Annotated in this window: 53 protein-coding genes (2 of these 53 cut by a window edge); 23 read left to right on the forward strand and 30 right to left on the reverse strand. The window is 52.5% G+C overall.

Annotated features, from left to right (window positions below):
• On the forward strand, positions 1–113 hold the end of the coding sequence (locus LG202_RS02305; RefSeq protein ID WP_230346808.1) for a hypothetical protein. The gene continues 481 nt to the left of window position 1, outside the view; only the last 113 of its 594 coding nucleotides appear in the window; the start codon falls outside the window, past its left edge; it ends in the stop codon at positions 111–113.
• An 89-nt stretch (positions 114–202) separates the two neighbouring features.
• Here the strand turns inward: LG202_RS02305 and LG202_RS02310 are convergent, their stop codons facing one another.
• Both LG202_RS02310 and LG202_RS02315 read right to left on the reverse strand, forming a co-directional pair.
• Positions 203–2,368 carry a TonB-dependent siderophore receptor gene (locus LG202_RS02310; RefSeq protein WP_230346809.1) on the reverse strand — a complete coding sequence of 722 codons (2,166 nt, stop codon included), beginning with the start codon at positions 2,366–2,368 and terminating at the stop codon, positions 203–205.
• A gap of 140 nt (positions 2,369–2,508) precedes the next feature.
• On the reverse strand, positions 2,509–4,884 hold the full coding sequence (locus tag LG202_RS02315; RefSeq protein ID WP_230346810.1) for a phosphoketolase family protein: 2,376 nt from the start codon (positions 4,882–4,884) through the stop codon (positions 2,509–2,511).
• Between the two features lie 122 nt (positions 4,885–5,006).
• Between LG202_RS02315 and LG202_RS02320 the strand changes: the two genes are divergently transcribed.
• The gene (locus LG202_RS02320; protein WP_230346811.1) at positions 5,007–5,249 is read left to right on the forward strand and encodes a hypothetical protein; all 243 of its coding nucleotides are present in this window, start codon (positions 5,007–5,009) and stop codon (positions 5,247–5,249) included.
• Here LG202_RS02320 and LG202_RS02325 read toward each other — a convergent pair.
• The 3 genes from LG202_RS02325 to LG202_RS02335 are packed head-to-tail and all read right to left on the reverse strand — an operon-like array spanning position 5,246 to position 8,667.
• Positions 5,246–5,485 carry a PAAR domain-containing protein gene (locus LG202_RS02325; protein ID WP_230346812.1) on the reverse strand — a complete coding sequence of 80 codons (240 nt, stop codon included), beginning with the start codon at positions 5,483–5,485 and terminating at the stop codon, positions 5,246–5,248. The two genes, LG202_RS02320 and LG202_RS02325, sit on opposite strands and share 4 nt — an antisense overlap.
• Before the next feature lie 36 nt (positions 5,486–5,521).
• On the reverse strand, positions 5,522–7,165 hold the full coding sequence (locus LG202_RS02330) for a phage baseplate assembly protein V (protein WP_230346813.1): 1,644 nt from the start codon (positions 7,163–7,165) through the stop codon (positions 5,522–5,524).
• Positions 7,165–8,667 carry a phage tail sheath family protein gene (locus LG202_RS02335; RefSeq protein WP_230346814.1) on the reverse strand — a complete coding sequence of 501 codons (1,503 nt, stop codon included), beginning with the start codon at positions 8,665–8,667 and terminating at the stop codon, positions 7,165–7,167. Before LG202_RS02335 ends, LG202_RS02330 begins: the two co-directional genes overlap by 1 nt.
• A gap of 131 nt (positions 8,668–8,798) precedes the next feature.
• Here LG202_RS02335 and LG202_RS02340 point away from each other — a divergent pair, with 131 nt between their 5' ends.
• Complete coding sequence (locus LG202_RS02340) at positions 8,799–9,641, forward strand: ferritin-like domain-containing protein (RefSeq protein ID WP_230346815.1); 843 nt, start codon at positions 8,799–8,801, stop codon at positions 9,639–9,641.
• Positions 9,642–9,653: 12 nt separating this feature from the next.
• Here the strand turns inward: LG202_RS02340 and LG202_RS02345 are convergent, their stop codons facing one another.
• On the reverse strand, positions 9,654–11,552 hold the full coding sequence (locus LG202_RS02345) for a sigma-54-dependent Fis family transcriptional regulator (protein WP_230346816.1): 1,899 nt from the start codon (positions 11,550–11,552) through the stop codon (positions 9,654–9,656).
• A gap of 279 nt (positions 11,553–11,831) precedes the next feature.
• On the opposite strand from LG202_RS02345, the gene LG202_RS02350 reads away from it, so the two are divergent.
• Positions 11,832–13,700 carry a methanol/ethanol family PQQ-dependent dehydrogenase gene (locus LG202_RS02350; RefSeq protein ID WP_268867555.1) on the forward strand — a complete coding sequence of 623 codons (1,869 nt, stop codon included), beginning with the start codon at positions 11,832–11,834 and terminating at the stop codon, positions 13,698–13,700.
• Between the two features lie 138 nt (positions 13,701–13,838).
• Here LG202_RS02350 and pdxR read toward each other — a convergent pair whose 3' ends face one another.
• Positions 13,839–15,353 carry a MocR-like pyridoxine biosynthesis transcription factor PdxR gene (gene pdxR, locus LG202_RS02355; protein WP_230346817.1) on the reverse strand — a complete coding sequence of 505 codons (1,515 nt, stop codon included), beginning with the start codon at positions 15,351–15,353 and terminating at the stop codon, positions 13,839–13,841.
• A gap of 110 nt (positions 15,354–15,463) precedes the next feature.
• Here pdxR and LG202_RS02360 point away from each other — a divergent pair, with 110 nt between their 5' ends.
• Genes LG202_RS02360 through LG202_RS02370 form a run of 3 tightly spaced genes read left to right on the forward strand, consistent with a single transcriptional unit; the run spans position 15,464 to position 18,756 of the window.
• Complete coding sequence (locus LG202_RS02360; RefSeq protein ID WP_230346818.1) at positions 15,464–16,711, forward strand: benzoate/H(+) symporter BenE family transporter; 1,248 nt, start codon at positions 15,464–15,466, stop codon at positions 16,709–16,711.
• Positions 16,712–16,716: 5 nt separating this feature from the next.
• A complete protein-coding gene (locus LG202_RS02365; RefSeq protein WP_230346819.1) occupies positions 16,717–17,508 on the forward strand; it encodes a YggS family pyridoxal phosphate-dependent enzyme in 792 nt (263 codons plus the stop codon).
• A 21-nt stretch (positions 17,509–17,529) separates the two neighbouring features.
• Positions 17,530–18,756 (forward strand): acetylornithine/succinylornithine family transaminase, encoded by a 1,227-nt coding sequence (locus tag LG202_RS02370; protein ID WP_459724312.1) that lies wholly within the window; start codon positions 17,530–17,532, stop codon positions 18,754–18,756.
• A 38-nt stretch (positions 18,757–18,794) separates the two neighbouring features.
• On the opposite strand, the gene ccoG is transcribed toward LG202_RS02370, so the two are convergent.
• Positions 18,795–20,204, reverse strand: coding sequence for a cytochrome c oxidase accessory protein CcoG (gene ccoG, locus LG202_RS02375; RefSeq protein WP_230346820.1), 1,410 nt, complete (start codon positions 20,202–20,204; stop codon positions 18,795–18,797).
• Positions 20,205–20,328: 124 nt separating this feature from the next.
• Positions 20,329–20,754 (reverse strand): Mth938-like domain-containing protein, encoded by a 426-nt coding sequence (locus LG202_RS02380; protein ID WP_459724314.1) that lies wholly within the window; start codon positions 20,752–20,754, stop codon positions 20,329–20,331.
• A 53-nt stretch (positions 20,755–20,807) separates the two neighbouring features.
• On the opposite strand from LG202_RS02380, the gene LG202_RS02385 reads away from it, so the two are divergent.
• The 7 genes from LG202_RS02385 to LG202_RS02415 all read left to right on the forward strand — a co-directional run bounded on the left by LG202_RS02385 (position 20,808) and on the right by LG202_RS02415 (position 28,718).
• Positions 20,808–22,097, forward strand: a complete 1,290-nt coding sequence (locus LG202_RS02385; protein WP_230346821.1) for a pyridoxal phosphate-dependent aminotransferase — start codon at positions 20,808–20,810, stop codon at positions 22,095–22,097.
• A gap of 44 nt (positions 22,098–22,141) precedes the next feature.
• A complete protein-coding gene (locus LG202_RS02390) occupies positions 22,142–23,455 on the forward strand; it encodes a homoserine dehydrogenase (RefSeq protein ID WP_230346822.1) in 1,314 nt (437 codons plus the stop codon).
• A 49-nt stretch (positions 23,456–23,504) separates the two neighbouring features.
• Complete coding sequence (thrC, locus tag LG202_RS02395) at positions 23,505–24,932, forward strand: threonine synthase (RefSeq protein WP_230346823.1); 1,428 nt, start codon at positions 23,505–23,507, stop codon at positions 24,930–24,932.
• A 15-nt stretch (positions 24,933–24,947) separates the two neighbouring features.
• Entirely contained in the window at positions 24,948–25,742 is a 795-nt protein-coding gene (locus LG202_RS02400) for a thymidylate synthase (protein WP_230346824.1), read from the forward strand.
• A 165-nt stretch (positions 25,743–25,907) separates the two neighbouring features.
• Positions 25,908–27,740: a putative bifunctional diguanylate cyclase/phosphodiesterase gene (locus LG202_RS02405; RefSeq protein WP_230346825.1), complete on the forward strand. Its 1,833-nt coding sequence runs from the start codon at positions 25,908–25,910 to the stop codon at positions 27,738–27,740.
• Between the two features lie 96 nt (positions 27,741–27,836).
• Positions 27,837–28,361 (forward strand): PepSY domain-containing protein, encoded by a 525-nt coding sequence (locus tag LG202_RS02410; protein ID WP_230346826.1) that lies wholly within the window; start codon positions 27,837–27,839, stop codon positions 28,359–28,361.
• 159 nt (positions 28,362–28,520) lie between these two features.
• Complete coding sequence (locus tag LG202_RS02415) at positions 28,521–28,718, forward strand: YjfB family protein (protein ID WP_230346827.1); 198 nt, start codon at positions 28,521–28,523, stop codon at positions 28,716–28,718.
• A 137-nt stretch (positions 28,719–28,855) separates the two neighbouring features.
• On the opposite strand, the gene LG202_RS02420 is transcribed toward LG202_RS02415, so the two are convergent.
• The 4 genes from LG202_RS02420 to LG202_RS02435 all read right to left on the reverse strand — a co-directional run bounded on the left by LG202_RS02420 (position 28,856) and on the right by LG202_RS02435 (position 32,909).
• Positions 28,856–29,302 carry a hypothetical protein gene (locus tag LG202_RS02420; protein WP_230346828.1) on the reverse strand — a complete coding sequence of 149 codons (447 nt, stop codon included), beginning with the start codon at positions 29,300–29,302 and terminating at the stop codon, positions 28,856–28,858.
• Positions 29,303–29,530: 228 nt separating this feature from the next.
• Positions 29,531–30,901 (reverse strand): sigma 54-interacting transcriptional regulator, encoded by a 1,371-nt coding sequence (locus tag LG202_RS02425; protein WP_230346829.1) that lies wholly within the window; start codon positions 30,899–30,901, stop codon positions 29,531–29,533.
• Entirely contained in the window at positions 30,898–31,476 is a 579-nt protein-coding gene (locus LG202_RS02430) for a hypothetical protein (protein WP_230346830.1), read from the reverse strand. Before LG202_RS02430 ends, LG202_RS02425 begins: the two co-directional genes overlap by 4 nt.
• Positions 31,473–32,909 (reverse strand): HAMP domain-containing sensor histidine kinase, encoded by a 1,437-nt coding sequence (locus tag LG202_RS02435; RefSeq protein ID WP_230346831.1) that lies wholly within the window; start codon positions 32,907–32,909, stop codon positions 31,473–31,475. Before LG202_RS02435 ends, LG202_RS02430 begins: the two co-directional genes overlap by 4 nt.
• Positions 32,910–33,058: 149 nt before the next feature.
• Between LG202_RS02435 and LG202_RS02440 the strand changes: the two genes are divergently transcribed.
• Entirely contained in the window at positions 33,059–33,544 is a 486-nt protein-coding gene (locus tag LG202_RS02440; RefSeq protein WP_230346832.1) for a dihydrofolate reductase, read from the forward strand.
• Between the two features lie 64 nt (positions 33,545–33,608).
• Here the strand turns inward: LG202_RS02440 and LG202_RS02445 are convergent, their stop codons facing one another.
• The 4 genes from LG202_RS02445 to gnd all read right to left on the reverse strand — a co-directional run bounded on the left by LG202_RS02445 (position 33,609) and on the right by gnd (position 39,043).
• On the reverse strand, positions 33,609–35,849 hold the full coding sequence (locus tag LG202_RS02445; RefSeq protein ID WP_230346833.1) for an arginine/lysine/ornithine decarboxylase: 2,241 nt from the start codon (positions 35,847–35,849) through the stop codon (positions 33,609–33,611).
• 103 nt (positions 35,850–35,952) lie between these two features.
• Complete coding sequence (dcd, locus tag LG202_RS02450; protein WP_230346834.1) at positions 35,953–36,519, reverse strand: dCTP deaminase; 567 nt, start codon at positions 36,517–36,519, stop codon at positions 35,953–35,955.
• A gap of 71 nt (positions 36,520–36,590) precedes the next feature.
• Complete coding sequence (zwf, locus tag LG202_RS02455; protein WP_230346835.1) at positions 36,591–38,069, reverse strand: glucose-6-phosphate dehydrogenase; 1,479 nt, start codon at positions 38,067–38,069, stop codon at positions 36,591–36,593.
• 62 nt (positions 38,070–38,131) lie between these two features.
• Positions 38,132–39,043, reverse strand: coding sequence for a phosphogluconate dehydrogenase (NAD(+)-dependent, decarboxylating) (gene gnd / locus LG202_RS02460; protein WP_230346836.1), 912 nt, complete (start codon positions 39,041–39,043; stop codon positions 38,132–38,134).
• A gap of 148 nt (positions 39,044–39,191) precedes the next feature.
• Here gnd and pgl point away from each other — a divergent pair, with 148 nt between their 5' ends.
• Positions 39,192–39,899, forward strand: coding sequence for a 6-phosphogluconolactonase (pgl, locus tag LG202_RS02465; protein ID WP_230346837.1), 708 nt, complete (start codon positions 39,192–39,194; stop codon positions 39,897–39,899).
• A 75-nt stretch (positions 39,900–39,974) separates the two neighbouring features.
• Here the strand turns inward: pgl and apbC are convergent, their stop codons facing one another.
• A complete protein-coding gene (apbC, locus tag LG202_RS02470) occupies positions 39,975–41,063 on the reverse strand; it encodes an iron-sulfur cluster carrier protein ApbC (protein WP_230346838.1) in 1,089 nt (362 codons plus the stop codon).
• 116 nt (positions 41,064–41,179) lie between these two features.
• On the opposite strand from apbC, the gene metG reads away from it, so the two are divergent.
• Positions 41,180–43,249 carry a methionine--tRNA ligase gene (gene metG, locus LG202_RS02475; RefSeq protein ID WP_459724325.1) on the forward strand — a complete coding sequence of 690 codons (2,070 nt, stop codon included), beginning with the start codon at positions 41,180–41,182 and terminating at the stop codon, positions 43,247–43,249.
• A gap of 61 nt (positions 43,250–43,310) precedes the next feature.
• On the opposite strand, the gene LG202_RS02480 is transcribed toward metG, so the two are convergent.
• Positions 43,311–43,610, reverse strand: coding sequence for a ComEA family DNA-binding protein (locus LG202_RS02480; RefSeq protein WP_230346840.1), 300 nt, complete (start codon positions 43,608–43,610; stop codon positions 43,311–43,313).
• Between LG202_RS02480 and LG202_RS02485 the strand changes: the two genes are divergently transcribed.
• A complete protein-coding gene (locus LG202_RS02485) occupies positions 43,609–43,731 on the forward strand; it encodes a hypothetical protein (RefSeq protein WP_268867557.1) in 123 nt (40 codons plus the stop codon). The two genes, LG202_RS02480 and LG202_RS02485, sit on opposite strands and share 2 nt — an antisense overlap.
• A gap of 23 nt (positions 43,732–43,754) precedes the next feature.
• On the opposite strand, the gene pyrF is transcribed toward LG202_RS02485, so the two are convergent.
• The 10 genes from pyrF to aat form a co-directional block, all read right to left on the reverse strand.
• The gene (gene pyrF, locus LG202_RS02490; RefSeq protein WP_230346841.1) at positions 43,755–44,450 is read right to left on the reverse strand and encodes an orotidine-5'-phosphate decarboxylase; all 696 of its coding nucleotides are present in this window, start codon (positions 44,448–44,450) and stop codon (positions 43,755–43,757) included.
• Positions 44,447–45,610 carry a lipopolysaccharide assembly protein LapB gene (gene lapB, locus LG202_RS02495; RefSeq protein WP_230346842.1) on the reverse strand — a complete coding sequence of 388 codons (1,164 nt, stop codon included), beginning with the start codon at positions 45,608–45,610 and terminating at the stop codon, positions 44,447–44,449. The genes pyrF and lapB overlap by 4 nt, the downstream gene beginning before the upstream one ends.
• Before the next feature lie 68 nt (positions 45,611–45,678).
• On the reverse strand, positions 45,679–45,936 hold the full coding sequence (locus LG202_RS02500; RefSeq protein ID WP_230346843.1) for a LapA family protein: 258 nt from the start codon (positions 45,934–45,936) through the stop codon (positions 45,679–45,681).
• Between the two features lie 122 nt (positions 45,937–46,058).
• Positions 46,059–46,346: an integration host factor subunit beta gene (locus LG202_RS02505; RefSeq protein WP_230346844.1), complete on the reverse strand. Its 288-nt coding sequence runs from the start codon at positions 46,344–46,346 to the stop codon at positions 46,059–46,061.
• Between the two features lie 12 nt (positions 46,347–46,358).
• Positions 46,359–48,068: a 30S ribosomal protein S1 gene (gene rpsA, locus LG202_RS02510; RefSeq protein WP_230346845.1), complete on the reverse strand. Its 1,710-nt coding sequence runs from the start codon at positions 48,066–48,068 to the stop codon at positions 46,359–46,361.
• A gap of 82 nt (positions 48,069–48,150) precedes the next feature.
• Positions 48,151–48,840: a (d)CMP kinase gene (gene cmk / locus LG202_RS02515; protein ID WP_230346846.1), complete on the reverse strand. Its 690-nt coding sequence runs from the start codon at positions 48,838–48,840 to the stop codon at positions 48,151–48,153.
• A gap of 3 nt (positions 48,841–48,843) precedes the next feature.
• Complete coding sequence (gene aroA / locus LG202_RS02520; protein WP_230346847.1) at positions 48,844–50,148, reverse strand: 3-phosphoshikimate 1-carboxyvinyltransferase; 1,305 nt, start codon at positions 50,146–50,148, stop codon at positions 48,844–48,846.
• A gap of 2 nt (positions 50,149–50,150) precedes the next feature.
• Positions 50,151–51,032 (reverse strand): prephenate dehydrogenase/arogenate dehydrogenase family protein, encoded by an 882-nt coding sequence (locus tag LG202_RS02525; RefSeq protein ID WP_230346848.1) that lies wholly within the window; start codon positions 51,030–51,032, stop codon positions 50,151–50,153.
• Positions 51,033–51,214: 182 nt separating this feature from the next.
• Positions 51,215–51,961 (reverse strand): arginyltransferase, encoded by a 747-nt coding sequence (locus tag LG202_RS02530; RefSeq protein WP_230346849.1) that lies wholly within the window; start codon positions 51,959–51,961, stop codon positions 51,215–51,217.
• The gene (aat, locus tag LG202_RS02535; RefSeq protein ID WP_230346850.1) at positions 51,958–52,653 is read right to left on the reverse strand and encodes a leucyl/phenylalanyl-tRNA--protein transferase; all 696 of its coding nucleotides are present in this window, start codon (positions 52,651–52,653) and stop codon (positions 51,958–51,960) included. The genes LG202_RS02530 and aat overlap by 4 nt, the downstream gene beginning before the upstream one ends.
• 97 nt (positions 52,654–52,750) lie before the next feature.
• Between aat and LG202_RS02540 the strand changes: the two genes are divergently transcribed.
• From LG202_RS02540 to LG202_RS02555, 4 genes are all read left to right on the forward strand, one after another.
• The gene (locus LG202_RS02540) at positions 52,751–53,104 is read left to right on the forward strand and encodes a hypothetical protein (protein ID WP_230346851.1); all 354 of its coding nucleotides are present in this window, start codon (positions 52,751–52,753) and stop codon (positions 53,102–53,104) included.
• A gap of 90 nt (positions 53,105–53,194) precedes the next feature.
• Positions 53,195–53,476: a hypothetical protein gene (locus LG202_RS02545; protein ID WP_230346852.1), complete on the forward strand. Its 282-nt coding sequence runs from the start codon at positions 53,195–53,197 to the stop codon at positions 53,474–53,476.
• A 2-nt stretch (positions 53,477–53,478) separates the two neighbouring features.
• Entirely contained in the window at positions 53,479–54,861 is a 1,383-nt protein-coding gene (locus LG202_RS02550) for a TolC family protein (RefSeq protein ID WP_230346853.1), read from the forward strand.
• Positions 54,861–56,228, forward strand: a complete 1,368-nt coding sequence (locus tag LG202_RS02555; protein ID WP_230346854.1) for a multicopper oxidase family protein — start codon at positions 54,861–54,863, stop codon at positions 56,226–56,228. Before LG202_RS02550 ends, LG202_RS02555 begins: the two co-directional genes overlap by 1 nt.
• Before the next feature lie 22 nt (positions 56,229–56,250).
• Here LG202_RS02555 and LG202_RS02560 read toward each other — a convergent pair whose 3' ends face one another.
• Positions 56,251–56,442 carry a heavy-metal-associated domain-containing protein gene (locus LG202_RS02560; RefSeq protein WP_230346855.1) on the reverse strand — a complete coding sequence of 64 codons (192 nt, stop codon included), beginning with the start codon at positions 56,440–56,442 and terminating at the stop codon, positions 56,251–56,253.
• A gap of 124 nt (positions 56,443–56,566) precedes the next feature.
• Between LG202_RS02560 and LG202_RS02565 the strand changes: the two genes are divergently transcribed.
• On the forward strand, positions 56,567–57,671 hold the 5' portion of the coding sequence (locus LG202_RS02565; protein ID WP_459724337.1) for a heavy metal translocating P-type ATPase. 1,100 nt of this gene lie beyond the right edge of the window; 1,105 of the gene's 2,205 nt are visible here — the first part of the coding sequence; it begins with the start codon at positions 56,567–56,569; the stop codon falls past the right edge of the window.

The raw sequence follows: 57,671 nt of genomic DNA on the forward strand, positions 1-57,671 counted from the left end.
GCTTTGATGAGACCAATTATTTGGTGGAGTTTTGTGAGGACATCATCATGAATACTTTATCGAATGATAGGGAGTTACTTGAGACTATCACGATGCGATCCTCCTCTTCATGATCGCGGATTGCTAGCGTAAAGCTTGCCGCGCTTGCTTTGATTGTTGCTGTTCTGTCCCTCAAGCCACTTGCGTGGCTTGAGGGTTGGCGTTATTTGAAATTGTAATTAGCGGTGAACATGACCATGCGTGGGTCGCCAGGGTAGCAGGCGTTCCCGTTGCAGCCCACGATATACTCTTTGTCAGACAGGTTCCGGCCATTCAATGCAAAACGCCAAGGGCCAGTTTGATAATACAGGGCGGCATCAAGTACCGTATAGCTAGGGACTGTATAGCTATTGCTGCTATCTCCAGCCTTATCTCCCGTGTAGCGAGCACCAGCGCCGATGCGTAGTCCAGGTAACCATGGACTCAAGTCATAACTCAGCCACAGATTAGCCATATTTTTCGGAACCAGAATAGGGCGTTTGCCTTCTGTATTGGCAACACTGGGGCCAGCTTTAGTGATTTCGGCATCAATCAGCGTATAGCTGGCCACCAAGCTGAGATGTTGGGTAAGCTGTCCATTAGCTTCTATTTCGAATCCACGATGACGTTGCTCACCTACCTGGATACTGAAATCCGTATTATTTGGGTCGGTGGAAGAGACATTTTCCAGGAGTATCTCATAGGCGGAAACATTTGTACCGAAGCGTTTGTCTGCAGTTTCAAACTTGACGCCCGCTTCTTTTTGCTTGCCCGTGGTGGGTTTTAGCATGCCGCCATCGCTAGTGTTGCCCACTTCCGGCATGAAAGACTCGGTATAGCTCAGGTAGGGAGCAATCCCGCTGGAGAATTCATACAGTACACCTGCACGTCCAGTCGTGGCTCCTGGATCTGCTTTGAGGCGACGAGGTGTGTGGTTAGTGGGGGTGGGTAGTAGGGGGCGTTTCTGCAGCAGGCTGGTTTCATCACGGCGCAGGCCAAGTACGACGTTCCATCCATTACCGAACTTGAGATGGTCTTGCAGATAGAAGCCATATTGTTCCAGTTCGTCAGTACCTAGATGCCCAGTGGCAGTTGGTATGAAATTACCAATTGTAGTATTACTGTAATTTGGGTTGTAAACATTCAGTGTGTTGAGTGACCGGGTGCCGAATTTCTCCCGTTTGCTGTTCATATGCAATATATCCATTCCCAGAAGCACATCGTGTTTTATTGATGCTGTCTGAAATTGCAAGGACAGTTGGTTATCAACAGACAATGATTGAACATCAATATCGCGTACAGACATGGAGCGAGCCCAGGTAGTCTGTCCAGCACTCAAGTTATTGTTTCCACCATTCACCCAACTGCCGTCAAAATTAAAAGTGTTATAGCGTAGATTTTGCTTGAATTTGATTTGGTCATTGAATGCATGCGAGAGCTCATAACCTAGCAACGATTGCTCTGTCGTGATGGTGTTGAGGCCAGGTACACCAATATACCGGCTAAATGGAATATCTCCATTGGGGTTATGCTTGACCGTGCCTGCAGCAGGCAACCCGCGTATGGAAACATATTGACTCTTTTGGTAACTACTCAGCAGGGTCAGGCTGGTTTTATCGCTTATATCCCAGGTGAGGGAGGGCGCAATATAGGTACGTTGGCGATCCGCGTAATCTACTTGATCATCACTGGCGGATGAAATGGCGACCAATCGATAGCGTACGCTACCAGATTCATTGAGTGAGTCAGAAAAGTCGGCGCTTAATTGTTTTTGCTGGTAATTGCCATAACCTAAACCGATTTGTGCAATCGGTTTGTCGGTGGGGCGCTTGCTGACAAGGTTGACGAGACCTCCTGGCGCGGATTGTCCATAAAGAACGGAGGCAGGGCCTTTTAAAACTTCAATACGTTCTAGGCCAAACACTTCGGTTTGTCCCCAGGCTTGATCCAGAAACATACGCATGCCATCGCGCAGCACGAATTCGCTTTGGGTGAAACCGCGGATGGTAAAGTCATCCTGCCCACGACGGCCATATTGTCCGGCATCGACACCTGCAACCGAACGCAGGGCCTCTGTGACGGATTGTGCACCTTGGTCGCGGATTTGTTCGCTACCAACCACAGTAATCGATTGCGGGGTTTCGATCAGCTTGGCATTGGTTTTTGTGGCAGTTTGCGCTGTGCTGGCCTTGTATCCCTTGAAGGGGGTGGTGGTGGATTGCTCGTCGCGCTGGGTTTTGACACTGATTTCAGGGAGTTGATCCTGCCCTGTTGCCTCTTCGGCTGTTGATACCCCGATGACGAGCTGCGCACATGCGCAACTCCCGACCAAAAGTGCTTGTTTAAACATTGAATCATTTCCCTGAAAAATGAGCTGGCCTGATGCCAGGCCAGCGGATTTTATCAGTAAATGATATTGGTTATTATTTATTTTTCAGGATGTGTGTGGTGTTAGTCAGACTGTTTTCAGTCATTGGTTAGCCCTGTAGATCAAGCATCTGTAGGCTGCCATTTCCACTCCCTGATCTCAGGCATGTCTTCACCGTGCTGCCAGATGTATTGCTTATGTTGTGCGAGTTTTTCATCCATGAGCGCATTAAGCACAGCGGCGTTCTCGACATGAGGCAGCCAGCGCAAGGTGTTCTTGACCAAACTGTAGCGATCCAGACGGTTGAGTACTGTCATGTCGAATGGAGTGGTGGTTGTGCCTTCCTCCAGAAAGCCGTGCACGTGGAAGTTGGCATGGTTGTGGCGTTTGTAGGCAAGCCGGTGGATCAGTCCGGGGTAGCCGTGGAAGGCGAAGATCACCGGCTTGTCCTGCGTGAACAGTTCGTCGAAGGCCTCATCGGTGAGGCCGTGCGAATGCACTTCGTGAGGCACCAGGGCCATGAGGTCAACCACGTTGACGTAGCGTATCTTGAGTTCAGGCACGTGCTCGCGCAGCAGCATGACGGCAGCGAGCGACTCCATCACCGGCACGTCGCCTGCGCTGGCGATCACCAGGTCGGGCTCCTCGTCTGCGGCGCAGTTACCGGCCCAATCCCAGATGCTGGCGCCGCGGCGCGCATGTTCGATCGCGGCTGGCATGTCTAGCCATTGTCCTTGCGGCTGCTTGCCCGCGACGATGACGTTGATGAGGTTGCGGCTTTGCAGGCAGTGGTCGGTGACCGCGATCAGGGTGTTGGCGTCGGCGGGCAGGTAGATGCGGATGATGTCCGACTTCTTGTTGGCGGCATGGTCGATGAAGCCTGGGTCCTGGTGCGAGAAGCCGTTATGGTCCTGGCGCCAGACATGCGAGCTCAGCAGGATGTTGAGCGAGGCGATCGGCTTGCGCCAGGGGATATGTCCGCATTCCTTGAGCCACTTGGCATGCTGGTTGAACATCGAGTCGATGATATGGATGAATGCCTCATAGCAGGAAAAGAAGCCATGACGGCCGGTGAGCAAGTAGCCTTCCAGCCAGCCTTCGCAGCTATGTTCGGAGAGTATCTCCATCACGCCACCATGCGGCGCGAGGTTCTCGTCGCCTTCTAGACGCTCCGCCATCCATTGCCGCTTGGTAACTTCGAACAATGCCTGCAGGCGGTTGGAGTTGTTTTCATCCGGGCTAAATACGCGGAAGTTGTGCTGATTGAGCCGCCATACCTCGGCCAGGTATTTGCCGAGTTCGCCCGTTGTGCTGGCCTGGCGTTCGCCCGGCTGGGTCACGGCATAGGCGAACTTGCGGAAATCAGGCAGTTCCAGCGGCTTGAGCAGCAGGCCGCCGTTGGCATGTGGGTTGGCACCCATGCGACGTTCGCCCTTGGGCGCGAGCGTGCGCAGTTCTTCCTTGAGCCTGCCTTGGTCGTCAAACAGTTCGTGCGGCCCGTAGGATTGCATCCAGTCTTGCAACAGCTTGATATGCTCGGGCTTGTCCAATTCGCCGAACGGCACCTGATGCGCATGGAAGGTGCCGGTATTCGGCTTGCCGTCCACTTCCGCAGGCCCAGTCCAGCCCTTGGGTGAGCGCAGGATGATCATGGGCCAGCGCGGGCGGCTGACTTCGCGTTTCAGGCCGGCTTCGCGCTTGATCTGCTGAATTTCCCCGATGACTTGGTCCATGACGCTTGCCATGCGCTGGTGCATGAAGTCCGGGTCGCTGCCCTCGACGAAATATGGCTTGTAGCCATAGCCTTCGAACAGTTTCTGCAGCTCCTCATCGCTGATGCGAGAAAGGATGGTGGGATTGGCGATCTTGTAGCCGTTGAGGTGCAGGATGGGCAATACCACGCCGTCGGTCTTGGGATTGAGGAATTTGTTGCCGTGCCAAGAGGTGGCCAGCGGGCCGGTTTCCGCTTCGCCGTCGCCGACCACGCAGCAGGCGATCAGGTCCGGGTTGTCGAATACAGCGCCGAAGGCGTGCAGCAGGCAATAGCCTAGCTCGCCTCCCTCGTTGATCGAGCCTGGGGTCTGCGCCGAGGCATGGCTGGGAATGCCACCTGGGAAAGAGAACTGCTTGAACAGCTTGAGCATACCGGCCTCGTCCTCGGTGATTTCCGGGTAAAGCTCGGTATAGCTACCTTCCAGGTAGGTGTTGGCAACGATGGCCGGGCCACCATGGCCTGGGCCTGTGATGTAAATCATGTTCAGGTCATGCGCACGGATGACGCGATTGGCATGAACATAAACAAAATTGAGGCCAGGTGTAGTACCCCAATGGCCCAGTAGACGTGGCTTGATGTGTTCTGGCAACAGAGGCGTTTTGAGCAGGGGATTCGCGTAAAGGTAAATCTGGCCTACCGAGAGGTAGTTCGCTGCGCGCCAGTAGGCCTGCAGTTGAGCTAGTTCGTGTTCATTCAGGATATTGTTCGTGGCGAGTTGCGACATGGACATTCTCCTTGAGAGGGGTCTTCATGATAACAGTCGGGCCTGACACTGCAAGCCTGAAGGAGGACTGGTAGCCAAGGCGAGCTGGTTCTATACTTAACCACATGAATGCACAGGCCTTGATGCAATTGTTATTGGAGGTAGAGCGGGAAGATCCAATTGATTTTTCCGGTTTACCGTTTGACGAAGATGATTTGCGCCAATTGGCATGCCTGGATGTGGCAGAGATGATGCAACAGATACAGGCGGGAAACTCTACGGAAGATAGCCAACTTGTAATGGCTGCCACGGTTACCCGGCTGGTGCTGGAAAACTTAGTGTTGCAAGCCAGGCTAGCTATTCTCTTGCAGGAGGATGTGGGCTAGTCGCCGATGAGTACATTGGATGCGCCTGTAAGGATATGGCTGCTCATTATGGGGTCTCCCAAGCGTGCGGCAGGCAGACCACCTATGTAGACTGTTGTCGATCCGTGCCAGATGCCACTCATGCTCATGACTGCGGCTGGCATGCCGTTGATGAGTACTGTGGGTATTCCCGCGCTGATTTGATGCATTGTTGGGGACAATAAAAAAAGATCACCTACACGTGCGGCTGGTTTCATGATGTGGTTCCTGTTCTTGATGAGTGGAGTGCCACGTTAATTGATTGAGACAATGGCTCCTCGCAGGGTCAGGTGGCCTGCACTGTGAATTTCACCTTGTCCAGTGCTTTCCATGCGGACATTACTTCCCTTGATATCAATGGCTGACCTGGCTTCTAGTGTGAAGTCGTCTGTACTGATATTGATGCTGGGGCTTTCGAGGCGTATGCCATGCTTGGAGAGCTGTATCTTGTTCTGATACTGATCTGCCAATTGTAGTGTGGCATTGGCATCTTGGCTTAGGTGCAGCAGCGTGCCGTCATCTGTACTGATGCGGATTTCCTGTTTGTCATCATCCAGAGATATTGCTAATCCATTGGGGCTACGATAGCCATGTAGCGTTGCCTTTTCCCATGGTGCCGTGATGGCACTACTATGGCAAGCGCCAAGAATCACGACATCGCGAGGGTTGGCGCTGGTTAAGCCCAGTATGACCTCACTACCTTCTGCTGGGTGAAACATCGTGCCTGATCCATTCCCGGCCTGCAAGGTAGCCAGTCTTGCCCAGATGCCATGCCCAGCCGGGTCAATCAAGGGGCAATGAACCTTGATTCTAGAGGCCCCATCTGGATCATGATTCACATCCATGACCTTGCCAACGAACAAGCTGGACGTAAGCGAATCAGCTGCTGGTACTTGCTTCTTTGCTTCTGAAGGCAGACCTATGTCGAAATGTGTTTGTAGAGCCGCGCCTGGCGTTAACTCAAATTTAACCCCGCTAATGTAGTACTGCCCCGAGACATGATCGCCATATTGTTGTAGCAGCAGTGTTTGGCCGGGTTGTGCGAGATGTAGGCCTAGTGCCGTGATCCTGCCTTGTACCATGGCCAACCGTGATCGCACGAGCTTGGCATTGGCAAGATACTGCAGTTCCGGGGAGTCGTATTCTCCCGCGACGGGTGTGGTGGGGATGTCTGGTGGTTGAGTAGTTGCCAATCGGGTGGCTACCAAGCGCTCATTGACAGTGAAATCAATGGCTTCAGCTTCTGCAACTGCTAATGCTTGATCATTAGGATCCCATGCAGAAAGATGTAGGCCTGCAACCTGTTGACTACCATCTACCGTGATATCCAGGCTGATGAGGTCTTGGCGTGCCAGCAGAAACCCTGCATCGGGTGTTAATGCAGGTGTCATGATGTCGAGTGTTTGTCCGGTACAGCGAGCCACCACCCCAATCGCACGCAAGCGTTGTAACAAGAAATCCCAGTTGGTCAGCTGATGTTGGATAACACACTTGTGATGGAGCGCAGGGCCGGTGAAATGAATCTGCACATCATGTCCATGCAGTAGCTCCGCCGCAATATCACGATCAGACATATCCTGGAAGATGCGGCTACGTGGCAGTGTTGTTAATCCAACGAGGCATTGGCAATTCAGGGTGACAATGCATCCTGTCAGGGAAAGATTGATATTGTGGGTGGTGATGGTTCCTGAAAATAAAATGTGCTCATCGGCCTTGATTGCTATGGGCTGACCGGGGAGCAAGATGTCACCTTCTTCATCGAGTTGTTCTAGCGCGCTAAAAGCTAATTGCACGGATGCAAACGGCACGGTGTTGAGCCGCTGCTCAATTAACAAGGCATGCAGGTTGGTTAACGTCTTGCCTGCAATCAAGAGCTGCAACTGCGCATGACCGCACATTAGGAGGATTCCAGTGAACGTGGCTTGCTAGCTGTTGTAGGTAAAATGGGGTTGATCGCCACATTGATGGGGCTTGTCTGGGCGCGGACTTTCTTTTTGCGTACCTGAAACACGACATTATCCGCAGCTTGAAAGGGGAGCGGCTGGTCAGTGGCAAGCTGGTGCTGGAGTTTCAAGATGGTGAACTCTGCTGGCCTGACTAATGCAACCCCAACCTCAATGATGATGCGCCCGGCAGCGATATCGGCAGCTGTCATGGTTTGGTCAAGGCCAAGCCGCACAAAAAATGCCTGCTCTGGTTTATCACCCTGTAATGCACCGTTAAGCCATAAGGTGTGCAGGAAGGTTTCAACGCTTTGTCTGATCGCAGCCCATACATTGGTGTCATTGGATGCAAAACCTTGTGCTGATAAATATTGCTCCAGCGACGCTTTGATGAAGCCGGTAGTGAGTGTGACTGATATGTAACGTGACTCGCTATCGTTGCCTGCTAATGTACGACCACCCCAGAGTCGTATGCCTACTCCAGTGAAGCGACGGATGGTATTGATGGATTTGCCGGTTTTGGGGTCTATATTCAGAGTCTCTTGCTGCTGATCATTAATGCTGGCGCTTAAGGAGCGTATCCCCTGGATGTCGGCTGAGGTTGGTGTGTTCCAGATTCCCCTGTTCCTGGCATTTGCTTGGAACAAGCCCATGATGGTGCCACTGGGTGGGATCATTCGGTGGATATTGCCAGGCGACTCTTGCAAGCGCTTGCGCAGCAGTGAAGATTGCAGTTTGGTCGCCTTGTGATATTGACTCCATGCATTGGCAACGCCAGGCGTGTACTTGATTTCCAAGTGCGCCATGCTTTGTATACTGGGATTGATCACCTCTAGCCAAGGCAGGAAAGCTGCGCCATAACGCAGGTAACGGCCACCAATTTGTTGGCGGAAATCATCGACGGTTGTCGTCAGCGTAGTGTGGTTGCAATAGGGGATATCCAGTATTGCCAGGCAATTCGTTTGTTGTTGGCAATACGCGAGTAGTTGTTGTTGCAACTGCGGCAATGCTGGCAAGGATACTGCATCAGGCATGGCCACCATGGTGAATGAAGGAGACGCTGGTAGTTGCCCAATGGCGTTGGAAAAAGCAGCTTCATCTGGAGTATCTGGAAAAGCCCCCAGTGAAAGGATTTCGCACGGGCCGCCACCATTGGCAAAGTATTGCTGCATGCAGGCATGGAGATAGAAGGGACTATAGACTTCACGGGTCACGATCTGGCCGTGCACATCTAGCATGACGCGCAGGATTTGGCGTCCACCCTGGCCAAAGCTTCGTTCAAATTCAGCTAGCGAAGTAATTAATATGCGCTCCCCGCTGCTGAGGCCACGCCCGTTCGAGTCTGTCGCTTTTGCGGTATAGCCGATGAATAGAGGTCGGCAAGTCACCGCGGGCGTGATGCTAGGCATGCGCGGTATTTCCTCGACATAAACCCCAGGAAATTGTTGATTCCCCATGATTTACTCCCCGATTTTATTTTGAGTATATTCATATTACTGCAAATTGAGCGCGGTATTAAGGATTTTGTAAAAAAATGTAAATGCGTACGCACATTGGTGAATGCAGAAGGCGCAGTTAAAATGCGCGCATGACTTTGCAAGCAATGACAAGCAGCGCCCAGCAAGTGAGGGTGGAGTTACGGCAGGCGGCACTGCAGATGCTGTGCCAGTGCGACCCTGATACTAAAGCACAAGCGGTTCAGCGTTTATATGAAGCTTGGCAGGAAGGTGCCACTCGTGTTGATCCACAGCCTGACCTTGAGGTCGAGCATGCGATACCGGGGCGCCCAGATAAGCCTGAGCTAGTTTCCCCTTTATTGCTAGAGCGGCGTTCAATGCGCACTGCCGAGGGCAGGGCTGTCTTGATTCACGCGCTGGCGCATATCGAGTTTAATGCTATCAACTTGGCGCTTGATGCCATCTGGCGGTTTGTCGACATGCCGGAGCAGTATTATGCAGATTGGTTAAAGATTGCGGCTGAGGAGGCACTGCATTTCAGCATGTTGCAAGCGCACCTGCAAAGCCTGGGCTATCAGTATGGTGATTTCACTGGTCATGACAGCTTATGGGAAATGGTGGCAAAAACCAGTGATGACGTGCTGGCGCGCATGGCACTGGTGCCACGCACATTGGAAGCACGCGGACTGGATGCTTCACCACCGTTGCGGGCCAAGTTGGCGCAGGCGGGAGACCTGAAGGCGGCAGCCATTCTGGATATTTTGCTGCGCGACGAGATCGGCCATGTTGCGATTGGCAACTATTGGTATGGCTGGTTGTGCGAAGAACGAGGCTTGGAGCCTATATCCACTTACGCGAAGTTAACCACGCAATACGAAGCCCCCAAGCTGCGAGGCCCATTCAACTTTCCGGCACGCCGGGCGGCCGGATTTAGCGAAGCGGAGTTGGCTTTGCTGGAGCATTCATCGCGCTGATATGAGGCTAGCCTACAGCATGTTCATGGCATGCATGCGTCGGTACAGTGTATTGCGGCTGATGCCTAGCTGGCGGGCTACCGCCGAAATGTTGCCACGATGAGCTTGCATGGCGGCTTTGATCGCTTCTGCAGTCAGGCTGTTAAGCGATAAGTCGTTATCATCTGCGCCACTATTGTCCATATCCTCGAAGAAGTCCTGTGTCAGGTGCATCATGGAGATAGGCGCTTTACCTGAGAGTGCCAAGGCAGTGCGCAATACATTATGTAGCTGACGCATGTTGCCAGGCCATGGATGCGCCTTGAACAAGTCCATGACGTCGGCATCAATCACCTTACCCGTGGCATTTTCAGTTTGCAGGATAGTATCTACCAAGGCCTGCAAATCTTGACGTTGCCGTAGTGCGGGCAGGGTAATCGTGAGGCCATTGAGACGGTAGTAGAGATCACGGCGGAATTCACCACTCTCCACCTTTTCCCGCAATTTCTGGTTGGTTGCGCTTACCAGGGCAAAGTTGACTGGCTTTGATTTGGTGCTTCCCAGGGGCGTCACACTGCGTTCCTGTAATACCCGCAATAGACGGGCCTGCAAGGCTAGTGGCATATCACCGATTTCATCTAGGAACAGCGTGCCGCCGTCGGCTTGTTCCAGCTTGCCGGGGCTGCCCTTGCGGCGAGCGCCGGTGAAGGCGCCTTCTTCGTAGCCGAACAGCTCAGATTCGATCAAGCCTTCGGGTAGCGCTGCGCAATTGACGGCTACCCAGGGGCCTTGACTGCAATCGCTGGCTTCGTGAATGGCGCGTGCGAACAACTCCTTGCCTGCACCGGTTTCTCCCTCAATGAGGATGGGTATATCTTGATTGATGACCAGTTCTACTTGGCTAATCGCCCGGGCAATGCGTGGATCGCCAGTATTCAGCATGTTGAGGCTGGCAGGGCAACGCTTGCTGATGCTAATAGTATTGCCTTCAGTGGTCTGCAAGGCCACGGGTTGGCGTAACTCGACACGGGCATATAGCCTGGCTTCACGCGCCGTATAGAGCGGCGTGATCAATGATTTTGCAGCCTGTTGCGCTTGCATGAGAGTCTCTGGCCTGGCGGCGAATAAGTCGCTAAAGGTGAGATTGTCGATGTCATCCAGCACCATGCCGAGTTGAAATTGGCCACTACGGTTTAATGCCACCAGGCGGTGCTGTTCATCGAAAATCGCGATACCTTCCCACAGGGTACCGATGAATTCTGGGCGTGCGTGAAAGTGCAAGGAATAAGCACCTTCGTGGCTAGCTGTAAACAAGCGGTTCTCAATCATCTGGGCCGACATGCGTACCAGGGCCAAGGTATGTTGTTGTGACATGCTGGCGTCCGTTGAGACATCCAGCGTCCCCATGACCTGATTGCGTGCACTGAGAATGGGCACGGCAGAGCAGGCCAGCACTTGGTTACGCTCAAGAAAGTGCTCTGCACCTTGCACCGTCATGGCGGAGCGCTCTATCAATGCCGTGCCAATCGCATTGGTGCCGCGCAAGCTCTCTTGCCATGATGAGCCAGGAATCAAGGCCACACGCTGTGCATCATCAAGAAACTCACTATTGCCCTGGCTATGCAGGATAAAACCTTGTGCATCGGTCAGCACGATCACACTACGTGTATGGCTGATCTGCTCGTTCAGGCTTTCCATTTCTGGCCTGGCCTGCGAGAGCAGTAACTGGTTGGCTTCCTGTTTTACCAGCAGCTCCTGACGGGTCAGTATCTCGGTGCGTACTTGAGCACCAACCTCCATGCCATTTTCCACGCACCTGCGCCACGAGCGCTCGATCTCCTCGGAAACGCCACCATTTTCCACGACACCGCGTGCAAGGAATTCGTTCCTTGCATGGAGTAGCTGCGAATAATCATGAGCAGGATTTTGCATGAGTTAAGTACCTGATTGTATGGGATTGAACTAGTGTGTCAGCCAATGTAGCACCTGTTCATTCATGACACAACTCTGATGTGAATATCTGAGTTTGTTGATGCTATGCAGAAAAATATTGATGTCTTCCAGACCACGTCCAGCCTGGTTCTTGCCAAGTATTCCTGTTTTTTTCAGCTGGTTGGCACACGCCTTGCCATAGTGAATTGCCGGGAAAAAATCCCGGGTCACTAAACGACATAACAAAATAATTCGTGAATATAGACTATGGAGAATGGCATGAAGGCTAGAAAGATAGCGATGGCAGTTGGCGTCGGTTTGCTGGGTCTTGCAGCAATCCCGGCAATGGCAACCGACATGGAAAACCTGATGAAGGACGATGGCCAGTGGGCGCATCCACGCAAGGATTATGCAAACACCGGCTATAGTGGCCTGTCGCAGATCAACAAGAGCAATGTGAAAAACCTGAAGTACGCCTGGACGTTTGCCACTGGTGTAAACCGTGGCCATGAAGGCGCACCACTGGTGATCAATGGGGTGATGTATATCCACACTGCATTCCCTAACAATGTGTATGCGCTTGACCTGAATAACAACCAGAAAATTCTCTGGTCTTACTTCCCCAAGCAGGATCCATCCGTACAAGCCTTGCTGTGCTGCGACAACGTCAACCGTGGCCTGGGTTTTGGCGATGGCAAGATTTTCCTGCAACAGAATGACGGCATCCTGGTTGCGCTGGACGCCAAGACTGGCAAGAAGATATGGGATGTGGCCGTAGTCGATACCAAATCCGGTGCTTCCACTACCAACGCGCCGCATGTTATCAAGGATAAAGTGGTGACAGGCTGTTCTGGCGGTGAATATGGTGTGCGTTGCTACATCTCTGCCTACAACATCAAGGACGGCAGCCTGGTATGGCGTGCCTATAGCACTGGCTCTGATGCTGATGCCTTGATTGGCAAGGATTTCAACAAGGACAATCCGCACTACAGCGCTTTGTCTTTATATGAAGATGTGAATGGTGGCAACAAGGAGGGTGGTTCCTTCAATGCGCTACCCAAGGAAAAGCTCAAATTCCCGGAAAAAGATCTGGGTATCAAGACTTGGCTCAAGCCGCAGGCTGTCAAGAATGGCTGGGAGCATGGCGGCGGCCCGACCTGGGGCTGGTACTCCTATGACCCTTCCCTCAACCTGATGTATTACGGCACCGGCAACCCTGGTACCTGGAATCCAGACGTGCGCCCCGGCGACAACAAGTGGTCCATGACTATTTTTGCGCGTGACGTGGATACGGGTGAGGCACGCTGGGGCTACCAGATGACGCCACATGACGAGTGGGATTACGACGGCATGAACGAAAGCATCCTTTGGGAAGCCAACGGCAAGAAGCTCGCCACCCATTTTGACCGCAATGGCTTTGGCTATACGTTTGACCGCACCAACGGCACCTTGCTGGTAGCCGAGAAAATGCATCCGTTCGTCAATTGGGCAAAATCAATTGACCTCAAGACCGGCATTCCGCAGAAAGACCCTAAGTACTCCACTCACCAGGACTACAACGCGAAGGGTATTTGTCCATCTGCATTGGGCGTGAAGGACGAGCAACCTGCTGCATTCTCTCCACGTACCAAGCTGTTCTATGTGCCGCTTAATCACGTGTGCATGACCTATGAGCCTACCGAGTCCAAGTACATCGCAGGCCAGCCGTGGGTAGGGGCAACCTTGACCATGTTCGCCGGGCCAGATGGTGTGATGGGCGGCTTTATGGCCTGGGATGGCCTCAAGGGTAAGGCTGCCTGGTACAACAAGGAAAAATTCTCTGCTTGGGGCGGCGCGTTGGCAACCGGTTCAGACCTGGTGTTCTACGGCACGCTGGATCGCTGGTTCAAGGCGCTGGATGCCAAGACCGGCAAGGAGCTATGGAGAGCACAAGTAGGTTCTGGCGTGGTCGGCAATGCGATCACTTATACCCATAAGGGCAAGCAATATGTTGGCGTGCTATCTGGCATTGGTGGCTGGGCCGGCGTTGCCATGAACCTGGGCCTGGAAGAAGAGACTGCGGGCTTGGGCGCTGCTGGTGGTTACAAGGAGCTGAAAGACTGGAATGCCGCACCCGGTGGTGGTGCCATGAATGTCTTCAGCCTATAAGGTGTTTTTATTGATGTGCTGACACATCATCTCCTCGACTCATTCTGGCTCATCTCCACTGAGTAATGTCTGAGTCCTTTTGGCCCGGCACCTTCCTCGCCGGGCTTTTTTTTGTCCGCAATTCGCATTGGGAATAGACTACTGGGCGCGTTTGATGCCCGTGGTGCGTGATTTTTTCAGCTCACGCAATACATCGGCGAGCTTCTTGACTGCGACTTCCAGCTCGTGGGGAGAGTGCGCCGCAAATCCCATGAGAAATCCTGTTTGATCATGTTTTGAGGCATGCAGTGCCGTCAGGCCCAGTAGATCTATGCCTGCCTGGCGTGCAGCTTCAATGGCATCGTGCTCGGGGATGTCGCAATTGAGCAGGCAGGGCATCTGCATGCCACCATCTGGTACTTTGGGTTCCAGGAAATCAGCGAGATATTGCCTGACCAGCGCTGCCAACACATTCCGTCGCTCGGCATAGACAGCGCGCATGGTGCGCACATGGGCCCCAAAATGCCCGCCCTCAATGAAGCGGGCGAGTGTCAGTTGTGGAATTGGTGCGCTATGGCCATCCATGAGGGTACGTGCCACCGTCATGGCAGGGATGAGTTCGGCAGGCAACACCATATAGCCAATGCGTAGGCCGGGGAACAGCGACTTGGTGAAGGTACCGATATAGATGGTCCTGTCATGCGCATCCAGGCCTTGCACGCAGGCCTTGGGCTTGCCTGCGTAGTGAAATTCGCTGTCGTAATCATCTTCGATAATCCAGGCTTGATGCAGGCGTGCCCACTCAATGACTGCCAAGCGTCGCTCCAGCGCTAGCGTAGAGCCGGTGGGGAATTGGTGCGATGGTGTCAGGAAGACGGCTTTAGCCATTTGCGGGGCTTGATACAGGCGCTCTATCTGCATGCCATCATGATCCAGCGGCACGGGCAGGCATGTCAGTCCGGCGGCTTCAAACGCCTTGCGTGCCCCGTGATATACCGGGTCCTCAATAAAAATATGGTCGTCGGCATCAAGTAAGACGTTGGCGCATAAAGCCAGCGCCTGTTGCGAGCTGGTTAATACCAGTACCCGTTCTGGTGTGGCGTGGGCGCCACGCTCCAGGTTGACGTAGCCGCTGATCGCTTGCCGTAATGCTGCCATGCCTTGTGGCGGGCTGTGCAGCAGGACATGGGTGCCGTGTTCCTTCAACACCTGGCGTTCAAGTCGCTCCCAGGTCGCAAGTGGAAAGCTACGGGTTTCTGGCACCCCCGGGGCAAACGCGCGTGGTGCCAGAAAATCACGTACGCCACCGCCTTGCAGCATGGCTGTGCCACGCTGGCTGAGATGGTGCGCGACCTTGTTAGGTGAGGGACGTCGTAATGGTTTTTTTCCTGCAAGCTGATGCACCTGTTCTGAAACCAGGCTGCCCTTGCCTACATGCCGCTGTATAAAGCCTTCCGCATGTAGCTGGCTATAGGCTGTTTCTACCGTGTCGCGTGATACCTCCAGCGACTTGGCAAGTGCCCGTGTGGCCGGGAGTGGCTTACCTGCTTTTAGCGTGCCGTCAAGGATGAGTTGGCGGATTGCCCTTTGAATACGGGCATACAGGGGCAGGGTGCCGTGGACAGGGTTGTTGATCCAGGCTTTGACAGATTCTAGTTGGGCATGCTTAAACAATTGGTCTGTATCTCTTCGAAAAATTGGCTGGTAATGTCAGTCCAATCATCAGGTATAAATTGGTTGTCCCATCGTGTCAATCACCTTATCTGAGGAGCCATATACAGATCATGTCATCTGCCAATTCAACTTCATTATCTTCGTTTCACTGGCGTGACTTTATTCATCCCCTGGTTGCTGGCCTGATTTCGGTCATTGTCAATTATGGCGGTACGTTTATCCTGGTGTTTCAGGCTGCCAAAGTGGCGGGGCTTAGCCCCGAGCTGACGGCTTCATGGGTGTGGTCGGTGTCGATTGGCGTCGGGGTGACAGGGCTCATATTAAGTTGGGTTTATCGCGAGCCTATCATTACTGCTTGGTCGACACCTGCTGCGGCATTTCTTGTGACCGCACTGGCGACCACTTCCCATGCGGAGGCTGTAGGGGCTTATCTCGTGTCAGCGGCAGTTTTTGTCATTCTTGGCATCTCAGGCTGGTTTGAGCGCGTAATCCGGCTCATCCCCGCTTGCGTGGCCGCAGCGTTGTTGGCGGGCATCCTGCTGCAATTCGGCATCAAGGCATTTGGCGGCATGAGTGTCGACCCAATGCTAGCGGGCCTGTTGATCATTGCCTACGTGGTATTCAAGCGAGCCAGCGCACGATATGCCGTGGTGGGCATCTTGTTGCTGGGCTTGGCATTCTTGCTGGTGGCGGGGCGGATTGACCTTTCTGGGATGGCCTTACGTGTCGCCAGCCCGGTGTTCACTGCACCGGTATTTTCGCTCAATGCCTTGTTGAGCGTGGCCTTGCCTTTGTTCCTGATTACTTTGACCGGGCAATATATGCCGGGGATGCTGGTACTGCGCAATGACGGTTTCAAGACCAGCGCCAATCCGATCTTGACCGTCACTGGGCTGGGGTCATTGCTAATGGCACCATTTGGTTCGCATGCTTTTAATATTGCCGCCATCACGGCAGCGATCTGCACAGGCAGGGAGGCCCATGAAGACCCCGCCAAGCGCTGGATAGCAGGCATTGTGGCTGGTATCTGTTACATCCTGGTTGGGGTGTTCGGCGTGACATTGGCGGCGGTGTTCATGGCATTCCCTGCCACATTCATCACGACGCTGGCAGGCTTGGCGCTGCTGGGTACCATCGCTGGTAGCCTGGCTACTGCCATGGCGGATGCCAGGACCAGGGAGGCGGCACTGATCACCTTCATTGCCTCGGCAGCCAACATTACCTTGCTAGGCATCGGTGGTGCTTTTTGGGGGCTGGCGATTGGGCTTGTGGCATATACGGCGCTGCATGGCAGGCTACCACAGCAGGTTGTCAACGCAGCGATGGTGCCGATCCCTGCCAACAAGTTAGTGAAGTGATGCCCATGCCGATCTACCCCTCTACTGCTCATGAGCAACATGGCCTCTACCCACTGGACACGACACTCACGGACTTTCAGTACAAGCTAGCTGCGGTGCAGGCGCGGATTGAGGCTGCTTGTCACGGTGCTGGGCGCGACCCGGCAACAGTCAGGCTGCTGCCGGTGAGCAAGACCAAGCCCGAGGCCAGCCTCCGAGTGGCCTATGCTGCTGGTTGCCGCATGTTGGGTGAGAACAAGGTGCAGGAAGCTCTTCACAAATGGACTGCCATGCAGGATTTGGCAGATTTACGCTGGTCTGTCATCGGACATCTGCAAAGTAACAAGGCCAGGCTGGTGGCGCGCTTTGCCTCAGAGTTCCAGGCGCTGGATAGTCTGCACCTGGCCGAGGTGCTGGATCGTCATCTGCAAATTGAAGGGCGCTCACTGGATGTGCTTGTGCAGGTCAACACATCGAGCGAAGCCAATAAATATGGCCTGGCACCTGAGGAGGTCGCCGATTTTCTCCAGGTCTTGCCATCGTTCACTGCATTGCGCGTGCGGGGATTGATGACGCTAGCCTTGTTTTCCAGCGATACCGAGCGAGTGCGCCATTGCTTTAAGCGACTGCGTAGCCTGCGTGATGAGCTGCTACAGAACGCACCACTTGGGATACACCTGCACGAGTTATCCATGGGTATGTCTGGCGATTTCGAGATCGCTATTGAAGAGGGCGCGACCATTGTGCGCATCGGCCAGGCTCTCTTTGGCGCTCGCACGACTCCCGACTCTCATTATTGGCCAGTGAATGACCAGTAAACTTTTTTTGAGGATGACACCATGATGGAACATATCAACTCCCACTTGATGGCAGCTTATGCCCGCCAACCGGTTTCTTTTGTGCGGGGTAGTGGGGCTAGGCTATGGGATGAGCAAGGCGTGGAATACCTGGATGCCATGGCCGGGGTGGCTGTGACTAGCTTGGGGCATGCCCATCCGGAGATCGCTGCCGTGATTGCTGAGCAGGCCAGAATGCTGCTGCACACCTCCAACATCTTTCGCATCGACTGGCAGGAAAGGCTGGGAGAGCGCTTGTGCGCATTGACTGGCATGCAACAGGTTTTTTTCTGCAATTCGGGGGCAGAGGCCAATGAAGCAGCCCTTAAATTGGCAAGATTGCATGGTCAGCGTCAAGGGATAAGCGTGCCGAAAATACTGGTCATGGAAAATGGCTTTCATGGTCGTACTCTGGCCACGCTTTCTGCCACTGGCAACCCGGCCAAGCAACGTGGTTTTGAGCCCTTGATGCCAGGGTTTATTCGCGTGCCTTATAACGACATTCACGCGGTATGCCAGATGCTGGATACCGTACCCGACATCGTGGCGATATTGATAGAGCCAGTGCAGGGCGAAGGCGGCATACGCCCTGCCAGTGTTGAGTATTTGCAAGAGTTACGTGCAGTATGCGATGAGCATGAGTGCTTGTTGATGATGGATGAAATCCAGGCTGGCATGGGGCGTACTGGTGCTTGGTTTGGGCATCAGCATGCATGCATCGTGCCTGACGTGATAACGCTGGCCAAAGCATTGGGCAATGGCTTCCCGATTGGCGCGTGCCTGGCACGCGGCATGGCTGCCGACTTGTTCTCGCCCGGCCAGCACGGTTCTACGTTTGGCGGCAACCCCCTAGCTTGCCGGGTGGCGTATACGGTATTGGATATCATGATCCGCGATCAACTACCTCAACGTGCGGCAACGCTGGGAGCCAGGCTGCTAGCCGGTTTGCAACAGGCGCTACGCCATCATCCTGACGTGCGGGCGATTCGTGGACAGGGCTTGATGCTGGGTATAGAGCTAGATAGGCCTTGCCAGGCACTAGTGTGGAAAGCCCTGGTACAAGAGCGCCTGCTGATCACTGTGACGCGTGAACGTACTATTCGCTTGCTGCCCCCACTGGTGTGCAGTGAAGCGCAGATTGATGACATCGTCGCACGCATTGCTCGCTTGCTACACACGTTCGCCGAGGCAGCGCCTACCAAGCTGCACAAAGTGGCTTTAGGCGGCTAGCTTTTTGTACTTAGCCGCCATCTTTGTAACAGACAGGCTCATTTTGCAAAGAAATTAGCCATGAGGTTCTCTGCTGCATCAGTTTGTGTTCGTGGCGTGACGCTCACAATGAAACTGGAAGTGCTGGCAGCCACGGCTGGTGATAGGGATACGCTGAAGTTGCTGGCGTAAGACTTGCCTGCCGGGATGGTAATTTCCTGACTACCCTTGAAGCTGTCTGCGGGTAGTCCGTGCACCTGGATGGCATAGGTTTCTGCGCCGGCAGATTTGTTGCTGATGCGTAATTCATAACGGTTGCGCAAACTGCCATCGGCAAGCTGAGTCACCAAGGGTTGCCTTTGTTGCTGCACGATAGCGGTGAAAGGGCTGAGTGTGCTGATGGCATGCCAGGTAAAGGCTATGCTGGCGATCAGCAAGGAGGCATAGCCCACGCGCTTTGCTTGCGACCATCGTTGCTGGCGCTCCTCTGGTTTCTGGAGATGCTCGTCGCGGTCAAAGCGGATCAAGCCGTGTGGCAGCTTGAGGCTATCCATGATGTTGTTGCAGGCATCCACGCACAAGCCACAGGAGATGCAACCAATCTGGAACCCTTTGCGGATGTCAACGCCGGTTGGGCAGACGTTTACGCAATAATTGCAGTCTATACAATCGCCAAAGCCTTGCTCACGACGCGTTTCCACCGTCTTGAGCTTGGCGGTGGGTGCTTGACGACCTTGCTGGCCTTCGCCACGTGCCTGGTCATACATGACGGTGACGGTGGAAGGATCCTGCATCACGCCCTGGAATTTGCCATAAGGACAGGCCACAAAGCAGATGTCTTCACGCGCGAACCCGGCGGCGACATAAGTAGTAGCAGTGAGGACGGAAATCGTGACATAGGCTGCAATCGCTGCTTCCCCGGCAAATACCTGCCTTAAAAGCGTGCCTGCCTCGGCAAAATACAGTGTGAAAGTGATAGCCGTGGCGAATGACAACCCCAGCCAAAGAGCGTGGGTGCTACCGATCAAGGCAATTTTTTTCATGCTCCATGGGGCTTGTTGTAGGCGCTTCCTGGCCTGGGCTTCTCCCTGTATCCATTTTTCGATGAAGCGGAAAGCATCCGTCCATAAGGTCTGGAAGCAGAAAAAACCACAGAAAATCCGCCCAAACATGGCAGCCGAGACGAATAGCAAGCTGGCAGCTATGACCATGATGCCCACGAGCACCATCAAATCCTGTGGGTAAAGCACTAGGTCGAACAAGTAAAAGCGCGCACTGCCAATATCAAACAACAGGGCTTGCCCGACTTGATTGGGCCAGGGTAACCAGGGCAGGAAAAAATACACGCCAAAAGCGAGATTGAGGATGATGGACTTGATATTGCGGTATCGTCCCTTAACCGAGTAAGGCACGATGGGAATGACTTTGCGTGCTGGGGTGGCACGGACGAGGGTGGCTTCTGCTTGCATGGCAATTCCTGATTGAATGATGCTATGCAGAATTGTGCGGAAGTGGATAGTTTTATAACAGATTCAGATATTAATTAATTAATAGTATCAGATTGGTGAAATGTATTGCTGTGCCTGTGTTTTATCAAACAATCAAGGCGGCTGCCACCTGGCGACTTTCTGCCATCAGAATATTGTAGGTGCGGCAGGCAGCTTCCGTGGTCATGCACTCCACGCTGATGCCTGCTGTAATCAAGTCGCGACTGATGGAGGGGTGCAGGAAGCGATGCTTGTTACCAGTGCCGAGCAGGATTAACTCGGGCTTGAGCGCCAGTAGTTCCTGAAAATGGGCAGCTTGCAGGTGATCGAAGCTCTCAATAGCCCAATCCGGGTTGATGTACCCAGGTAAGACAATCAGGCTATGTTCATGGCGATGGTGGTTGACTTCCACCCAGCCATCGCCGTAACCGGTAATCAGGTGGCTGCCTGCAGCCTGGGTAAGGTGTAATTTCATCAGCGGATATATCGAATAATCAATGGAGTCTTTTGAGGAGTGGCGCTTCAATTGCATGCCAACTCAATGTAAGATAGCACATTTTCCCCAACCGACATCTACGGGTTACCATGCAAGAAATCTCCAAGTCCAGCAAGCTCAATAACGTGTGCTACGACATCCGTGGCCCGGTGCTGGATCGAGCGCGTGCAATGGAGGAGGATGGTCACCGCATTATCAAGCTCAATATCGGTAACCCTGCGCCTTTCGGTTTTGCTGCACCAGAGGAAATCCTGCAGGACGTGATCCGTAACATGGACTCTGCTTCTGGCTATACCGATTCCAAGGGCTTGTTCGCTGCACGCAAGGCGATCATGCACTACACCCAGCAAAAGAATATTCAGGGTGTAACCATTGATGACATCATCATCGGTAATGGTGTTTCCGAACTTATCGTCATGGCCATGCAGGCTTTGCTGAACAATGGCGACCAGGTATTGGTGCCGATGCCGGATTATCCATTATGGACGGCTGCCGTGAACTTAGCCGGTGGTACAGCGCGCCATTATGTGTGCGATGAGCAGACTGGCTGGCTGCCTGATCTCAAGGATATCGAAAACAAGATCACTGCCAATACCCGCGGTATTGTGCTGATCAACCCGAACAACCCCACCGGCGCCTTGTACCCCAAAGAAACCCTGGAAGGCATTATCGAGATTGCGCGCCACCACGGCCTGGTGATTTTCGCTGACGAAATTTACGACAAGGTGCTGTTCGATGGTAATACGCATACCTCCGTGGCATCGCTGGCCGATGACGTGTTGTTTATTACCTTTAATGGCTTGTCCAAGAATTACCGTACCTGCGGGTATCGTGCTGGCTGGTTGGTGATCTCGGGCGAAAAACGCCATGCCAAGGATTACATCGAGGGCCTGAATATGCTGGCCTCGATGCGTCTTTGTGCCAACGTGCCTGGGCAATTGGCTATCCAGACCGCACTGGGTGGCTACCAGAGCATCAATGACTTGGTGGCACCAACTGGGCGCTTGTGCAAGCAGCGCGATCTTGCCTACAAGATGTTGACAGATATTCCCGGGGTTAGCTGCGTCAAGCCCAAGGCTGGCCTTTACTTGTTCCCGCGCCTTGACCCCAAGATATACCCAATTGAAGACGACCAGCAGTTCATCCTGGATTTATTGCTGGAGGAAAAAGTCTTGCTAGTACAGGGCTCTGGCTTCAACTGGCATGCGCCTGACCATTTCCGCGTGGTGTTCCTGCCGAATGTGGATGATCTCACCGAGGCATTCACCCGGATTGCCCGCTTCCTGGAAAATTATCGCAAGCAGCACAGCACGCTCACGGTGGTAGATGGCAAAGCTGCAAAAGAATTACAAGCAAAGCCACACAATGCAACTGCATGATGTGGCTGATCTATAAGATTGAAAAGCAACAAACTGGAAACTGAATGAAACCCATCAATGTTGGCCTGCTCGGCATCGGTACTGTCGGTGGCGGTACCTATACTGTTTTAACCCGTAACCAGGAAGAAATCGCACGCCGTGCTGGACGCCCAATCGCTATTACCCGTGTTGCAGATCGTGATCTGGAGCTGGCGCGCCAGGTGACTGGTGGAAAAATTGATGTCACCGACGATGCTTTTGCCATCGTTTCTGATCCTGCGATTGATATTGTTGTTGAACTGATCGGTGGCTACACCGTGGCGCGTGAGCTGGTGCTAAAGGCCATTGAGAATGGCAAGCACGTGGTGACAGCCAACAAGGCCTTGATTGCCCTGCATGGCAACGAAATTTTTGCCGCTGCGCAGAAAAAAGGCGTCATTGTTGCCTTTGAAGCTGCCGTGGCTGGCGGTATTCCCATCATCAAGGCCGTGCGCGAAGGCCTAGCCGCCAATCGCATTGAGTGGATTGCCGGCATCATCAATGGCACGACTAACTTCATCCTCTCGGAAATGCGTGAAAAGGGCTTGGCTTTTGCTGATGTGCTCAAGGAAGCCCAACGCCTGGGCTATGCCGAGGCAGACCCGACTTTCGATGTCGAAGGCATTGATGCTGCGCACAAGCTCATGATCCTCGCCTCCATTGGCTTTGGTATTCCGGTGCAATTCGACAAGGCTTATGTCGAGGGCATCACGAAGCTGGATGCCGTAGATATCCGTTACGCTGAAGAGTTGGGTTACCGCGTCAAGCTGCTTGGTATTACCAAGCGAACCGACAAGGGTGTGGAGTTGCGTGTACACCCAACCCTGATCCCGGAAAAGCGCTTGATTGCCAATGTGAATGGTGCAATGAATGCTGTGCTGGTCAAGGGTGATGCCGTTGGCCCTACCTTGTATTATGGCGCCGGTGCCGGTGCCGAGCCAACCGCGAGTGCCGTGGTGGCCGACCTGGTTGATGTCACGCGTACGCACACCGTGGATGCGCACCAGCGCGTGCCGCACCTGGCTTTCCAGCCCGATCGCCTGGTAGACCTGCCCATCCTGCCTATCAGCGAGGTCAGCAGCGCTTATTACCTGCGCCTGCGCGCACTGGACAAGCCCGGCGTGCTTGCCGACGTGACCCGCATCCTCGGTGATCGTGAAATCTCCATCGATGCCATGATCCAGAAAGAGCCGCAAGAAGGCGAAGACCAGGCCGACATCATCATTCTCACCCACGTCACGGTCGAGAAAAACATCGATGATGCCATTGCCGCCATCGAGGCATTGCCTGCCATTTCCGGCAAGGTGACCCGTTTGCGCATGGAAGAACTAAGCCGATAATTTGAGGAAAGGATTGCAGGCAGGCGTAGCGCCTCCTGCATCAGTTGCAATGAAATACATTTCCACCCGCGGGCAATCGCCTGCACTGACATTCTCTGAAATCCTGCTCGGCGGCCTGGCGCCGGACGGCGGCCTGTATTTGCCCGAGCAATATCCGCAATTCAGCGCTGAAGACTTGAGCGCCATGCGCGGCATGAATTACCGCGACCTGGCATTCACCATTCTTTCTCGCCTGGTGGATGATATTCCTGCCGCAGACCTGCGCAGCATCGTCGACAAGACCTATCGCGCCGATGTCTATGCTTATGCGCGTCCCGGCCAGGATGCCGAGGACATCACGCCTATTCTCAAGCTGGAAGATGACCTGTACCTGCTTTCCCTGTCCAATGGCCCGACCCTGGCGTTCAAGGACATGGCCATGCAACTGCTGGGCAATTTGTTCGAATATGTGCTGGCGCAGAAGGGTGAGACCACCAATATCCTGGGGGCAACCTCCGGCGATACCGGTTCTGCCGCCGAATACGCCATGCGCGGTAAGCAGGGCGTCAAGGTATTCATGCTCTCTCCGCACCAGAAAATGAGCCGTTTCCAGACTGCGCAGATGTTCAGCCTGCAGGACGACAATATCTTCAACATCGCGGTTAAGGGCGTGTTCGACGACTGCCAAGACATCGTCAAGGCCGTTTCCAACGACCATGCCTTCAAGGCCAACAACAAGATAGGCGCAGTGAATTCCATCAACTGGGCACGCGTGGCGGCCCAGGTGGTGTATTACTTCAAGGGTTATTTTGCCGTGACCGCCGACAATGCTCAGAGGGTCAGCTTTGCTGTGCCGTCAGGGAATTTTGGCAATGTCTGTGCTGGGCATATTGCACGCATGATGGGTCTGCCTATCGCCAAGCTGGTGGTAGCGACCAATGAGAACGACGTACTGGATGAATTCTTCAAGACCGGTGTTTACCGTCCGCGCGGCTCTGCCAATACCTACCATACTTCCAGCCCGTCAATGGACATTTCCAAGGCCTCTAATTTCGAGCGTTTCGTGTTCGACTTGGTTGGGCGGGATGCCGCTAAAGTGCGCGAGCTATGGAGCAAGGTAGATGCAGGCGGCAGTTTCGACCTTAATGAAGGCGGCTGGTTTGCCAAGGCAGCTGATTATGGTTTTGTCTCAGGCAGTAGCAACCATGCGCATCGCATGCAGACTATCCGGGCGACCCAAGAGCGCTATCAGGTGACTATTGATACGCATACGGCGGATGGCCTCAAGGTGGCCTTGGAGCATCGCGAAGCAGGTATTCCCATGCTGGTGCTGGAAACCGCACTACCAGCCAAGTTCGAGGATGCCATTGTCGAAGCGCTTGGCCAAAAACCTGAGCGCCCGCAAAGCCTTGAAGGCCTGGAAGCTTTGCCTCAACGCTTTGAAGTGATGGATGCGGATGCTGCAGCCATCAAGCAATTTATTGTTGACCACATCTAGCCCCGGGGAGAATCCATGAAGGTCTATCACGACTTGATGCGCCACGTACTGGAGCACGGCCACAAGAAGGAAGACCGGACTGGCACCGGTACCTTGTCAGTGTTTGGCTACCAGATGCGTTTTGACTTGGCCGAGGGCTTTCCGCTGCTCACCACCAAGAAAGTGCACCTGAAGTCCATCATTCATGAGTTGTTGTGGTTTTTGCAAGGCAGCACTAACATTGCCTACCTCAAGGAAAATGGCGTGACCATCTGGGATGAGTGGGCCGATGAACAAGGCAATCTTGGCCCCGTCTATGGCTATCAATGGCGCAACTGGCCCAAGCCTGATGGCACGCATATTGACCAGATTAGTGAGGTGGTTAATGCCATCAAGCGTAATCCTGATTCACGTCGCCTGATCGTCTCCGCCTGGAATGTCGCGGATGTCGACAAGATGAAGCTACCACCTTGCCATGCTTTCTTCCAGTTCTACGTGGCAGATGGCAGGCTTTCCTGTCAGCTTTACCAGCGTAGTGCTGACATCTTCCTTGGTGTGCCCTTCAATATTGCCTCTTATGCCTTGCTCACCATGATGGTGGCGCAAGTATGCGGACTTAAGTTAGGTGATTTCGTACACACGCTGGGCGATGCGCATATCTATCTTAATCACCTTGACCAGGTGAAAGAGCAATTGTCACGCGAGCCTTATCCTTTGCCTGCCATGAAAATCAACCCTGATGTGCAGGATATTTTCGGGTTCCGTTTCGAGGATTTCACGCTGGAAAATTACCAGTCTCATCCTGCAATCAAGGCACCTGTTGCCGTGTAATTTTTAGTGTTGAAATCATGATGCTATCTTTCCTTCATGCTGTTTTCATGTAGGCGTTAATTGTTGCGCCCCGATAATCCAGTATCAATCTGCCCGCTTCACTATTCACTATCGTAGTTATTCATGCTTCCTCAACATCACCACTCTGTGCCGCCCAGATTAAGGATGGCGCACATTATTGCCGTTGGCCTTGCCCTGTTGGTGGCTACTGTGACCTTGATCAGCATGGAGTATGCATCGCTTCGTCATAACATGACGAATACCATGCAGGTTCAGATGCACATCATGGCAAGTAATCTTGCGCGATCATTGCTGCACGGTGAACGCGTGGAAGCCAATGAGGTATTAGCCAGTTTGGCGGATGCTCCCGAAATAGATGCCGCTGTGTTGTATGACATGCACAAAAACCAGTTTGCTGAGTATGCCAGACGTGGAAGCTTGCCTCACGCGCCTAAGGTACGGATCAAGACGCAAGCACAACACCAGACTGACTTGCACAAAAGCGAAATATGGCAACCCGTCATCTATGGTGACATGCAAGTGGGAATGCTGTACATGCGATCCAATATGAAAGGCTTGTATCGCCAATTACTTTGGTATATCGGCACTACTGTCACGGTCATGCTGGTGACCTTGTTCGCTGCCGCGTTGCTGTTGAGTCGATTGCAACGGGCGATGCTGAAGGCCGAGGAGCGAGCAGGTTTTCTGGCCAATTATGACACGGTGACTGATCTGCCAAATCGGCATGCTTTCAATGGACGTTTTCATTCACTGCTGGAAAATGCCCGCCAGCGCAATACGGTACTTGCTTTGCTGGTATTCGACCTGGATGATTTCAAGGTGATTAACGATACTTTGGGGCACGATGTGGGGGACAAGCTTTTGCATCTTGTAGCCCAGCGCCTGGTATCTGCTGCTGGAGGTAAAGACACGGTTTATCGCGTGGGTGGCGATGAGTTTGCCATGATCCTTGACCAGCCGGCAGATGTTGAGAATGTTGATGCTGTTGCCAACCGGTTTATCCGTACATTGGCGCAACCTATCATACTGAATGACCGGAATTTCTATATCGGTGTCAGTATTGGCGCCAGTCTCTACCCATATGATGGAGAAGATGCTGCCCATTTGCTACGCGATGCTGATGCTGCGATGTACTACGCCAAGAGCCGCGGCAAGAATAATTTCCAGATGTTCTCGGCAGAAATGCATCACAAAAGCTCAACACGCTTGATTCTCGAAACAGAAATGCGCGTTGCTTTGGAAGAGAGGCAATTCGAGCTTTACTATCAACCACAGTATAGCTTGCCAGATCAAACACTAGTGGGTGTAGAGGCTTTGATACGCTGGCATCATCCTCAGCGCGGCATGTTGCATCCTAGCAGCTTTATTCCTGTGGCCGAGGAAACTGGTCTAATTGTGCGTATTGGCGAATGGGCGCTGGAAGAAGCTTGCAAGCAGGCAATGGAGTGGAAGAGCCTGGGAGCTACTCTACGCATGAGTGTCAACCTTTCTGGTCGCCAGTTTCGTCAGGAGTCTCTGGTGAATACAGTCACCAAGATTATTGAGCAAACTGGCATGGACAGTAGTCTGCTTGAGTTGGAAATTACTGAAACGGTACTCATGGAAGATGCGGAGACGACGATTACTCGCTTGGCAGACTTAAAATCCATGGGCGTGCACCTGGCGATCGACGACTTTGGTACGGGTTATTCTTCCATGGCGTATCTTAAGCGCTTTCCAGTCAGCCGACTCAAGATTGATCGTAGCTTTATCCGCGATATTCCACGTGATGCCGATGATGTGGCGATTACCACTGCCACCATCCAGATGGCGCATAGCTTGAAGCTTGAGGTGGTTGCAGAAGGGGTGGAAACCAAGGCGCAGTTGCAGTTCCTGCTTGAGCAGGGTAGCGACATGGTGCAAGGCTATTTGTTCAGTCATCCAGTGGATGCACAACATATGACTGAAATGGTATTGACGGGAAAATGCAAGGTGTAAATTGTGTGTTTATCCTTATGTATTATGGGATTTTTTCCCGATTTTTGTTTGTTCAGCTATAATTGCCACCATTCATCACTATAATGGAGATCAATAATGACAAAAATCGTAGTTGGTATCAGTACATTGGCTTTAGTCTTATCCAGTGGTTTTGCATTGGCAGACCATCATTTCCCCAAGGGTAAGGTAAGCTTGGAAACTTGTTTGCAAGCTGCGCTTAAAGCTAAATCTGGCAATGTAGTTAAGGTTGAATACAAGCTGGAAGGTAAGACTCCCATGTACGAATTTGACATTGAGACGAGTGATGGCAATGCTTGGGATGTAGAATGTGATGCAAACACTGGTAAGGTAGTGGAAGTAGAGCAAGAAGTTGATTCTGCCGATCATCCATTATTCAAGGCCAAACAAAAGGTGAGCGAGGCAGATGCACGTAAGACAGCATTGGCCGCTTATCCCGGTGAAATTGTAGAAGTAGAATATGAAATCGAACCAGATGGCGCAGCATCCTATGAGTTTGATATCAAGACCAAAGATGGCAAGGAATTCAAGGTTGAAGTGGATGCTACCACTGGCAAAATCGTAGAAGCTAACCAAGAGTTCTACCAGATTGGCAAAGAATAATCAGTTTAGGTTTTGACTGGACGGACAGTCGACAACGCTCCTTCGGGGGCGTTTTTTTTGTCCATTGATTATGTTGTCCTATCCAAGGGTATACCTTTATTTATTGTCTATGTTGCCGTTAATAAAGTGTATTGATTGTTATGAATTGGAACCGTGTCTATGGATGTAACTGCTATTGCCAGCGTTGCCACTGATCTTGCAGCCACGCGCTTGCAGCAGGAGGTGAGTACGACTGTATTGAAAAAAACGATGGATATTAGTTCAGCCAATGCTCTGGCTTTGTTGCAAGCCTTACCATCTCCGCCGGCTGCCAGCTTGCCTGAACATTTGGGGCAAAATATTAATACGACAGCCTAGGAAGATAGCGTGATTGGTATCGCTAGGTAGATAAAATAAAGCCCCGTAAATACGGGGCTTTATTTTTGAATAAAAAAAACAGACCTTCTCGGGGAGGATAAAGGCCTGCTATGAGGAGCTTGGAGACTCAATGCATGCTATGCACTAACTAACCGTCCACTCTTGAGTCTGACATTGTCTCCTACAGAGTAGCGCGGTGTACTGTATTGTGTAATGGTGTGAAGCAGACCATTACCCATCTTGATCTTGATCAGATAAGTTGCCTCAGAAGTTTTTTCACTGACTTGATAATTCTTCATTTTGTTTTCAAAAGAGCGGATCGATACCACGATGCCACAATCTGAGCATGCGCCAAGACTCGCGCCATTCTCACGGGGGGAGCGGTCTTTTGCCTGATTAAGCGTATTGCTAATCACCATTGCTGCATTTGGGTCAGTAATCAACTCCTGTGCAAGGTCAGGACGATATGTGTGAGCGACTGGAATAAGCCCGGTGATGGCAGCGCTACCAACTAGGCTGAATATGGTCAAAGCCGTTGCAGCGACGAGGACCATTGGATGTGTTTTTTTAATATTGGATTGCATATCTTCGTACATCTCCGACTTGGTTTTACTTGGTGTTTGCAGCCGAAATATTTGATTAATATATAGCGAAGAGTGTGCCAACTTTAATTAATTATTTTAAATCAATGAGATATGGTTATTTTTAAGACATTGTTAATCATGCAATCTGTCTCAAAAGTGAGACAGATTGCATGATTTTTTATTAACGTATTGAATTTTAATGGAAAAATACGTCTCCGAAGAGAGACGTTAGTTTGTGGTGTTGTCGTGCTTGAACAACGCAGGCGTCAATTGATGACGTTGCAATAGCTTATAGAACTCTGTGCGATTACGTTGCGCCAGCCGGGCGGCTTGTGTGACGCCGCCATTAGTGGCCTTGAGTAATTTCACCAGATAGTCACGCTCAAAGTTTTTGCGTGCCACCTCAAATGGCACGATCCCGCCAATATCCTCTTGCAAGGCTTTTTGTACCAATGTGGCTGGAATCAGTGGCGTGGTACAGAGTACGACGGTCTGCTCAACGATATTCTGCAACTGACGCACATTGCCTGGCCATGGGGCGGCAATGAGCAGTTCAAGTGCCTCGGGAGCAAAGCCATTGAGTTTCTTGCGATATTTGGTGGTCAGCTCATTGAGGAAATTATTAGCCAACAGCGAGATATCTTCGCGACGTGCCGCCAAGGCAGGAATTTCAAGGCCGACCACATTGATGCGATAGTAGAGATCCTCCCGGAAACGACCGGATTTCATTTCTTCTGCAAGATTACGGTGGGTGGCAGAAATGACCCTTACATCAATGTGAATACTTGTACTTGACCCTACAGGGCGAATCGCACGCTCTTGTAATGCGCGCAGTAACTTGACCTGTAAGGGTAAGGGCATGTCGCCGATTTCATCCAGAAACAGGGTGCCGCCATCAGCCGTTTGAAAGAGGCCTTTATGATCACGCAATGCGCCTGTGAAAGCGCCTTTGCTATGACCAAATAATTCGGATTCCAGCAAAGCCTCGGGAATAGCGCCGCAGTTGATGGCAACAAAAGGTTTATCCCGGCGAGGGCTGGCTTGGTGAATGGCACGGGCAAGCAGTTCCTTACCAGTACCACTTTCACCTTGGATAAATACGCTGGCATCAGAAATTGCCATGAGTTTGGCTTGCCCAAGCAGGTTTTCCATCTGCGGGCTACGGGTGACGATGCTCTTACGCCACTCGTTGTCTCCATCTTCGGCATGGTTCTGTAATGCCCCTGTGCCAACACGTAATGCAGCCTCTACTTGCTGGAGCAATGATTTGCTGTCAAATGGCTTGGTTAGAAAGCCAAAAACACCGCGTTGGGTTGCGTCGACTGCTTCAGGAATGGAACCATGGGCGGTCACCATGATGACGGGAAGAGATGGGTCGGACTTATGGATGACATCGAACAGAGCCAAGCCATCCATGCCAGGCATGCGCAAATCCGTAATGACCAGGCTAGGGCGGCTGATGGCAATTTGCGACAGTGCCTCTTCTGCATTGGTTGCAGTCACGACCTGGTAACCAGCTGCCTTGAGCCGCATGCCCATCAGCTTGAGGATGTCTGGGTCATCATCAACAGTTAGTATTTTCTTTACTACTTCAGTCATTTACTCCCACTCCGGTTAGGATCTTTCAGCGATTTCTGCATCATGGTCCTTTCAATTTTTTTGAGATCATCCAGCTTTTGCTGCAAACCATTGGCTTTTTGCTGGTTTTCTTCTGCACGGCGCAGTTCTTCACGTAAGCGTTGGTTGAGCTTGGTTGTTTCCGCTGCATTGTCACGGAGGATGGACACGATAGCGCTTTCTTCCTTGCTCAGCTGTTTTTCACGCGCCAACTCATCAAGCAAAGGTTGTGCCTTGAGCGGGTCTCGTAACTTGCTGCCAGGGACCGAATAGATAATGGCTACCCGGGTTTTTTGTTGTAAGTCATTATTGTTATTGCTGGTTTTTTGCAAGGCTGCCGCTAATTCCTTTTTTTGCAGCTCTAACGATAATTCAGAAAAGTTGCTGATGAATTCCAGCAGGTTGGGCTCAGTGTGGTGTTCCTTATGGCTATTCACCTGTGAGACTGCAGTGGGCGATGAGGTTTTCTCAAGAGTGCCCGTTGATTGTGGCTGGTGGGCACATGCGTTTAGCAGGGTGCCTGCGATGGCAAGGGAAATTAAGTGTTTGGAATTCATGCAGTGACAGCTTTCAAGGGGAGGGAAACGCGGAAGTGTGCTCCGTGTTCCGAGGGCAATAAAATGATTTCGCCACCATGGGCATCTACGTATTCCTTGGCGATGGAAAGTCCCAGGCCGCTACCACTGACCAGGCTTTCATACACACTATCACCACGGTAGAAAGGATCGAATAACTTGGCTTTATCCGCTGACATGACACCAGGGCCGCCATCATGTACTTCGATGATGGCATGATCAGCTTGGTGCGTAATACTGATACGGATGTTGCTGGATGGCGAAGTATATTTGATGGCATTCGACACTAGGTTATCGAATACAGAATGGATTTTTTCGTGATCCCCCATAATCTCGGTGGGGAAAAAATCACGTTGGATGCCAATATTCTTGTTGCTGATGGTCAGTGAATAATCAGCCAAGATATCTTCTGCAAGCTTGGTCAGTGCGATGGGCTCTAGTTTTAACTGAGGTGCATGAAATTGCACGGCAGTATAGTTCAGTAGGTTTTCTATCATTTTTTGCAGGCGCAAACTGCTTTCACGCAGTATGCCGGCAATCTCGCGCTGTTGTGGTGTGAGAGTGCCCCCCACTTCGTCACCAAGCAACTCGCTACCTTCACGAATGGCCGTGAGTGGGGTTTTGAGCTCATGAGATACATTGCGCAGAAAGCGTTGTTTTTGCTGATCCAGCTCATTCAATTGTGCACGTAGCCAATCCAGGCGCTCGCCTAGGTTACGCAGGTCCCCTGGGCCGTCAATACTGATAGGCTCGGTATAGTCTCCCTCACCAAGCTTGCGAATAGCCGCATCCATACGCCTGATTGGCTGTGCTACCAGGAAGGTGATCATTAAGGCGACCAACAAGGCAACCGGAATGAGCGTGAGGGTTTGCCAGAGCATGATCTGCTGCGTGCGTTCGGCAGTCTCTGCGAGAATGGCGGATTCACGGTCAATCTGGCGATTGTTTTCGTCCAAGATATTCTGGGCCTTGGCGGTCAGGTCGGCAAAGCGATCCACGGTTTCTTCAATCAGAGGAGCAGGATTAGCCGGATGAACAACGCTCTGAAAGAGAGATAGTTCTTCACTGGAGAGCTGGATCAACGCATGTTTCTGCCTATTGGTCATCGGCAGTTGATCAAGGTCTTGCCATGCGTCTACAAATTTCTCGTGGGCTTTCTCGTAATTTTCCAGCAAGAGTGCATCTTCTAGGACGAAATATTGCCTGGCACTACGCTCCATAAAGGTGATCTGCTCCACGAGCGCGCGGCTGGCACGGGTAGCCTGCACGGCTTGGGTCACTGTATCGCGGCTTTGGGTTGCCAGACGGTCAAGGTAAAGGGCTGCATTACCAAAAGCAAACAACAGTGGCAGCATGGCTAGGGCAAAGCCAATGAGTAGTAGCTTGAGAAAGGATTTTGGGTAGGCAATCTGCAAAACTTGGGTTCCGTTTCTTTCGTTAGCGATGCTTGAATGATGAGGTAAACCATGGCATTCGGCCCTCATCTTAAACTATCTCATTTATGAGGGGCAGACGGTGCTTGTCCTACAAGGCTCCGAGAGATAACTCCAAGTATAATAGAGCCATGGCTAAACTCTCTCTTATCGTGGCCGTGGCACAGAATCGTGTCATTGGCTTCAACAATACCTTGCCCTGGCATTTGCCGGAGGATCTCAAACGCTTTCGTGCCCTGACAACAGGGCACCATATCATCATGGGGCGCAAGACTTATGAGTCCTTGAATCGCTTATTGCCAGACCGCACTACCGTCATCGTGACGCGTAATCAGGCCTATGAAGTGCCAGGCGCATTGATCGCCAACAGCCTGGAGCAGGCAATCGCCTTGGCAGCCAATGATAACGAAGCCTTCCTGATTGGTGGCGCGGAACTGTATCAAGTTGGCTTGAAGCTGGCCGATCGCCTGTATATCACTGAGATTGAGGCAGAGTTTACAGGTGATGCCTTTTTGCCCGAGTTCGATTTGCAGGATTGGCAAGAGGTATCACGAGAGGAGTCAATCAGTGCGAAAGGCTTGCCGTTTCGCTATGTAACCTACGAACGCAGGAAATAAATAGCCTGATCATCAAGCTCATCCTGAAGTTACCGGGGAGGCCGGCAACTTCAGTGAGTCACATTTAATTGGCGACGCAATCTACATAGTAGTGGGCCTTGCCATCGACCACTTCCTTCACCAAGCCGTGTACATCTGTCTCGAATCCTGGGAAGCGCTCGTTGAACTCACGGGCAAAACGCAGGTAGTTGATGATGACCTTGTTAAAGCGCTCGCCTGGAATCAGTAGTGGAATACCTGGTGGGTAAGGGGTCAACAAGACAGCGGTGATACGGCCTTCCAGTTCATCGATCAGTACGCGGTCGATCTTGCGGTGCGCCACCTTGGCAAAAGCATCGGTAGGCTTCATGGCCGGAATCATGTTGGACAAATACATTTCGGTGGTCAGTCTTGCCACGTCATTGGCTTTATATATTTCATGAATCTGGGTGCATAAATCCCGCAGGCCAATCCGTTCGTAGCGCGGATGCTTGGCGATAAACTCTGGCAAAACCTTCCATAGTGGCTGGTTTTTGTCGTAATCGTCCTTAAACTGCTGCAAGGCCGTCACCATGGTATTCCAGCGGCCTTTGGTGATGCCGATGGTAAACATGATGAAGAAGGAGTAGAGGCCGGTTTTCTCCACGATAACGCCATGTTCGGCCAAGTACTTGGTCACGATCGCGGCAGGGATGCCGATGTCGTCGGAGAATGCACCATCTACATCCAATCCTGGCGTGATGATGGTCGCCTTGATCGGGTCGAGCATATTGAAGCCTTCGGCCAGATTGCCAAACCCGTGCCAGCGTTCGCCAGCCTTCAGCATCCAGGATTCGCGCTCTTCAATCCCTTCTTCGGAAAGGTCATCTGGTCCCCAGACCTTGAACCACCAGTCTGCGCCCCATTCCTCATCTACCTTGCGCATGGCACGGCGGAAGTCCAGGGCTTCCATGATGGATTCTTCCACCAGGGCAGTACCACCGGGCGCTTCCATCATGGCAGCCGCAACATCACAGCTGGCGATAATGGAGTATTGCGGGCTGGTTGAAGTGTGCATCAGATAAGCCTCGTTGAAGAGGTCTCTATCCAGTTGAATATCCTGCGCGTCTTGCACCAATATCTGCGAAGCCTGGCTCAGGCCAGCGAGCAATTTGTGCGTGGATTGGGTAGAGAACACCATGGATTCCTTGCAACGCGGACGATCTGCGCCGATGGCATGGTAATCGCCATAGAAGTCGTGGAAGGTGGCATGTGGCAGCCAGGCCTCGTCGAAATGCAGGGTATCAATCTTGCCATCCAGCATTTCCTTAATTTCCTCGACGTTGTATAGCACGCCATCATAGGTAGATTGCGTGATGGTCAGCACACGTGGCTTGACCGTTTTGTCGCCGATGAATGGGTTGGCTTCCAGTTTTTTCTGGATGTTTTCCCAGGAGAATTCTGCCTTGGGAATAGGCCCAATAATGCCGAAATGATTGCGCGTCGGCATGAGGAAGATGGGAATCGCGCCAGTCATGATGATGGAGTGCAACACCGACTTGTGGCAGTTACGGTCAACAATGACGACGTCGCCTGGAGCAACGGTGGAGTTCCACACGATCTTGTTGGAAGTGGAAGTGCCATTGGTGACGAAGTAAAGATGGTCGCAATTGAAAATGCGCGCGGCATTACGTTCCGAAGCGGCTACCGGGCCGGTGTGGTCCAGCAGTTGGCCCAGTTCGTCCACTGCATTGCAGACGTCCGCGCGCAGCATGTTCTCGCCGAAAAACTGGTGGAACATCTGGCCGACTGGCGACTTCAGGAAGGCGACACCGCCTGAGTGTCCAGGGCAATGCCAGGAATAAGAGCCATCTGCTGCATAATGGGTCAACGCGCGGAAAAAAGGTGGTGGGAGGCTATCCAGGTAGGTACGCGCTTCACGCACGATATAGCGTGCGACAAACTCCGGCGTATCCTCAAACATATGGATGAAGCCATTCAATTCGCGCAGAATCTCATTGGGAATATGGCGCGATGTGCGGGTTTCACCGTGCAGGAAGATGGGAATTTCTTCGTTGCGGAAGCGGATTTCGTCAACAAAATTACGCAGGTTCTCCAGCGCATGAGGAGACTCCTCAACGAATTCCTCATCATCAATCGACAGGATAAAAGCAGAAGCACGGCTTTGCTGCTGGGCAAACGAAGTGAGGTCGCCATAGCTGGTCACGCCCAATACTTCAAAGCCTTCGTCCTCAATAGCTTTGGCGAGCACGCGAATGCCCAGGCCTGAAGAGTTTTCTGAGCGGAAATCTTCGTCAATGATGACGACTGGAAAGCGAAATTTCATGAGGCCTCCTGAAGGCAGCCTAGGGGGTAATTAAAAAAGCGGAATATAACACACTCAATTGCGCTGGATATGACAAAGGCGCGACTGAGTGTATTGGCGTAAATCAGATCTTGGGTAACGTGACGCCTACTTGGCCTTGGTACTTACCACCTCTATCTTTATAAGAGGTCTCGCATTCTTCGTCTGATTCCAAGAACAATACTTGAGCACATCCTTCACCGGCATAAATCTTGGCTGGCAGCGGGGTGGTGTTACTGAACTCCAGTGTCACATAACCTTCCCATTCTGGCTCGAACGGAGTGACGTTGACGATGATGCCACATCGCGCGTAGGTGGACTTACCCAAGCACACCGTCAGTACGCTGCGGGGAATACGGAAATATTCGACCGTGCGTGCCAGTGCAAAGGAGTTTGGCGGAATGATGCAGAAATCATTCTTGAATTCGACAAAGGAATTGGGATCGAAATTCTTAGGGTCGACGATGGTGCTGTTGATGTTGGTGAATACCTTAAACTCATCAGCGCAACGAATATCGTAGCCATAGCTCGAGGTGCCATAGGAGACGATTTTTTCGCCGTTTACTTCACGGATCAGGTTAGGCTCGAATGGCTCTATCATGCCGTGTTGCTCTGCCATGCGGCGTATCCACTTGTCGGATTTTATGCTCATTGCAATCTCTTTCGCTGGAAAGACAAAAAGCGGAGTGTTAGCACTCCGCTTTGTTTCGTCATCAGAATGAATTACTGTTGGTCGCCGCCGAGGGCAATGCTGTAGCGCCAGAACTGATCTTCATGCTCGAAAATCACCTTGGAAGCTTCAGGGTCGCTGCTGCCAGCAGGATATTGGTGCACAGGCTGGCGATCCTTGGCCCAGGCCTCAATCACTGGATCAACCAGGCGCCATTGTGCCTCTACTTCACTGATGTGCAGGTAGAGCGAGTTGTCACCTTCCATCAGGTTGAGCAGCAAGGCCTCGTAGGCATCAATGGTTTCGTCGCCTTCCTGGCGATTTGCACCATCAAGCTCAATGGTGCGGGTGGCAATATCCAGACCAGGAATCTTGGACTGGATTTCCAGCTTGATGCATTCACGTGGTTGGATGCCGATGATGAGCCAGTTTTGATCTTGGCCTTTACCCAGTTGCAGCGGGGCTTTCTTGAAGCGGATGGAGATGCGCGTATCAGCTTCGTGCAAGCGCTTGGCGGTGCGGATGTAAAAGGGCACGCCTTTCCAGCGCGGATTGTCGATAAATAGCTTGAGGGCAGCATAGGTTTCTACCACGCTGCTGCTATCGCCGAGTTCTTCCAGATAGCCAGGGACTTTTTCGCCCTTTACTTCGCCAGGGGAATATTGTGCACGGAACGCATTCTTTTCCAGTTCGCTGACCGGGATAGGGCGAATAGCTTCCAGAACCTTGATCTTCTCGGCGCGGATGTCGTCCGGGCTCAAGGAAGCTGGTTGTTCCATGGCGGTCAGGGCCAGGGTCTGCAGCACATGACTCTGGATCATGTCACGCAGCGCACCAGTGGCGTCATAGAACTGGGTACGCTCACCCACGCCAAGCTGCTCGGTGTTGGTGATCTGTACGTGGTCGATGTAATCCTTGTTCCACAATGGTTCGAGGATGGTATTGGCAAAGCGTTGCAGCATGATGTTCTGCAATGCAGATTTGCCAAGGTAGTGATCGATACGGTAGATCTGGCTTTCCTTGAGGTGCTTGGTGATCGAGGATTGCAGCTCTTGCGCAGTCTTCAAATCAGTGCCAAATGGCTTTTCCACCACAACACGGCGCCAGTACTTGTCTTCCTGGGTCAGGCCGACGCCAGCCAATTGCTCAACGATGGTGGCGAAGTCGGAAGGGCGCACGGAAAGGAAGTAGGCCAGGTTTTGTGGGAACACAGCTTCGTTCGACAAGGTTTCCTTCAGGCGGGTGAAGGAGGTTGCATCATCCGGTGGATTGGCATGGTAATGATGGCGCTCGATAAAACGCTCGAACACTGCCTGGTCATAGCCATTTTTGAACTTGGCATCCAGCATGCCCTTGATGTCGGCAAGCCATGCCTCGCGCGACACCTGGCTGCGGCCAACGGAAAGGATGGCCATCTTCTCGGGCAAGCGACCTGCTTGGTCAAGACGGAACAGGCCAGGCATGAGCTTGATGCGGGAGAGGTTGCCGCTCGCACCAAACAGAACGAGGGTACAGGGGTCTATGACTTTCATTCAGTGTTCTCTAATCAGGTTGGTCATGGAGGCCATGCAGTGCTGCATGGCCTTTAGTTTTATTACTTGGTCTTGACGGCGTGGCCACCGAAGGCATTGCGCATCAGCGACAGCAATTTGTAGCTATAACCCTTGGAATCCTGGCTTCTGAAGCGTGCTTGCAATGCCACGGTTAGCACAGGTGCTGCTACACCTTGATCCACGGCTTCAACCACGGTCCAACGACCTTCGCCGGAGTCAGCAACATAAGGGGCAATCGAGGACAGTTCTTGGTCATGCGCCAAGGCTTCAGCAGTGAGGTCCAGCAGCCAGCTACGCACGACAGAACCATGACGCCAGAGCTCGGTAATCTGGGCCAAGTCTAGGTTGAATTCTTCCTTACCCTTGAGCAGGTCCAGGCCTTCAGCAAATGCCTGCATCATGCCGTATTCGATGCCGTTGTGGATCATCTTGGTGAAGTGACCAGAGCCAATCGGGCCTACATGTGCCCACCCACGGTCTTCATGAGTCAGTGCTTTGGCGATAGGCTCAATGGTGTCAGCTGCTTCCTTGGTGCCACCGTACATCAGGCAGTAGCCGTTCTCTAAACCCCAGACCCCACCGGAAGTACCGCAGTCAATGAAATCAATGCCTTGCTCTGCCAGCCATGCACCACGGCGTTGGCTATGCTTGTAGTTTGAGTTGCCGCCATCGATGATGATGTCGCCCTTATCCAGCAAGGGAACCAAATCCTTGATCTGGTTTTCGGTGATTTCGCCGCTAGGCAGCATAATCCACACGATTTTCTTGGGCTCGCCAGATAACTTGGATACCGCATCTGCGACGGAGCTGGCTGGAATCATGCCGTTGGCCTGGGATATCTGGTTAACAGCATCCTGATTGAAGTCAAAACCGACGACTTCGATACCATTTTTCAGGAGGCGGCGCGCCATGTTGCCACCCATTTTTCCTAGGCCGATGATTGCAAGTTTCATTGAATATTTCCTTGATGAGGATGATGCCATCTGCATGGATCCGTGCTGCCTTTTGGGCAAGACTGATTTTTGATGAGATGGGCCGGGGTTGATAATGTTAAAATTCTCAAGATACAGCCCAGCAATTATAACGTGAAGGTTTTATATCATGCAAAATACAACACAGTCCCTGGTGGTCAATGGCCAGGTGAGTCGATGGCAGGTGTATACGGCACAAGAGGCTCTTAACAGTAGCGCAGTCGAGCATATTGAAGCAGCTGCGCGTAATGCGATTGCCGGACATGGCAAGTTCAGTATTGTATTGGCAGGCGGTAGCACCCCTAAGAGTATCTATCAATTGTTGCCTCAGATAGAAACCGATTGGAGCAAATGGCATGTGTTCTATGGTGATGATCGTTGCCTGCCGCCAGAGCACGAGGAACGCAATAGCCTGATGGCACATGAGGCTTGGCTCAAGCATGTGGCGATCCCTTCATCACAGATTCATGACATTCCCGCTGAGCGTGGCCCTGTTGAAGCTGCTCAATCCTATAGCCAAACTTTGGCTGATTTGGGTAACTTCGACTTGGTCTTATTGGGGTTGGGCGAAGATGGTCATACTGCCAGCTTATTCCCTGGCCATACTTGGGATGATGCCCAAGCTGCCGTGCCCGTGTTTGGCGCACCCAAGCCGCCGCCAGAGCGGGTCTCCATTAGTGCTGCCCGCTTGGGCCAGGCGCATGAGGTGATCTTCTTTGTGACTGGGGCAGGTAAGCAGGACGCAGTCGATAACTGGCGGCGTGGTGAGCCTATTCCAGCCAGCCTGATCAAGCCCAAGAATGGCGTGGATGTTTACATTTTTGGCGTGAACCTATAGCGGAGCTATGCCGTGCCTTTTTGGGAGGCTCGGCATGCTGTGAATAGAATAAAGGCCCGGTAGGGCCTTTATCATTTAAGTCTTCTGGATAACGATGTTGGGGAACTTGCTGCTGTAATCCTGGCTTAAGGCGGCAAGCTTGACTGCGGCGCGGCGAGCGATAGATTTGTAAGTGTTGGCAATCTGGCCTGTCGGGTCGGCGACTACGGTAGGTTTGCCGCTATCGGTTTCTTCGCGGATACGGATATCCAGCGGTAGGCTGCCTAAGAGTTCGCTGTTGTAGTCAGCGCACATTTTTGCCGCACCGCCAGTGCCGAAGATATGTTCTTCATGTCCACATTGTGAGCAGATGTGCGTGCTCATGTTCTCGACAATACCGAGTATCGGAATACCCACTTTTTCGAACATTTTGAGCCCCTTGCGTGCATCCAGCAGTGCAATGTCCTGTGGTGTGGTGACGATGATGGCGCCAGTGACCGGCACTTTCTGTGCCAAGGTGAGCTGGATATCCCCTGTGCCCGGTGGTAGGTCGACGACCAGATAATCCAGGTCTTTCCAGCGTGTGTCCCGCAGTAGCTGCTCCAATGCGCCGACTACCATGGGCCCACGCCAGACCATCGGAGTATCGACATCGACGAGGAAACCAATGGACATGGCCTGTACACCATAGTGCTCAAGCGGCTCCATGCTTTTTCCATCTGTGCTTTCTGGCGTACCTTTTAGCCCCAGCATTTGTGGTTGCGACGGGCCATAAATATCGGCATCAAGAATGCCGACGCGTGCACCCTCGGTGGCTAGAGCCAAGGCCAGGTTGACTGCTGTCGTGGATTTGCCAACGCCGCCCTTACCCGATGCGACCGCGATAATATTTTTGACGTTGGGAATGAGTTGAACGCCACGTTGCACCTTGTGCGAAACGATACGGCTGGTAACGCCAACCGTGACGTTATCGACCTCGGGTAACGTCTTGACTGCCTGTGTGACCAAGTCCCGGATATTCGCCAGAATGCTCTGCGCGGGGTAGTCAAGCACAATGTCGACCGAAACATGACTGCCGTTGATGGCAATTTGGCGTGCAGATTTACTGCTCACTAAGTCTTTGCCCGTATTGGGGTCAATCACGGTACGAAGGGTATCTTGCACCTGGGATTCGGTAAGTGGCATGGGGGTTCCTGCAAATTCGTTGGACGGGACATTCTAGCGCATGCGGATTGCTTATGTGAAACCCTGGCAGTTTGTTAGAATAAGAGATTCTATTTGTTGCCTGTTAGTTGATGACTATGTCTGGAAATATCCCCGCTAATTCTTCGAATGCACCACGCAAATTACTGGTTACCTCTGCCTTGCCTTATGCCAATGGCAGCATCCACCTTGGTCATATGGTGGAATACGTGCAGAGCGATGTCTGGGTGAGGTTCCAGAAGATGCAAGGCAATACCGTGCATTACGTCTGTGCGGATGATACTCATGGCACGCCCATCATGTTGCGTGCTGAAAAGGAAGGTATTACACCGGAAGAGCTCATCAGCCGGGTGCATAGCGAGCACTATGCTGACTTCACCGATTTTCTCGTTGCTTTTGATAATTACTATTCGACCAACTCCGAGGAGAATCGCGAGTTGTCTGGCCGTATTTATCGCGAACTCAAGGCGAATGACAAGATCGCGACACGCACGATAGAGCAGTATTACGATCCAGTGAAGAACATGTTCTTGCCTGATCGCTTTATCAAGGGTGAATGTCCAAAATGTCATGCCAAGGATCAATACGGTGACTCCTGTGAAGTATGTGGAACGACTTATAGCCCGACCGAGTTGATCAGTCCTTATTCTGCTGTATCAGGTGCCACACCGGTGCGCAAGCAAACCGAGCATTATTTCTTCAAGTTGAGCGAGTGTGAGGATTTCCTCAAGCAATGGACACGTTCTGGCACTTTGCAGCTTGAAGCTGCCAACAAGATGGGGGAGTGGTTTGAGTCCGGTCTTTCGGATTGGGACATTTCCCGTGATGCGCCATATTTCGGCTTCGAGATTCCTGATGCTCCAGGCAAGTATTTCTATGTCTGGCTGGATGCGCCTATCGGCTACATGGCAAGTTTCAAGAACCTGGCAACACGCGCAGGCCTGGATTTTGACGAATACTGGAAGCCAGATAGCCAAGCCGAGTTATATCACTTCATAGGAAAGGATATCCTGTACTTCCATGCCTTGTTCTGGCCTGCCACATTGAAGTTTTCCGGCTATCGTCAGCCTACGCAAATCTTCGCCCACGGTTTCCTCACGGTGAACGGCGAAAAAATGTCTAAGTCACGAGGTACCTTCATCACGGCACGCAGCTATCTTGATCATGTGAAGAACCCCGAATACTTGCGTTATTACTATGCGGCCAAGCTCAACGGTACCATGGAGGATATTGACCTCAACCTGGAAGATTTCGTCGCGCGCGTGAATAGTGATCTGGTAGGCAAGTACATCAACATTGCTAGCCGTACTGCTGGCTTCATTGCCAAGCGCTTTGATAGCAAGTTGGGTGCCGTAGGAGAAAATGCAGTGATCGCTGAGTTGCGAGCTGCTGCGAATGGCATTCGCGACAGTTTTGCCAATCGTGATACCGCACGCGCCTTGCGCGACATCATGGCACTGGCGGACAAGGCCAATGCCTATGTGGCAGAGCATGCGCCATGGGATATGGCCAAGCACCCCGAGCAAGCAGAGGCGCTGCATGAAGTCTGCTCTGCTGCCCTGGAAATATTCCGCCTACTCACTTTGTACCTCAAGCCGGTTTTGCCAGGATTGGCGCAATCTATTGAGGTATTCCTCAATATTGCCCCATTGACTTGGGCAGATATTAATCGTCCATTACCCGCTGGTCACCAAATACAGACCTATCAACACCTGATCACTCGTATTGATCCCAAGCACGTCGAGGCTATGGTGGCAGCTAATAAAGAGTCATTGCAATCTCAAGTGGCTCCAGTGCCGGCGCAACAGCAGGCTACTCCAGAGTCCTCATTAGAGGGGTCGTATATCTCGATTGATGATTTTACCAAGGTAGATTTACGTATCGCCCGCATCGCTAATGCGGAGCATGTTGAAGGGGCAGAAAAATTGCTCAGGTTGAGTTTGGATATTGGTGAAGATAAGCCACGCCAAGTATTTGCAGGCATCAAATCTGCCTATGACCCTGAAAGCCTGAAGGGACGTTTGACCGTGATGGTGGCTAACCTGGCTCCCCGCAAGATGAAGTTTGGCTTGTCAGAAGGTATGGTGCTGGCAGCGAGCGATGAACGAGGTGGGCCATTTATCTTGTCGCCGGATAGTGGTGCTGCCCCGGGAATGCGTGTCAAATAATAGACATATTGAGATGATGTAAAAATCCCCGCTAGAGGCGGGGATTTTTTTGTGAGAATTTTTAGTTAGTTTTCTTTTCTGGCTTGGCAGCAGGGGCTTTAGCAGATTTTCCTACTGATAATTCACTGCGTAAATTATCGACACTCTTTTTGCCAAACCCTTTCACATTATCAAGCTCATCCACAGTCTTAAATCCGCCATGGGATTTGCGATAGTCAACAATTGCTTGAGCCTTGGCCGGGCCAATGCCCTTAACTGATTCGAGTTCTGTGACAGATGCAGTATTGAGATCAACAGCTGCCATGGCGCTGAATGACAGGCCCAGCGATAGCAGGATTGCAGCCCACAATGATTTCTTCATGATGAATCTCCCCTTGAACATGGTTATCGGTTTTATGCCCGCCATTGCTGGCGGACAACTCCATCATAAGCCTGCTAAGGATGAGCTTGTGTTAAGGAAAATCATGGAAAATGCTCCATGAAAATCATGAAACAAGCCTGGGAGTTATTGCTGTATAGATTGGTGAATGAGGGTTAAAGCGGCTAGTGGATCGCTTGCTTTGGTAATCGGGCGACCAATGACCAGATAGCTGGAGCCCATGGCGAGCGCTTGTGGTGGGGTGACGACGCGTGATTGGTCATCCAGGCTGGCATCCGCGGGACGAATGCCGGGGGTGACGAGGCAGAATTCACTGCCCAGGTTTCGTCGTAGCAGTGGGGCTTCCTGCGCTGAGCAGACAACGCCATCAAGCCCAGACTGTTGGGCCAATGTGGCCAGGTGCAGCACATGTTGTTCAATTGGTGCGTTGACGCCGAGTTGTTGCAAGCCGGCTTGGTCCATGCTGGTAAGCACGGTGACGGCGATGAGCAAGGGCGAATGACCGCTACGGGCAACGCCTTCTCGCGCGGCTTCCATCATCTTGCTGCCACCGGACGCATGTACATTCAGCATCCATACCCCCAGTTTGCTAGCTGCCTCACAAGCCTTGGCCACAGTGTTGGGGATATCGTGAAACTTGAGATCCAGAAAAACAGGGAAGCCCAGGCCTACCAGTTGTTCTACCAGTTGTGGTCCCGCTGCTGTGAACAGTTCCTTGCCGATTTTGAGCTTGCAAAGCTTGGGGTCAAGTTGTTTGGCTAAGGCAAGGGCGCTCGGAGCATCAGCATAATCCAGGGCAACGATAATCTTGGGATCGGTCATACAGCAGATTCTTTGGTTTCAGGTGATAGGGATTCCCAGGCATTACATGCTGGGCACTGCCAGTGGAAATTCCGGGCGCGGAAGCCGCATTGGTCGCAGTAATGTGCACTACGATTACCAATGGCATAACGTACAGTTTGTTGCATCAACAAGGCGTCTTGTTGGTTGGCACCTTCCATCAGGGATTGCGCTCGTAGAAGTTGATCCAGGGTTTGCAGGCTGGGCTTGCGGCGCAGTTCTTCACGGGCCAGTGCTTCAGCGCTTGCGGCCCCTTCTTCGCTCAAGGTGGTTTCATATACCAGGTTGAGCATCGAGGGTAGTTTGTATGCCTGTAAATAACCCTTGAGTAAGCTAATACCTTCATCCAGATTATTTAGCGCCTTGTAGCTATTAAGTAGTTTGGGTGCTACCAGGCCGAGGTATTCAGGGCGTTGGAATTCAACGCGTTTCCAGAATGAGATGGCTTGCTTGTGGTTGCCAGTAGCCGCTTCGAGGTCACCTAGCATGATGTTGGCGCGCACGCAGCGCTTATCGGCTTCAATCGCCATATCCAAGGCATGACGGGCACTATGAGTATCATGCTCAAGAATGGATTTCATGGCAATTTCACAATGGAATTGTGCCACTTCCTTGCGGAAGGAAATACCAGACAGGCGCTCCAGTTCAATCGCACTCTTGATCGCGTGATTCCATTCGCGTTCGCGGATATAGATTTCCAGTAGAGCACGTAATGCGGTTTGCTTGTAGCGGCTATCGTGCAATGAGGTGAAGAGTTCCTCTGCCCGGTCAAACAGGCCTGCCTTGAGGTAATCTTGTGCCAGTTCGGCCATCACGGCCTGTTTCTGTTGATCAGGCAGTTCCTTGCGTTCCAGCAGGTTGAGATGCAAGTGGATGGCACGATCCACTTCGCCACGGCGGCGGAACAGGCTGCCTAATGCGAAATGTAACTCCATGGAGTCTGCATTCGCTTGCACGGCCTCAATAAAAGCTTCGATGGCCTTGTCGTGCTGATCACTGATGAGGAAATTCAAACCCTTGAAGTATGCTGCAGGCAATGCGGTAGATTCGGTCAGCAGTTGGTTGATGTCTACCCGTGCGGCCAGCCAGCCTAAGGTGAAGAAGAGGGGAAGGGCGAGTAGCCACCAGTATTCAAATTCCATGATTAATTTCCGAGCCTGCCATCAATGTGACAAGCATTTTGCTAAGGATGACGATACGAATATACGTACTACTTGTTCATCTTCAGGTTCTTGATTTCTTTTTCCAGTGCAAGTAGCTTGCGGCGTTGGCTGATTAGCGAGCCCAGGCAAGCAATGACACCAGCGATGATGCCAGTAAAGAACGTAACCAGCAGCATGAGGGATAGCGGTGCTCTCCATGAGTAGCCAAGGTAATAAGCCAGTTCAACAGGCTCCGCATTCTTGAAGGCAAACCCCAGCAGCAGGATGAACAGCAAAACGCTAAGTATCGTGTATAAGGTGCGCATCCCCTGATTTTACCCAAGCATCACCAAAACGTGCGGAATTCGATGTAAAAAAATAAAAAAGCGGTAGCACCATTGAGGATGCTACCGCTTTTCCTAGCACAACAAACGAGTTGTTGGTGTGCTTAATTGCTGTCGCCGTCTACACGCTCGCGCAATTCCTTGCCAGCTTTGAAGTGAGGTACATGTTTCTCCGGTACCTGTACTTTTTCACCTGTCTTAGGATTGCGACCAAGACGTGGTGGGCGGTAGTTCAAACTGAAACTACCAAAACCACGAATCTCAATTCGTTCACCGGAAGCCAAGTTATCCGTCATGGAATCAAGGATAGCCTTGACGGAAAGTTCTGCATCCTTGACAACCAGTTGCGGAAAGCGCGCAGCCAAGTTGGCAATCAACTCCGATTTGGTCATGACGCTATGACCTTACTCGTTGTTTTTGCCGTCAAGCTTAGCCTTCAGCAATGCACCAAGATTGGTGGTGCCAGCAGAACCGGCATCATTGCTGAATTTTTGCAGCGCATCAGCTTCGTCAGCAAGATCCTTCGCCTTGATGGACAGGGCGATAGAGCGGTTCTTGCGGTCGATGTTGGTAATGCGGGCTTCGACTTCTTCGCCTTCCTTGAGCACGGTAGAAATGTCGTCTACCTTGTCACGGGAAACTTCAGAAGCACGCAGGTAGCCTTCTACTTCGCCTTCAAGCGTAATCACTGCGCCCTTAGCTTCGATGGACTTCACGATACCCTTAACGATAGCACCCTTGTCATTTAATGCAGTGTAAGCGCTGAATGGATCGCTATCGAGTTGCTTAACGCCAAGGGAGATGCGCTCCTTCTCAACGTCGATGCTCAGTACTACAGCTTCGAGTTCGTCACCCTTCTTGAAGTTGCGGATAGCTTCTTCACCAGATTGGTTCCAGGACAGGTCGGACAAGTGAACCAAGCCGTCGATACCACCAGGCAAGCCGATGAATACGCCGAAATCGGTGATGGACTTGATTTGACCGCTAACCTTGTCACCCTTCTTGTGGGAAGCAGCAAAGTCATCCCATGGGTTAGCCTGGCATTGCTTCATGCCCAAGGACAGACGACGACGGTCTTCGTCGATTTCCAGAATCATCACTTCTACTTCGTCGCCCAATTGAGCGATCTTGGCAGGATGTACGTTCTTGTTAGTCCAGTCCATTTCGGAAACGTGTACCAGACCTTCAATGCCTGGCTCGATTTCAACGAATGCACCGTAGTCGGTCAGGTTGGTGACCTTGCCGAACAGGCGGGTACCCACTGGGTAACGGCGGCCCAAAGCAACCCATGGATCGTCGCCCAACTGCTTGATACCCAGGGAAACACGGTTCTTCTCTTGATCGAACTTGAGGATCTTTGCTTCAACTTCTTCACCAACAGTCAGCACTTCAGATGGGTGCTTGACGCGACGCCATGCCAAGTCGGTAATGTGCAGCAGGCCGTCGATGCCACCCAGATCAACGAATGCGCCGTAGTCGGTGATGTTCTTGACGATACCCTTGACTACTGCGCCTTCCTTCAAGGATTCGAGCAGTGCCTCGCGGTCAGCGCCCATGGTTTCTTCCAGCACAGCGCGGCGGGAAACCACAACGTTGTTACGCTTGCGATCCAGCTTGATAACCTTGAAGTCCCATTCCTTGTTTTCAAATGGAGTCGTGTCTTTAACAGGGCGCAGATCAACCAGTGAACCTGGGAGGAATGCACGAATGCTGTTGACCATGACAGTCAGACCACCCTTGACGCGGCCATTGACCATGCCCTTGATGATGCGGGATTCGTTCATTGCTTCTTCGAGGTCTTGCCATGCAGCCAGGCGCTTGGCCTTTTCGCGGGACAGCTTGGTGGAACCATAACCATCTTCCAGGGATTCGATGCAGACTTTGACAAAGTCGCCTGCATTTACTTCGAGTTCACCGCGATCATTGCGGAACTCGGAGGCAGGGATCACGCTTTCCGACTTTAGGCCGGCGTTGACGATAACGAAGTCATCATCAACAGAGACAACTTCAGCGGTGATCACTTCACCGGAACGCATTTCCTGGCGAGCCAGGCTTTCCTCGAACAGGGCTGCGAAGCTTTCCATGGATGAGGTTGTGGTTGAAAGGTTAGCCATTAAAAAAATATCCAGATAATCCCGCCGTGCAGCGGGGCTAAATTAAAAAAACCATGAACCGGTGAGATTCACGGCGCTAGTACTACAAAACTTGTTTGTCAGTGTTGGCGCGACTGTAATCCAGGATCGCGTTTACTGCCTGGTCTATGCTAAGGTGGCTGGTTTCCAGCAACTTTGCATTCTCGCTTTTCTGCAACGGTGCAACAGATCTTTGGCTATCTCTTGCATCACGTGCTTGCAAATCTTGCAAGATTTCCGCGAGATTAGCATGGATTCCTTTTTCCATCAACTGTTTATAGCGCCTCTCGGCCCGAATCTCCGCACTGGCTGTAAGGAATATCTTGGTGCTTGCATCCGGGAAGACGACAGTGGCCATGTCCCGGCCATCTGCGACTAGGCCGGGTGCCTTGCGGAAGCTTTTTTGCAGATCAAGCAGGGCTGCGCGCAATGCAGGGTGTACGGCAACCTCAGAAGCGCCACGGCTAATTTCTTCGGTACGTACGGCTTCGGTGATGATGTCACCGTTCAGGTAAATTTCTCCTGCTGCAAAGCGTATGTCCAGATGGGTTACCATTTCCGCTAGCGCCATTTCGTCTTGCCAGTTGATGCCGTGCTTGAGCGCGGCAAGTGCGGCAATGCGGTAAATCGCACCTGAATCAAGGTAGTGGTAACCCAGGGTTGTTGCGACACGCTGCGCTACGGTTCCCTTGCCAGAAGCAGAGGGGCCATCAATGGCAATTACAGGAATAGAGCAGGGCGATATCTCGGTCATGGGCTATATGGAGGATGTTAAGGTGTGAATGAGCATGCTAAAGCGCTCGAAATAATCCGGGAAGGTCTTGGCGACACACTTGGGGTCGTTGATGATGACGGGTACGCCGCCCAAGGCGACCAGCGAGAAACACATAGCCATGCGGTGATCGTCATAGGTATCAATGTGTGCATTGGGAAGCAGCGCAGTGGGAGGTGTGATGCGGAGATAGTCGCTGCCTTCCTCGACAATCGCCCCCACCTTGCGCAGCTCGGTCGCCATGGCGGTGAGTCTGTCGGTTTCCTTGACGCGCCAGCTTGCTATATTGCGCAAGGTGCTTGGGCCATCGGCAAATAGTGCCAATATAGCCAATGTCATGGCGGCATCCGGGATGTGGTTACAGTCTAGGTCCAGGGCCTTGAGCTTGCCAGGCACGGCGCTGACTTCAATCCAGTTGTCTCCTGTTGTGACAACTGCCCCCATTAATTCAAGTGCTTCGATAAAGCGTACGTCGCCCTGAATGCTGTCGCGACCAACGCCTTCTACTCTTACTGGGCCTTGGCCGATGGCACCCGCTGCGAGGAAGTAAGAGGCAGAAGAGGCATCGCCCTCGACATGGATGCTGCCTGGACTTTTATAAGTGCTACGTGCCGGGATGGTGAACGCGCGCCATTCGTTACGTAATACCTCGACGCCGAACCTGCGCATTAGGTTAAGTGTGATCTCGATATAGGGCTTGGAAATCAGCTCGCCCACGACTTCAATGCGCACTTCCTTGCCTGTCAGGGGCAGGGCCATCAATAGCGCAGTGAGAAATTGGCTAGAAACATCGCCGCGCACTTGCAAGGCCTGGCTGGTATTAATCTCTGCCGGGCGGATGTGTAAAGGCGGGAAGCCAGGGTTTTGCAAATATTCTATCGATGCGCCTGCTGCATTGAGTGCATCAACCAAGTCACCAATGGGGCGCTCGTGCATGCGCGCGATGCCGGAGAGTTCGTAATCACCCTGGGATAACGCCAATGCGGCGGTCAGTGGGCGGAAAGCCGTGCCTGCGTTGCCAAGAAACAGTTTGGCTTGCTTCACTGGGAGGTTGCCAGCGCTGCCTTCGACTCGCCATTGATGTGGGGCGGTTTGAGTCAATACAACCCCCAGGGTTTGCAAGGCTTCAAGCATGCGTTGTGTATCGTCCGAGGCAAGTAGCTCGTGAATCTCAGTCGTGCCTTGCGCGAGTGCAGCAAGTAGCAGTGTGCGATTGGAGATACTTTTGGAACCAGGCAGTTTTACTGTGCCATGGGCCAGATTTGCTCCAGGCAATGTCAATGTTTCCATGCTTAATTTTTCCAGAGAGCGGATGGTGAACGCTGTGCCCAGGCGTTGCGGGCCTGGCTGGCGCGCTCGAAAGTGGCTTGCAGGCTAGCAGCATCGCCGTGTTCCAGGCTTTTGCGTAATTGATTGAGTGCCGACTGGTAACTATCCAGCTCTTGCAGCAAGGCTGTGCGATTAGCCAGGCTGATGTCACGCCACATTTCCGGTGAGCTGCCAGCGATGCGGGTAAAGTCGCGAAAGCCGCTGGCGGCAAATTCAAAGAATTGCTCCGCATCAGGTCGTGCAGCCAACTCGTCTACCAAGGCGAAGGCCAGCAAGTGGGGCAGGTGGCTGACAGCAGCAAAAATCGTGTCATGTCCTTCAGGGCTCATTTCACGCACGATGGCGCCTGTGCTCAGCCAAAGTTCGCGTACGATTTGAACTGCGCCTGGGTCGGTACGCCCGTCAGGAGTGAGAACGACATTTTTGTTTTGGTATAAGGTAGCTTGAGCAGCGGAGGGGCCACTTTTCTCTGCACCTGCAATGGGGTGTCCAGGTACAAAGCGCGATGCTGCCTGACCAAGGAGTTTATGCGCCTCGTTCGCGATATCGGCTTTGGTGCTGCCTGCATCAGTAATGATGGTCTTGTCTTCTAGGTGTAGTGCTATACGCTGGAGGATGGGGCCAATTTGCGCTACCGGCGTGGCAATCATGACTACATCTACACCTTTAAGAGCGGTGGCGATTTCAGTCGCAGCCTCATCTATGATGCCTAGCCTTAGTGCTTCTTGCAGGCTGTCTCCCGAGCGGCCCACCCCTGTAACGTGCCAACCTGCGTTTGCCGCTTTGAGCGCAAGGGCAAGTGAGCCGCCAATAAGGCCAACGCCAAAAACAAGCAGTTTTTTCAAGATGAGAATGTAGAGTGGAGTGAAAAGCGCGATTGTAGCATGTTAGCCAGGAGAGGCTGGATGGGGGAAAGCAACCAAGACGTTTTGTGCGAAGGCAGAGAAACACAAAACGCTGGCTGCAATAAACCACAAGGAGTCATGCTATGAGGGGCGAAAACTGAATTGGTTCCCAGCCAACAATATTATTTTTCTGGGGAGGGGTGTTCGGTGTGAATGGGCTGCCATTCGCCGTTGATCAAGCCTTCTTGTGGCAGGAAGTTTTGTTTGTAGGCCATCTTGCGGCTTTCCTTTATCCAGTAGCCCAGATAAAGGTAAGGCAGGTTGAGACCTGTGCACCAATCAAGCAGCCACATAACATTGTAAGTGCCATAGCTCGCTTGTTTGTCGGCAGCATCGTAGAAAGTATAGACCGCAGATACGCCATCACGCACGATGTCGACCACGCTGACCATTTTCAGCACACCATGTTCACGAAACTCTACCATCAGGCTTTCCACATTGCTTTGCACTAGGAAGTTGCGGTATTGCTCTGCCGTCTCAGGATCACCAGAGCCGCCTTCGTGCCGGGCAATTTGGTAAGCAGAATAGAGAGCAAAGTGTTCTTCCGAGAAGGTCAACTCCATCAGGGCGACAGATAGGTTCTGGTGCTGTTTCCAAGCTCGGCGCTGGCTACGGCTGGGTTGAAAGTCTGCGACTGGCAACCTGACGGGGATGCAGGCATGGCAAGTTTCGCAATGGGGGCGGTAGGCAAATTTTCCGCTGCGGCGGAAACCCAGCTGTATCAGGCCGCTGTAGGCCTGGGCGTCAATTAAATGGTGTGGTGTGGCAATCAGCGATTGTGCGGGTTTGTTGGCAAGGTAACCGCAGGAGTACGCCGTGGTGGCATAAAACTGGATTTTGTGCAGATGCTGTTCGCCGGGCAATGTCATGTCGGGTAGTGTATCAATTCGCGCAGTCGTTGTGAAAATTCTGCGCGTGGAATCTCACGGGCGCCCAGTGAAGCTAGGTGCTGTGTTTTCATCTGGCAGTCGATCATGCCGCAGCCCAGCGTTTGCAGATGTTGCACCATGTGCACGAAAGCAAGCTTGGATGCATCGGTGACATGATGAAACATGGATTCACCATAAAACATCCTGCCGATGCGGATGCCATAGAGGCCGCCTACCAGCGTGTCATCCATCCATGTTTCGGTGCTGTGGGCGTAACCCAGGCGATGCAGCTCCGTATATCCCTGCATGATGTCATGTGTAATCCAGGTGCCATCCTGGCCCTCGCGCGGCGTGGCAGAGCATGCAGCAATCACTTCGCTGAATGAAGAGTTGAAGCGGATTTCATAATCCTTGCGCTTGAGGCGCTTGGCGAGGGATTTTGATATTTTTAATTCATTGGGGAATAGCACCATGCGTGGATCTGGGCTCCACCATAAAATGGGTTCGCCCTCGCTGAACCAAGGGAATATGCCTTCTTGGTAGGCGCTGAGCAAGCGCTCGGCGCTTAGGTCTCCACCAATCGCAAGTAAGCCGTTGGGCTCCTGCAATGCGGCCTCTAGTGGTGGAAAAGGCGTATTGTCCTGCAATGCACGTACCAAGCCACCGGGTAGTCGATAATATTGATGGCTCATTTAGTGTGGTGGTGTCCAGCAATGTCAAGTATGGCAGCAAGCTTAGCATAATGCCGTTGCGCTATGCTGGCTGTGCCAATTGTGATATTTTCCTTCTATGCGCCTCTATCGCTTTCTTGTCATGTTGCTCTTGGCCGTATTCCTGGCAGATACCGCTATGGCCAGTGCCAGCCTGCATTTGCCTGAGGCTGCCCCTGCGACGATGCAGATGAATGTGCACCAGCATCACGTCAAGCATGCCGATGCGCAGCACGACAATGGCTATCAGCAGCATGTTGATGATTGCAGAAGCTGCCATGATTGCCTGTCATGCTTCAGTGTATTGCCCATTTCTATCCCTATGGCGATGCCTGATTCGCCTCCTCATCCAGTGATGGATGCATTCAACCTGATTTATTTTCCACCTGCCTTGGCGCAATTGCAGCGCCCACCTATCTCGTTCTCCAGCTAGATTGTTGCGATGGTCGCTGTTTCTGTGCGGCCGCTGTCTTAAGCTGCTTGTCGTAATCAAGCAAGCACTACATCGTCAATGGAGAGCATTATGCGATTCAATATCATCTTCTCAGCTTTATGCTGTCTTTGCCTTGCACTGCCCGTCACAGCAGTAGAGGCTGACATCAACCCTGGCAAGGCTTTGCAATATGAGCCTGTGCTGCAGCAATACCAGAAATTCGATCATGGCCAGAAATCCGGCGATGCCAAGCAAGTTGAATTGGCAGACCCGCATGCAGGTCATGATATGCATCAAGGACATGACGTAGAGTATGAGCACCACCAGCATGCCGAGCATCATGATCACCAGCATATGCAGCACGGAGAATAATCATGACGCAGTTAATATCGAGGCTCGCGATGCTCTGTGTTGTCGTGATCAGCAGCCTGCTTTCCGGGTGCGCGACGTTTAGCCGTGATGGTGGCATTGATGATGTGCAATCTACGGTTGCTCAACGCCTGAAACAGGATGTGGCATTCGATGGTGCTGACAAGGCGATTGCACAGCAGCGTGTGAATGAGTTGCTCGCCAAGCCATTGGGTGTTGATGAGGCCTGGCAATTAGCATTGTTGAATAACCGTGGGCTAAAAGCTGGCTTGGCCGAACTTGGCATTGCCGAGGCGGACCTAGTGCAGGCCGGGCGCTTGCCAAATCCACGCTTTTCCATGCTGTACACGCGTCATGACGGCGACTACAAAATAGAACAGTCCTTTACTTTCAATGTATTTGCCCTGTTGACAATGCCGCAGGCCAAGGCTGTGGAGCAGCAGCGCTTCGAGCAAGCCAAACTTGAAGTCAGCCTGCAAGTGCTGGCCCTGGCGCAGGCAACTCGCCAAGCCTGGGTTGAGGCTGTCGCGGCAGAACAATCATCGCTTTATGCTGCGCAGGTGATGCAGGCAGCGGAAGCAGCGGCAGAGCTGGCACGGCGCATGTATCAGCAAGGCAACTGGAGCAAGCTGGATCAGGCACGTGAACAAGGCTTTTATGCTGATGCTGCGCTGGACTATGCCGCGGCGCGCGAGCACCAGCGCATGGCGCGTGAGCGGTTGTCACGCTTGCTTGGGCTTGGAAATAGCGATCTCTTTACACTGCCACCACGACTGCCTGATTTACCGGTGGCAGAAGATGATCTTTTCCAGGTACAGCAGCAGGCTTTTCTGCAAAGGCTGGATTTGCTCGCGAGGCGTGCTGAAGTAGATGCGCTCGCCAAGCAGTTAGGCCTGAGTAAAACCACGCGCCTGATCAATGTGCTGGATATTGGGCCAGCACGTGTGCTGGAAGGCAGACGCGGCGAGGCTTACAAAAAAGGCATCACCCTGGGTTTTGAGCTGCCGTTATTTGATTGGGGGAGTGCGCGCGTGAAGCGTGCTGAGGCTATTTATACCCAGGCGCTTGAACGTACGGCACAAACAGCGATTGATGCCGAGACTGAGGTCAGGGCCGCTTATACGCGTTATCGTGTACGTTATGAAATAGCGCGCCATGTCCAGGATGAGATCGTGCCGCTGCGTCAGCGCATTTTGCAAGAGAGTCAGTTGCGCTACAACGGTATGCTGGTAAGTGCATTTGAGCTACTTGCAGGGGCGCGGGAGCAGATCGGCAGCGTCAATCAATATATCAATGCCATGCGTGATTTTTGGCTGGCTGATGCCAGCTTAGCAATGGCGACCATGGGGCCTGCGGCATCCCTGGATGTGGATGGAAGGGGAGAGTAATGTTGAATCGCCGAGATTTTTTCAGGCTAGGGGCGGCTGCTGTGGCTGTGGGCACGGTCAGCAAGGTGGCAATGGCCGCCCTGCCGGAAATTGCTAGCATGGGCAGCGCAGAAACCCAGGTGCCACATGTGCCTGGTAATGGCAGGCCTTTTCATCCAGTGGTGACTTTAAATGGTTGGAGCCTACCGTGGCGCATGCGAGGTGGCGTCAAAGAGTTTCATCTAGTGGCAGAACCCGTGATACGGGAGATTGCGCCGGGCATGACCGCCAACTTATGGGGTTATAACGGCCAAAGCCCAGGGCCGACCATTGAGGTAGTCGAGGGAGACCGGGTACGCATCTATGTTACCAACCGGCTGCCGGAGGCAACCAGTGTCCACTGGCATGGACAGCGCCTGCCCAATGGCATGGATGGCGTGAGCGGTCTCACACAGCCAGCAATTCGGCCTGGCAAGACGTTTGTCTATGAGTTCGAGGCCAAGCGTGCCGGTACTTTTATGTATCACCCGCACGCTGATGAAATGGTGCAAATGGCCATGGGCATGATGGGGTTCTGGGTCACTCACCCGAAAAATCCTGATTTCATGCGTGTGGACCGTGACTATGTTTTCCTCATCAATGCCTATGATATTGACCCGGGCAGTTATACGCCCAAGGTGGCAACCATGCTGGAGCACAACCTGTGGACGTTCAATAGTCGTGTATTCCCGGGGATTGCACCCATGGTGGCGGGGTTAAACGAGCGGGTGCGTATACGCGTGGGCAATCTCAGCATGACCAATCATCCAATACACTTGCATGGACACGAGTTTACCGTGACAGGGACGGATGGTGGCTGGGTCCCGCCTGCGGCGCGCTGGCCTGAGGTGACCACCGATATCGCTGTTGGCCAGATGCGGGCGATTGAGTTTGTCGCGGATGCGCCCGGCGACTGGGCTTTTCACTGCCACAAGAGCCACCATACCATGAATGCCATGGGGCACCAGGTGCCAACCATGATAGGGGTGGAGCAAAAAGGCCTGGTCGACAAGATTACTCAGCTATTGCCTGATTACATGCCTATGGGCGAAACTGGCATGGCGGAGATGGGCGAGATGGCAATGCCGCTGCCGGAGAATACCTTACCCATGATGAACGGCAAGGGGCAGTTTGGCGATATGCACATGGGCGGCATGTTTACGACCATGAAGGTTCGCGCGGGGTTGAAGACTGGAGATTACAGTGACCCTGGAGATTATCTGAATCCGCCTGAAACGGTGGCCCATGAAGTCGACGCCAGCGGCGTTCCCGTGAGCCGGGTACCCGCTGCGAACGTCGAGGGGCATCACTTACATATCAAGAAGCCTGACGGGCACGAAGGACATTAGTCGGCTAATGGGAATGTGTTCATTATTCAGGTGTGTAACCTGCATCGCTGATCGCATCGCGAAAGCGCGAGGCCTCGATATCGCTATTGATCTGCACGGTCTTGCTGGCAATATCTACTGCCACACTTGCGTGCGGATCAATTGCCTGTGCTGCCTGGGTAATGGCTTGCACACAATGATTGCAGCTGATGTCGTTGACCTTGAATGTCGTCATGAAAGGCTCCTGGTCGAATGTTGGGCCAACAGTATGCGCCTTGACTCCATGGTGTAGTCAAGCCCTGCGATCACGTTGAGTTGGTCAGCCTACTGGGTTAATGTAGTGCAATGAGGATGTAAGAGTGAATAAGCAGCCATCACTAGAAAAATTAGATTTTGCCATTAGCGGCATGACGTGTGCGGCTTGTGCTGGTCGTATCGAAAGGTCGTTGAATAAGCTACCTGGTGTGCAACAGGCGAGTGTCAACTTGGCGACTGAGCAGGCGCATGTAGAGGCTGTGGATGTCGGCATGGCATCGCAGATTGAGCAAGCGGTTGGCAAGCTTGGTTACCAGGCGCGGCTGCTTAAGCCCGATGCGCCATCTATACAAGCAGAGTTGCCGCGAGATGGATTGAAGGTCGTGATTGGCGCCATACTCACCTTGCCGCTGGTGTTGCCCATGGTTGGCGTCTTGTTCGGCCAGCATTGGATGTTGCCTGGATGGCTACAATGGTTGCTGGCAACGCCAGTGCAGTTTTGGTTGGGCGCCAGATTCTACCGCGCAGGCTGGAAGGCGGCACTCAATTTCTCGGGCAATATGGATCTGCTTGTCGCAATTGGTACCTCCGCAGCCTATGGGCTTTCTGTGTATTTGCTCTGGCAGCATTCGATCCATTTGTATTTTGAGGCCAGTAGCGCAGTCATCACATTGGTACTATTGGGAAAGTGGCTGGAAAGCCGTGCCAAGCGCCAGACCACTGAAGCGATACGTGCCTTGCAGGCGCTAAGGCCTGATACCGCACGTGTCCGTCGCAATGACGTGGAAGAAGATATACCGTTGGCCGGGGTGATGGTGGGTGACCTGGTCTTGGTGAGGCCCGGTGAACGTATGCCAGTGGACGGGCTGATACGCGAGGGTAGTAGCCATCTGGATGAATCCATGCTTACTGGCGAAAGCGTACCTGTCAAGAAAAGGATGCAAGACAAGGTGACTGGTGGTGCTGTCAATCTGGATGGCGTATTGCTGGTGGAAACGACAGCGATTGGTGCAGAGACAACCTTGGCACGCATTATTCGCATGGTGGAGGATGCCCAGCTTGGTAAGCCTGCTATCCAGCGCTTGGTGGATAGTGTGAGTGCTGTGTTTGTACCCGTGGTCTTGTTCATTGCGACACTGACGCTGCTTGGCTGGGCTTGGCATGATGGTCAATGGGAGCAGGCTGTACTGAATGCGGTTGCAGTATTGG

Source organism: Methylobacillus methanolivorans (genome assembly GCF_054588515.1).

Coding starts and splice junctions, on each gene's coding strand:
- LG202_RS02310 (WP_230346809.1), bottom strand. CDS start 2,368: ATGTTTAAACAAGCACTTTTGGTCGGGAGTTGCGCATGTGCGCAGCTC.
- LG202_RS02315 (WP_230346810.1), bottom strand. CDS start 4,884: ATGTCGCAACTCGCCACGAACAATATCCTGAATGAACACGAACTAGCT.
- LG202_RS02320 (WP_230346811.1), top strand. CDS start 5,007: ATGCAATTGTTATTGGAGGTAGAGCGGGAAGATCCAATTGATTTTTCC.
- LG202_RS02325 (WP_230346812.1), bottom strand. CDS start 5,485: ATGAAACCAGCCGCACGTGTAGGTGATCTTTTTTTATTGTCCCCAACA.
- LG202_RS02330 (WP_230346813.1), bottom strand. CDS start 7,165: ATGTGCGGTCATGCGCAGTTGCAGCTCTTGATTGCAGGCAAGACGTTA.
- LG202_RS02335 (WP_230346814.1), bottom strand. CDS start 8,667: ATGGGGAATCAACAATTTCCTGGGGTTTATGTCGAGGAAATACCGCGC.
- LG202_RS02340 (WP_230346815.1), top strand. CDS start 8,799: ATGACTTTGCAAGCAATGACAAGCAGCGCCCAGCAAGTGAGGGTGGAG.
- LG202_RS02345 (WP_230346816.1), bottom strand. CDS start 11,552: ATGCAAAATCCTGCTCATGATTATTCGCAGCTACTCCATGCAAGGAAC.
- LG202_RS02350 (WP_268867555.1), top strand. CDS start 11,832: ATGAAGGCTAGAAAGATAGCGATGGCAGTTGGCGTCGGTTTGCTGGGT.
- LG202_RS02360 (WP_230346818.1), top strand. CDS start 15,464: ATGTCATCTGCCAATTCAACTTCATTATCTTCGTTTCACTGGCGTGAC.
- LG202_RS02365 (WP_230346819.1), top strand. CDS start 16,717: ATGCCGATCTACCCCTCTACTGCTCATGAGCAACATGGCCTCTACCCA.
- LG202_RS02370 (WP_459724312.1), top strand. CDS start 17,530: ATGATGGAACATATCAACTCCCACTTGATGGCAGCTTATGCCCGCCAA.
- ccoG (WP_230346820.1), bottom strand. CDS start 20,204: ATGCAAGCAGAAGCCACCCTCGTCCGTGCCACCCCAGCACGCAAAGTC.
- LG202_RS02380 (WP_459724314.1), bottom strand. CDS start 20,754: ATGCAATTGAAGCGCCACTCCTCAAAAGACTCCATTGATTATTCGATA.
- LG202_RS02385 (WP_230346821.1), top strand. CDS start 20,808: ATGCAAGAAATCTCCAAGTCCAGCAAGCTCAATAACGTGTGCTACGAC.
- LG202_RS02390 (WP_230346822.1), top strand. CDS start 22,142: ATGAAACCCATCAATGTTGGCCTGCTCGGCATCGGTACTGTCGGTGGC.
- thrC (WP_230346823.1), top strand. CDS start 23,505: ATGAAATACATTTCCACCCGCGGGCAATCGCCTGCACTGACATTCTCT.
- LG202_RS02400 (WP_230346824.1), top strand. CDS start 24,948: ATGAAGGTCTATCACGACTTGATGCGCCACGTACTGGAGCACGGCCAC.
- LG202_RS02405 (WP_230346825.1), top strand. CDS start 25,908: ATGGCGCACATTATTGCCGTTGGCCTTGCCCTGTTGGTGGCTACTGTG.
- LG202_RS02410 (WP_230346826.1), top strand. CDS start 27,837: ATGACAAAAATCGTAGTTGGTATCAGTACATTGGCTTTAGTCTTATCC.
- LG202_RS02415 (WP_230346827.1), top strand. CDS start 28,521: ATGGATGTAACTGCTATTGCCAGCGTTGCCACTGATCTTGCAGCCACG.
- LG202_RS02420 (WP_230346828.1), bottom strand. CDS start 29,302: ATGCAATCCAATATTAAAAAAACACATCCAATGGTCCTCGTCGCTGCA.
- LG202_RS02425 (WP_230346829.1), bottom strand. CDS start 30,901: ATGACTGAAGTAGTAAAGAAAATACTAACTGTTGATGATGACCCAGAC.
- LG202_RS02430 (WP_230346830.1), bottom strand. CDS start 31,476: ATGAATTCCAAACACTTAATTTCCCTTGCCATCGCAGGCACCCTGCTA.
- LG202_RS02440 (WP_230346832.1), top strand. CDS start 33,059: ATGGCTAAACTCTCTCTTATCGTGGCCGTGGCACAGAATCGTGTCATT.
- LG202_RS02445 (WP_230346833.1), bottom strand. CDS start 35,849: ATGAAATTTCGCTTTCCAGTCGTCATCATTGACGAAGATTTCCGCTCA.
- dcd (WP_230346834.1), bottom strand. CDS start 36,519: ATGAGCATAAAATCCGACAAGTGGATACGCCGCATGGCAGAGCAACAC.
- zwf (WP_230346835.1), bottom strand. CDS start 38,069: ATGAAAGTCATAGACCCCTGTACCCTCGTTCTGTTTGGTGCGAGCGGC.
- gnd (WP_230346836.1), bottom strand. CDS start 39,043: ATGAAACTTGCAATCATCGGCCTAGGAAAAATGGGTGGCAACATGGCG.
- pgl (WP_230346837.1), top strand. CDS start 39,192: ATGCAAAATACAACACAGTCCCTGGTGGTCAATGGCCAGGTGAGTCGA.
- apbC (WP_230346838.1), bottom strand. CDS start 41,063: ATGCCACTTACCGAATCCCAGGTGCAAGATACCCTTCGTACCGTGATT.
- metG (WP_459724325.1), top strand. CDS start 41,180: ATGTCTGGAAATATCCCCGCTAATTCTTCGAATGCACCACGCAAATTA.
- LG202_RS02485 (WP_268867557.1), top strand. CDS start 43,609: ATGATGAATCTCCCCTTGAACATGGTTATCGGTTTTATGCCCGCCATT.
- LG202_RS02480 (WP_230346840.1), bottom strand. CDS start 43,610: ATGAAGAAATCATTGTGGGCTGCAATCCTGCTATCGCTGGGCCTGTCA.
- pyrF (WP_230346841.1), bottom strand. CDS start 44,450: ATGACCGATCCCAAGATTATCGTTGCCCTGGATTATGCTGATGCTCCG.
- lapB (WP_230346842.1), bottom strand. CDS start 45,610: ATGGAATTTGAATACTGGTGGCTACTCGCCCTTCCCCTCTTCTTCACC.
- LG202_RS02500 (WP_230346843.1), bottom strand. CDS start 45,936: ATGCGCACCTTATACACGATACTTAGCGTTTTGCTGTTCATCCTGCTG.
- LG202_RS02505 (WP_230346844.1), bottom strand. CDS start 46,346: ATGACCAAATCGGAGTTGATTGCCAACTTGGCTGCGCGCTTTCCGCAA.
- rpsA (WP_230346845.1), bottom strand. CDS start 48,068: ATGGCTAACCTTTCAACCACAACCTCATCCATGGAAAGCTTCGCAGCC.
- cmk (WP_230346846.1), bottom strand. CDS start 48,840: ATGACCGAGATATCGCCCTGCTCTATTCCTGTAATTGCCATTGATGGC.
- aroA (WP_230346847.1), bottom strand. CDS start 50,148: ATGGAAACATTGACATTGCCTGGAGCAAATCTGGCCCATGGCACAGTA.
- LG202_RS02530 (WP_230346849.1), bottom strand. CDS start 51,961: ATGACATTGCCCGGCGAACAGCATCTGCACAAAATCCAGTTTTATGCC.
- aat (WP_230346850.1), bottom strand. CDS start 52,653: ATGAGCCATCAATATTATCGACTACCCGGTGGCTTGGTACGTGCATTG.
- LG202_RS02540 (WP_230346851.1), top strand. CDS start 52,751: ATGCGCCTCTATCGCTTTCTTGTCATGTTGCTCTTGGCCGTATTCCTG.
- LG202_RS02545 (WP_230346852.1), top strand. CDS start 53,195: ATGCGATTCAATATCATCTTCTCAGCTTTATGCTGTCTTTGCCTTGCA.
- LG202_RS02550 (WP_230346853.1), top strand. CDS start 53,479: ATGACGCAGTTAATATCGAGGCTCGCGATGCTCTGTGTTGTCGTGATC.
- LG202_RS02555 (WP_230346854.1), top strand. CDS start 54,861: ATGTTGAATCGCCGAGATTTTTTCAGGCTAGGGGCGGCTGCTGTGGCT.
- LG202_RS02560 (WP_230346855.1), bottom strand. CDS start 56,442: ATGACGACATTCAAGGTCAACGACATCAGCTGCAATCATTGTGTGCAA.